Here is a 57,671-nt window from a genome sequence, read left to right on the forward strand (position 1 = left end):
CAAGGCCAACACGTCACTCAACCTGAACCATAAGCAAGGCCCGGTGAACGTGTATGGCACTTATAGTTACATGAACAACAGGGGAGGCAATGAAATCGATATTTTCCGGTCTATTTTGCTGCCCGGCGGAGCCAATACCGATTTCCAGCAGTACACCGAATTTATGCGGCACAATTCGAGCCACTCCTACCGGGCCGGTGCCGACTACCAAACGTCTGACCGCAACGTGATCGGCGTATCGCTCAACGGGTATATCAGCGGTAATGATAACGATAATTCGAGCCATACCCTCATTGGGCAAACCATCTTGTCGCCCGATTCGACGCTTACCACCGCGTCGATTTTCGATGGTAGTTATACGAGCTTGGCCGTGAACGTAAACAATCAGTTCACCATCGATACCAATGGCCGCAAGTTGGTGGCCGATGTCGATATTTCCCGTTTCTCCAACCATAACAAAGCCGACTACAACAATACGCTTTTCCTGCCTTCGGGAGACATGAAAGACGAGCCTTTGCTGTCGCGCAGTGACATGCCTACCATCATCGATATCCGGGTGGCCAAAGTGGATTATACCCATCCATTTGGAAAGGATAACAAAATAGAAGGTGGTTTGAAGTATAGCAACGTGGCGTCTGACAACGACATGCGCTTTGAAAACCAGGTGGGCGGTGTGTGGGAGAACGCAGGTAACCGGAGCAATCACTTTGTATATGAAGAACAGGTGGCCGCCGCCTACCTCAACTACCATACCCAGTTGGGCAAATGGGGATTCCAGGCCGGGCTCCGTAGTGAATATACGGTTTCGGATGGCAACTCCATCACGCTGGCCAACCGCATCAAGCGTGATTATATCGACTTTTTCCCGAGTGTGTTCGTAAATTACAACCTTTCGGACAACCACCAGTTGGGCCTTTCATACAGCAAGCGCATTAACAGGCCGAATTATGGGAACCTGAACCCCTTCGAGTATTTTCTCGATCAGTATACGTTCGAAAAGGGCAACCCATATTTACGGCCGGAATATACCCACGCGTTCGACCTGTCGTACACCCTGTCGCAGCGTTATAACCTGAGCGCGGGCTACAGCCGCACAAACGACGTGATTGCCGAATCGATGAATCAAAATGACGAAACGAAGCAGACGTGGGTATCGCGGGATAACCTTGCCAAACAGGACATCTGGTATGCCAATGTAAATGCTCCGGTGAAAATCACAAAATGGTGGGATACAAACAACAATCTGAATGCGTTCTATATGGCTTTTGATGGGCCGTTGAATGGCCAATATCTGCATCAGGGACAGTTTGCTTGGCAGCTGCGCAGTAACCATACCTTTACGATATGGCCAACCTTTACGGCAGAAGCATCGGCAAATTACCGCTCGTCACTGATCTACAGTGTGTATCGCATCGGGGCGCAATGGTCGGTCGATGCCGGGCTGAACAAATCGTTCTACAACAAAAAAGTAAACTTGAAATTTTCGGTCAGCGATATTTTCGATACCCGCATACAGGACGTTCGGACGCGTTTTGGCGGCTTGCATGCCATTATCAATCAGAAAAACGAAACAAGGGTTGCGCGGCTTACCCTAACCGTCAACTTCGGGAATCTCAAGAACGGCGCCCGCCGTGAGACCCAAAGTGAGGAGAAAAGCCGTATCAATATGCCTTAGTGTGTTTGGGCATATAAATTTGTGGTTCGCCGTCCCGCCCCAGGCGGGGCGGTTTTTTTTGTTCACATTCGAAATCCTTATGTTTGTATACATACGTGATGCCGAAGGGATATGGTTAAACCAATAATAACAGCTATTTTTATATGTACGTCACTCGTTATGGGCACCGTCGGACGTGCACAGGAAATCCAGCGCATCGGCTCACCACTGGTACAGCAATACACGAAATCTGACTATAAAGCAGGAAACCAGAACTGGGCGGTAGCGGTAGGGAAGAATGGCATTATGTATATTGCCAATGCCGATGGGCTGTTGGCGTTTGATGGCCAGTATTGGACGTTGCATCCGCTGCCCAATAAGAGTACGGTTCGGAGCGTTGCGGTAGACAGTACGGGCCGCATCTACACCGGCGGCTTGGGCGAGTTTGGTTACTGGGAAGATGCAGGCTACGAACAGATGCGCTACCAATCGATCAGCCAACTGCTGGGAAAGGAACAGCAGGTGCGCGACGAAGTGTGGAAGATAATTGTGGACGGCGACCGCGTACTTTTCCAGACGTTTTCCACGATATACATCTACGAGGATAACAGCCTTCATCCGGTACGGGGTGGGGGGCAACCGTTCCTTTTCTTGCACCAGGTGCGCGGCCGTATCTTCATTGAGTTGATCCCTTCCGGTCTCCACGAGCTGATGGGCGATAAGTTGGTGCCGCTCAAAGACAAGGATATGCTGCGGGATGCCAATGTCCTCTCCATGCTGCCATTTGGCACCGGCGAAATATTGATAGGTACCTCCAAATCGGGGTTGTACCTCATGGACAGTACCGCTACCATACGCAAATGGGACAATGCTGCCGATGGAGTATTGCGGGCGGCACAACTCAATAACGGCTTGAAGGTGCTGGACCATTACTATGCGTTCGGTACCATCCTCCAAGGGGTGGTGGTGATGGATGAGGCCGGGCACATTGTACAGCATCTCCACAAAGGCAACGGCCTGCAAAATAACACCGTGTTGGGCATGCATTTGGATCACCAACGGAATATATGGGTAGGGCTCGACAATGGGGTAGACCGGATTGAAATCAATGCGCCGCTATATTATTATGCCGATAATACCGGCAGCATCGGTACGGTCTATGCGGCGCGTATTTTTCAGGGTAACATTTATCTGGGCACCAACCAGGGGCTGTTTTACAGCCCTTGGTCCATCGGTGAGGGCTACCATCCCTTTTCTTTTTCCCTCATAGAAGGATCGCAGGGCCAGGTGTGGGACCTCACCGTGGCGGATGATGAGCTTTTGTGTGGCCACAATGATGGAACATTCAAGGTGTCAGGCAATCGGCTCGTGAAACTATCGCCGATTACCGGCGGATGGACACTCCGGCAAGCTGCGGATCGGCCGAATACCTTACTGCAGGGGACGTACACAGGGTTGGCCATTTTTGAGCGGTCCTCGCAGGGCTGGCAATTTTCGAACCGCGTGGGCGGATACAACGATCCCACCCAGTTTATTGTGCCCGTATCGGATACCGAGGTATGGGCTAGTGGCTACAAAGGATTGCGACACCTGACGTTGGATACGCAGCTGCAGCGGGTCAGTGATATCCGTAGCTACGATACCGCCAATGGGTTGCCCCCAAGTACATTTGTGAATGTACTGGAGTTGGCGACACGCCCGGTGTTTGCCACGGACAGTGGTTTTTACCGCCACGACGAAATCACCGATAGGTTCTATCCCTACGACCAGCTGAATGGACAGTTGGGTTCGTTCGCGTTTTCCAACCGGGTAATCCATGCCGATAGCGGCCGTTATTGGTTTATCAACCGTGCGCGCATCGCACTGGTTTATTTTGGCCCGAAAGGAGAGATCCAAGTGGATTCTACGCGGTTTGCCACGCTCAACGGGCGCATGATGAAGTTTTATGAAAGCATTAACCGTGTGCGGGACGACCTTTACCTGATCAGCCTTGACGATGGCTTTGCCATTTACCAAGCCGCCGATTCGGCGGTCGTCCAAAAGCAGCACCTGCCTTCGCCGCTTATCCGGGCGATGAGCAATATCACCGACAGTCTTTCGGACAGGTGGTATACCGTTGGTACCGCCCCCGAAATCCCCTACCGACACAACAACGTCCGCATCAGTTTTGCCCTGCCGTGGTATAGCGCGATTCCGTTGCAATACCAATTTTACTTGGAGGGTTATTCACGGACTTGGTCGGAATGGAGCGAGGCTGCCCAGAAAGAGTTTACCAACCTGACGCGCGGTAGCTACCTGTTTAAGGTGCGGGCCAGGACGGCGGATGGTACCGTGTCGAATACCGCCGAGCTGCGGTTTACGATTTTACCCCCTTGGTGGCTCTCCTGGGGTGCATGGATAGGGTATGCATTGCTCTTCGTTGCCGTATTTGTAGGAGGTCGGGGCTGGTACAAGCGTAAAATCAGAAAACACCAGGAGCTGATACAAGCCAACATGGCGAAGAAGCAACGTGAACTATTGGCCAAGGAAATTGAAGAAAATGAACAGCGGCTTATCAAGGTTAAGAATGAGCAGTTAGAAAGGGAGCTGGCTAGTAAAAACCGGGAGTTGGCCAATACGACCATGAGTATCGTTTATAAGAATGAGCTGCTGAATAATGTGCACGACGAGATGCTGCAGCTACACGATAGCGAAGGGCGGAAATTATCGAACGAGCAACTCCGAAAAATCAATAAAATCATTGAGGATGCCCGGAGCGATGAGCGCGACTGGCATGTTTTTGAAAAGAGTTTCAACGAAGCGCATGAGAACTTCTTCAAAAAGCTCAAGGCAGATTATCCGGAGTTGGTACCCAATGATATGAAGCTCTGTGCGTACCTACGGATGAATATGAGTAGCAAGGAAATCGCTTCGCTACTCAATATTACCACGCGCGGGGTGGAAATCAGGCGGTACCGGCTGCGGAAGAAACTGAACCTGACACAGGATAAGAACCTGACCGAGTTCCTGATGGAAGTATAAACTTTTCTTATGGTTCCGTTATGGCGTAGCCTTACAATGGTTGCGGAGAGAGCGGTAAAGTTGCTTTTTTAAGCAACTTTACCTAAGTTTGCGCCATATTATACAGTACATTATGGCCAAAGCTTCAGAAGTAAAAACCGGTAATATTTTGCGTTTCAACGGTGGGTTGGTGTCCGTTGAGGAATATATCCACCGGACACCTGGCAACTTGCGGGCATTCTACCAAGCCCGGATGCGGAATGTTAAAACAGGGAAACTCGTAGAATACCGTTTCCGTACCGACGAAGAAGTAGAGATTGCCCGGGTGGAAACCAGCGACTATCAATATCTTTATGAAGAGGGCGACACGTTCGTGGTGATGGACAATACCTCGTTCGAACAATTCAATATCCCCAAACAGCTTTTCGGTGACTCGGCACGTTTCTTGAAAGAAGGCATGCAGGTGTTGGTGGCCATGGAAAGCGAAGAGCCGATTATGGCACAGGCACCTACAACGGTAGAGTTGGAAGTAACATATACTGAACCCGCGGTGAAGGGAGACACCTCAACCAGCGCATTGAAAAATGCGACCGTTGAGACGGGGGTTGAGATCAAGGTGCCGCTTTTCGTTAACCAAGGGGACCGGGTGAAAATAGATACGCGCTCGGGCGATTACGTGGAGCGGGTAAAATAACGTATCCAGATTTTTAGATTTAGGTTGGTTATCCGGTCTTGAGGCTCTCCGCTTCAAGGCCGATGTTTTTTGTACCATAGTATGCGAGTTGATGCATCCATCCACTAAACAAGAACTGCGCGAAATATACCGCGAAAAGCGGATCAGCCTTTCGGCCGAGCGATTTCAGCGATTGAACAATCAACTGATGGAACAGGTAAAAGCACTGGAAATGCTTCGGAGGTGGACGGTGCACCTTTTCCTTCCCATCGCCGGCAATAAGGAGCCGGATACCTATGCAATGGCTGCTTGGTTGCGGCAGCAATACCCGGACATACGGCTCGTGCTTCCCAAGACAGCCCGCGGGAGCCGGGAAATGAAACACCTCGTCTGGGATGTGGGGACGGTGTTGGTGCCCAACCGATGGGGCATACCCGAGCCCGAGGCAGGAACCATCGTACGACCCCATGAAATCGATGTGGTGTTTTTGCCCTTGCTCGCTTTTGATGAGCGTGGTAACCGTATCGGTTACGGCAAAGGTTTCTATGACCGATTTCTAGCGAACTGCCGTCCCACGACTCAGAAAATCGGGTTGTCGCTGTTTGAGGCCGTGGAAACCATTAGCGACGTATCTGCGCACGATGTAGCCATGGATATTTGCGTGACGCCCACCCGGCTATGGCACTTCAATACAGCACCCTGAATTTTATCGTATTGTCGATCTGCCGGAGTTGCCGCAGCAATTGCTTGTCGTATTGTGTGTCTACATCCGTTACAGCATAGCCTATGTCGCCTTTGGTCATCAGGAACTGGGCGGCGATGTTGATGCGGTTTTCGGCAAAGACCTTATTGATTTGGGCAATGACGCCGGGCACGTTCTGGTGGATATGCAGCAAGCGATGGGCTTTATCTATTTTGGGCAGCTGTAGATTCGGGAAGTTACGGCTGAGGTACGTATCGCCTTTATTGATGAAGTCGGCCATGCGGCGTGGAATGAACTCACCGTTGCGTTTCTTGTCTTTTTTATCATCGAAGAGCACGATTCCCTTTTCATTGCAGATATCCCGGTTCACACCCGGTTTGCTGTCGCCGAGGTAACCGATTGTTTTGAGTTTATCGGCCCTTGCCAACTGCTCATCGGCTAGCGTCACGTCTTTTCCCAAGAGGAGCATACCGACATCTTTGGTATATTTTTCTTCGAAGGTCTCCTTTACGCGGATGGAGAAACCATCGCGTTTGAGGATATGTGCAGCAATTTCGGGTACGTCGCCCACGATAAGGCAGAGAATCCGGTTTTTCGGGTAGGAGATAGCCCGCGGGAGATCATTGACATATAGAAACTCGTCAAAGCTGGGCGTTACGTGATCTGCCTTTTCCGATACGCTCTTGCGTTCGATGTTCTCGGTAAAGGCGAAGAAACGCTCGATCATCCCCGATTCCTTTAGTTGGAAATCGGAATAGCCATCGCCGATGCCGTAGATTTTACCGGGCAATTGCAATTGCTGCAGGAGTTTCACTTTGCCTCCTTCTTCCGACAGCGGATTGCCCTCGTCATAACCGGTTATGTTTCCGTCTTCATCAAAGGTGAACGTGTTCGCATATACGTTTTCTTTCTTGATGTGATAAGGAATCACGACGGGAAAAATGAACTCCTTGAACCCGCCGGAAACGATCAGTACACTGTCGGCATTCTTCTTGAAAAATTCCTTGTTTCGTGAAAAGGACCTTGACACTTTCTTTTTCAACACCCAGATGAGCTTGGCGAGGTGTTCGCGGTTGGCCTCTAATAGCCTTACGCGCGCCGCGAGGCTTTCGCGGAACGATAGTTGGCCATTCATGGACAGGTTGGTAAGGCGCTCGATCTCTTCGTATACCAGCTCCTTCGCCGGGTGGTTGGCCAGTGAGATACGGGCCAGTTCGTCTAATGCCTCCACTTGGGTGAAGGTGCTGTCAAAATCGATGATGTAGTAGCTTTTCAATGTATGTTGTTATTACAGTTCTGAGCAAATTTCGCGTAAGGTCTTTGTGATGGGTTTGAATACGATACCGGTGGCGGCAACCACTTTGCGGTTTGAAAAACGCAACCGGCCGCGTGCTGATCTGGCGGCCTCGCGCGTAATGAGCGGGCGTTTGCCCGTAAAAAGTGCCAGCAAACTTGCCGCACGCCAGGCGATGCTAAGCATCCAAGGCGTGGCCCGGTGTTTCGGGGCGGACCTACCCAAATAGCTGCTGCATTGTGCCAGCAGTTCACGATACGTCATGTTCACGTTGTTCAACAGGAAACGTTCCCCGGTGATGGTTCCATTATCCATGAGCAACACCATCGCGCGGGCGGTATCTTCCACATCGATGAGGCCGATGGACCCTTCCGGATAGAAATTGAGCCCTTTACGGAGTAATGAGAAGATGGCTCCACTGGTGTCGTAGCCTTCGGTTCTGGCCGAAGCACCGATGATGAGTGATGGGTTTACGATAACGGCATCCAGTCCTTCGGCAATGCCCCGCCACACTTCCATCTCGGCTTCATGTTTGGCAATGGCGTATCCGGGCTGGCCGGGCGTATATTCCCATAGGTCGTCTTCGGTAGCCTCGCCATTGTGCTTCGCCTGCCCTAAAGCGGCGATGGAACTGACATGCAATAACCGCACCCGGTGTTGCAAAGCTAGGTTCACTACATTTGCCGTCCCGGCCGCATTCACTGTCATCAGTCGCTGCCTGTCGGCGGTGTGGTAAGATATCATTCCTGCACAGTGGTAAACCTTGGTGACTCCGTAAAAAGCATCACTTAGCGCAAAGAAATCATTGATGTCGGCGTTTACCCACTCAACCTCTTGTAAGCCAATAAGCGCTGGGGGGATAACCGACGTATCCCGTTTGGTAGCCCGCACGGCCACGCCCGAAGCGAGTAATTGTTTGATGAGTATCGCACCAAGAAAACCTGTTCCTCCTGTTACTAAAACCACCGTTGCAGCATAGTTTGATGATAATGGCTCAAAAGTAAGGTAATAAAAGGATATTTCCGCTACAAAAACTTTCTCTTGGCAGCGGGGGGACCGATAAACATAGCGATTTGATTGATGCCGAAAAAAGACAAACAAAGTATCAATAACTTAGCGAAGCGATTTGATTGATGCCGAAAAAAGACAAACAAAGTATCAATAACTTAGCGAAGCGATTTGATTGATGCCGAAAAAAGACAAACAAAGTATCAATAACTTAGCGAAGCGATTTGATTGATGCCGAAAAAAGACAAACAAAGTATCAATAATTTATCTAAGTTTGCCAACAACAAGCAACGATCATGTCCTTATCGGTTTTCTTTTCACCTCTTTCTCCCCATGACTTTACTCCCGACACCGGTTTCTTCCGATCGCAGATCGGAGCGTCTGTCCGTCTGTTCGATCGCGACTTTCCGGATTTGGAAGGGGAGAAGCCGGATTTAGCCTTGTTTGGAGTGATGGACGACCGGATGGCCATCGGTAACCTAGGCTGCGCAGACGGGGCAGATGTGGTCCGGAGCCATTTGTACGGGCTTTATCAAGGCGAGTACACACTTCGGTTGGCCGATCTCGGCAACATCCGGGCAGGGGAGACCGTTACTGATACCTATGCGGCTGTGAAGGCGGTATGTGAGGAACTGATCAAATCGGGTATCGTACCCGTCATCATCGGTGGGGGGCAAGACATTACGTATGCGCAGTATCTGGCGTATGAGAAACTCGAGCAGCGCGTAGACGTGTCCATCATCGATTCGAAGTTTGATATTGACCAGGAGCAAACGGAAAGCGCGCCGCTGAACTCCCGGACATATATCAACCACATCATTCTGCACGAACCGGATTACCTGTTTAACCTGAACAACCTGGCTTACCAGACCTACTTCGTGAGCAAGGAATCCATCGCCATGTATGACAAGCTCTATTTCAATGCAGTGCGGCTTGGCCTGATTGCGGGTAACGTGGGGCAAGTTGAGCCGGTTATCCGGTCGGCAGACATGGTGAGCTTCGATCTGGGAGCCATACGCTATTCAGACGCGCCCGGAAGTGCCCATACAACGGTTAATGGGCTCTTTGGTGATGAGGCATGTCAAATCTGTCGGTATGCCGGGATGAGCGACAAACTCACCTCCATCGGCTTCTACGAGTACAATCCCGTACTCGACCGCCGCGGCCAGACGGCCATGCTGTTGGCGCAGATGATCTGGTACTTCATCGACGGATTCTACGGCCGCAAACACGATGCGCCGCTCGTGCCCAAGTCGGCGTACATTACCTACCGTACCAGCGTGCATAACGACGCCTACGAACTGGTTTTCGTAAAGAGCAAGAAATCGGACCGATGGTGGATGCAAGTTCCCTATTCGGGATCGAAGTCGGTAAACGAACGGTACTACCTGGTACCTTGCCGTTACGAGGATTATCAAACCGCCGTTTCGGGCGAAATGCCGGACCTGTGGTGGAAAACGCACCAGAAATTAGTCTGAGGCTACCCGAAAACCGCTTGGAATACCTCTTCTACACGGGCTACTGGCTTGATGTCGATGCGGTAGCTGCTACGGTCCAGGCCTTTGGTATTGTATTTCGAAAGATAAATCGTTTCGAAACCGAGCTTTTCGGCTTCTCCTATCCGTTGCTCGATGCGATTCACCGCCCGGATCTCGCCTGAGAGCCCTACTTCGCCGGCGAAAGCCATGGTGGCTGCTACGGCGATGTCTTGCTGGGAGGAGATGATGGCCACGATGACTGCCAGATCGATGGCAGGGTCCTCTACGCGCAAACCACCCGCAATATTGAGGAAGACATCTTGGGCGCTGAGCCGGAAGCCAAACCGCTTTTCGAGCACGGCGAGCAGCATGTTCATGCGCCTCGTATCAAACCCGGTCGACGAGCGCTGCGGCGTACCGTATGCCGAATTGCTCACCAGCGCCTGCACCTCGATCAGCATGGGCCGCAACCCTTCCAGTAGCACAGCGATAGCGGTGCCACTGGTGCCGTCTTCGCGTTGCGACAGAAGGATTTCGGATGGGTTGCTTACCTCGCGCAGTCCCGAGCCCTGCATTTCGTAAATACCCAGTTCGGAGGCCGACCCGAACCGGTTTTTCACCGCCCGCAGAATGCGATAGGCGTGGTGCCGATCGCCCTCGAACTGCAACACCGTATCTACCATGTGTTCGAGCACTTTCGGGCCGGCAATGCTGCCGTCTTTGGTGATGTGGCCAACGATGAATACCGGCACGGCCGTTTCTTTGGCGAAACGGAGTAGCTCGGCAGTACATTCGCGTACTTGCGATACACTGCCCGGCGCCGAATCTACCTGGGCTGAATGCAACGTTTGGATAGAATCGATGATAAGCAGATCGGGAGCGACCGATTGGACTTGCGCGAAGATATTTGCCATAGCGGTTTCGGTGAGGATGTAGCAATTGGCTTGCGATGCCTGCGAAATCCGTTCTGCCCGCATTTTGAGCTGCTGCTCGCTTTCCTCGCCTGAGATATACAAGGTCTTCGCCTTCATGGTGAGGGCGAGCTGTAACACGAGCGTGGATTTGCCGATACCCGGTTCACCGCCGATGAGCACCAGCGATCCACGGACAATGCCGCCACCCAATACCCGGTTCAATTCCCGATCGGGCGTAACCAATCGGCTTTCTGCCACATGCTGGATTTCGTGTATCACGGCGGCTTTGCGCGATGGTTTCGTCGTTCCCGAAGTGGTTCGCCACTCGGGTGTGCGGGCGCCAGGCCGTGCTATCACTTCTTCCACAAATGTATTCCATTCGTTGCACGATGGACACTTGCCGAGCCATTTGGCAGATTCGTATCCGCAGTTTTGGCAGAAAAAAGACGTCTTTGTTTTGGTCATCGTTAGTTCTCTTGGGCAGCCATCACGCGCAAAACATTCTCGCCAAGGATTTTTCGGACATCGCTTTCGGTATATCCCCGTTGTAGGAGGCCCTCCGTAAGCTTAGGGAAATCGCTGCAATCATCGAGCCCTTTCGGGGTGGATGATATCCCGTCGAAATCGCTGCCCACGCCTACGTGGTCGATGCCTGCCACCTTCACCATGTAGTCGATATGGTCGAGCAACAACGACATGGGTGGGCGGAGTTCTTCTTTGGCTGCGGCGGGCAACCGGCCGAATTTCGCGTCGCTTGAACGCCGTACACTATCTTTGGCGGTTACGTATTTTTCATATAGCCGATTGATTTTCGTGTAATGCATGGGGTCTAGAAAGCCCGAATAGAAATTAAGGCAGATGACCCCACCGTTTTCGGCAACGGCTTTAATTTGGTCGTCTTGCAGGTTGCGGGGGTGCGCCATCAGCGCATAGGCGTTGCTATGCGATACCAGCACGGGTTTGTTGGTGGCCTCCATGGCATCGAAAAAGGTCTGTCTACCTACATGCGAGAGGTCTACCATCATGCCCAATTCATTCATCCGATGGATGACCTGGCGCCCGAAATCCGTCAGGCCCTTGTGTTTCAGTTTCGTGGGGTTGCGGCTTTCATCCGTAGCGGAGGTTGCCCAATCGACGCTGTTATTCCAGGTGAGGGTAAGGTACCGTGCTCCACGGGCAAATAGGCTGTCGAGGTAGGCGATGCGGCCCTCGATCATGTGGCCGCCTTCCACACCGATCACTGCGGCAATTTTTCCTTGCGCAGCGATACTTTGTATGTCGGCGGCATTCATCGCGAGGGCAATATCTGCCGGGTAATGCTGGATAACATTCATCAACCCATCGATTTGTTTGTTGGCGTATGCGAAGGCGGTGCCCTCCCCGTATTTTTCATCGCACCATACGGCAAAGACCTGCACATCAATACCGCCTTCTTTGATGCGGGGAAGATCGGTGTGGCCGGAGTTTATCCGCTTTCCGATGTCTTTGCCCCGCATGACAGACTGGTAGAGCACATCATTGTGCGTATCGATAACGAGTGCTGCCGTATGGATACGTTGGGCCTCCTGTGCAGGTAACTCGCCTACGGAGAGGACGGCTGCGACCAATAGCCTGGTTTTAATATTCATAACGAACCTATTTGGCATGGATGGCTTCGTAGATGGTGTCTTGTATGCGGCTACGTACATTCAACTCATACAGTTTGGTGCTTACAACCGGATGTACCCGGTTGGAAAGGAAGATATAAATCAATTGCTCCTTAGGATCTATCCATATACACGTACCCGTATAGCCCGTATGGCCGAAGGTAGCCGGCGAAGCGAGCTTAGACGGGTACGCTTTACTCGTGTCGGGGTCGCCGCGGTCGAACCCTAAGCCCCGCCTGCTCGTTGCCGATTGCTTGGAAGTAAACAGGTCCACCGTTTCCGCCTTGAAGTACCGATCGCCGCCGTATTCGCCCCGGTTGAGCAGTAACTGCCCGTAGATGGCCAGGTCATTTGCCGTGGCAAAGAGTCCGGCGTGGCCAGCGATTCCACCAGCCATGGCCGCACCCTGATCGTGCACATAGCCCTGCAGCAACGTTTTACGGAAGGTTTTGTCGTCTTCGGTCGGCACGATGCGTTGTTTCGGGAAGCGCTGGCGCGGAAGGTACCCGGCAGTTTGCATACCCAGCGGCCGGTAAAATTCCTGCTGGATATATGCTTGGATGGGTATGCCCGTTTGATGTTCGGCCACTTCCTTCATCACGTACATACTGATGTCGCTATATACGTACTTGCCGGTAGGATTGAGTTTCGATTGCAGCATGATGGGCCACATCACCTCTTCGTAATAGGCCGTTCGGATGTAGCAGCCATCGGCTACTTTCACTGAATAGGTGGCCGAAGAGTCCGGACTGAGATCGTCCGGTTTAAGGTCCCTGTAAAAGGGGATGTAGGGAATGAAGCCGGCTTCGTGGAGCATGACGTCGCGCAAGACAGTCCCGTTCTTATTGGTGCCTTGTGCCTGCAGTAGGTAATGGCCCATGGTACTGTCGAGGTTGACGATGCCGCGCTCGGTGAGGCGCATGATGGTGGGGGTGGTGGCCGTAATTTTCGTTATGGAGGCCATGTCGAAAATATCCGAGATTTTGGTTGGCGCGATGCGGTCGTAGGTATGGTGGCCGTATGCCTTCTCGAAGATCACCTTGCCGCTTTTGATAGCCATGACCACCCCCCCCGGGATTGCCCGCTCGCGGATGGCTTCGTCCATGATGTTGTCGATATCGGTTTCCAGCCGTACACCGTCGATCCCCAATGTGGTGGCGCCTGTATAAGCCAACCGGGTTTGTGCCGTGGTATAGCCGGCGCCTATGGCATACCGTGGGGAGAACGAATGCGACAGCTTGGCCGTACAGGCGAGGCCGCCGAAAAGGGACATGGCGGCATCCATGGCGGAGGCTTCGGTCTTTTCGGGACTCCATAATATGGGGAAGTGGACAAAATCCAGCCCACTTAGGTTGGCACCGTCACCGAATACGGCGAGAATGATATCCTTGCCGACGGCTTGCGTGGAGATAAATTGCATCAGCCGCTTGTTGGCCAGTTCTTCGGCAGCCAAGGCGAAGATAATGGTGTTGTGGAATTTCACGTCCTCATCGAGGCGTACATAGCTGTCGGGCGTTGCCGGTACTGCGAAGGGATCGATGGGCGCATAGCGGCTAAGTTGGTTGCCAAATGCGGTGGCCAGTGGGCCATCGAGCAGGGTAATGAGTGCCGTATGCCGTTCCGCAAGATTCCGCAGCGGAATGGTATTGAGTTGGTTGTTTAGTAAGACTGTCTGGTTTGTCCGCGCACGGTTTGTGGGTTGAGCGTGTATAGCCGCGTTGGTGTACATGCAAGCCACAAACATGCACAGCAGCGTAATAATTCTCCTCATAGTAGACGAATATCGGTAATTTGCGTAAAATATAGGTGTTCCTTGCATTTTTTATGACTTTTGTGATTTATTTGCCCATATCTGATGTTTCAAGTGAATGGTCCCTTCTATGAGTTCCTTTCGGCCTTGCAGGATAGGCTTAAGAGAACGTTTACTGTGAAAGCCCTTTCGGAAATGGCATGCCTGCTGCATGACGAAGCAGCGGGGATTCGCATCATCTATTACCTGGGCGGTGCCGGCCATCGCGTTCCGGTAGATGGCAATGGCCGGTGTATCCATCTGGATGAGGACCTCTGGATTACACGAGGGGAGCTTTTGCTCAACCGTATTGCGGCATTGGTGGGGCACGCGCAGCGTATCCACGCACGTGATACCGTGGTGGCCCGGATAGAAAAGCGCGTTGCGATGCCATTTCTGGAAGAGCACCACTTGCAGGTTGCATTGCCGGGTAAATACCGGTATGGGCTTTACGGCAGCGGCGAATTGGTGGCAGTAGCTGTATTCAGCGGTGGACGGCGCATGGCTGATAAACCATCCGACTACCGTTCGTTTGAACTGCTTCGCTTTTGCCATAAGCAGGGTGTGCATATCGTGGGAGGCTTCAGTAAGCTGCTCGATGGTTTCCGCCGCGATTTTAATCCCGGCGATATCATGACGTATGCGGACAAAGACTGGTCGGATGGTACCAGCTACCACAAGATGGGGTTTACGATTGTGGGCGAGACCGTGCCACAGCTATTTTGGGTGGATCGGCGAACCATGCAACGGTATTACGAAAGTACATTGCCCCCCGCTATTCGCACAAAACCGGCCAATGAATGGTACCAGGCAGGCTATGTGGCTGTTTATAACAGCGGGAGTATCAAGCTGGTGAAGCATTATCACCCGGTAGTATATTTTTAGTATATTCGACGGATTTTAAACTTTTTAACGCAGAAAAACAGATGAACAGAAAACTTCGCATGGGTATGGTAGGAGGGGGAAAAGACGCCTTCATCGGTGCGGTACACCGTATAGCAGCCAATATGGATGGTTTGGTGGAACTGGTGTGCGGTGCATTTAGTATCAATCCCGACGTGGCACGTGACTCAGGGAAAGCACTTTTTATCCCCGAAGACCGGGTATACCTTACATTCCAAGAGATGATTGAAAAGGAGAGCCAGCTTCCGGAAGGTGAGCGGATGGACTTCGTAACCATTGTAACCCCCAACTTTGTTCACTTTGAACCGGCGAAGATGGCGTTGGAACATGGATTTAATGTGGTCATCGAAAAACCGATGACTTTTACACTCGATGAAGCCAAGGCACTCAAGGAGATTGTGGAGCGCACGGGTAAGGTGCTATGCCTCACCCATACGTACAGCGGCTATCCGATGGTGAAGCAAGCCAAGGCGATGATTAAGGACGGGGTGCTCGGCAAAGTGAGGAAAGTGGTGGTGGAATATCCGCAGGGCTGGTTAAGCCGGCTTTCCGAACGGGAAGGCAATGCCCAAGCCGCGTGGCGTACGGATCCAAAAAAATCGGGAAAGAGTGGCTCAATGGGCGATATCGGTACCCATGCGGCCCACCTGGCAGAGTATGTGACGGGCCTGGAGATTACGGAGCTTTGCGCCGACTTGTCCACGTTGGTTGAGGGGCGGCTGTTGGATGACGATGGGAACGTACTGTTGCGTTTTAACAACGGCGCAAGGGGTGTGCTGGTGGCTTCCCAAATTTCTGCCGGCGAAGAAAACGCCTTGCGTATCCGTGTATATGGCGAAAAAGGAGGTATCGATTGGGCGCAGGAAGATCCCAATAACCTCATTGTGAAGATGCTCGACCAGCCCCGGCAATACATCCGTACAGGTAATGGTTATGCAGCGCCCTATGCCTTAAGTAATTTTGCGGTACACAATACGCGCGTCCCATCCGGCCACCCCGAGGGGTTATTGGAAGCCTTTGGCAATATCTACCGTAATTTTGCGCTGACGGTTTCCGCAAAGCTCAACGGAGAGACACCGACGGCTGAAATGCTGGACTTCCCGCAGGTAGATGAAGGGGTAAGGGGTATGGCATTCATCGAGAACGTGGTAGCGAGCAACAATACTTCGGAAAAATGGACTAAGTTCGTGGTGTGAAACCCACTGCGGAGCTCATCGTCATTCTTGGCCCAACCGCCTCCGGGAAAACCCGGTTGGCGGTTGAGGTAGCCAAGCAAATAAACGGTGCGATCATCAGTGCCGATTCCCGGCAGGTGTACCGCGGCATGGATATCGGTACAGGGAAAGACCTCGAGGCCTATGGGGATATTCCCCGTTACTTGATTGATATCCTGGATGCCGGAGACACCTACCATGTAAGCCAATATGTGGGTGATTTCCACGCCGCGTTGAATCGTATTGCGCAGCAGGGAAAACACCCGGTTTTGTGCGGGGGTACGGGCTTATATATCCAATCCGTGCTGCAGCGTCTTGATTATAGCCACGTGCCCATCGACAAGTCCCTGCGTACCGGGCTGGAAACGCTGACGGTCGACGTTTTAAGCGGCATGTTGCACAACCTGCCCAAACCACCCGGATTCAAGGCTGATACGAGTACGAAAAAGCGGCTTATCCGGGCCATCGAAATCGGTATGTGGTGCAGACATCACGGATTACCTCCACAGCACCGTGGCGCCGTTCCGGCCATATTATTCGGTATTGCCCCGTCCGTAGATGTACGCCGCCAACGCATCACCGAGCGGCTACAGTTGCGGCTCGAACAGGGCCTTATCGATGAGGTAAGGTTGTTATTGGAAAAGGGTGTGCCGCCCGAACGGTTAATGTACTACGGGCTGGAATATAAATATGCGACCCGCTATCTCTTGGACGAATTGGATTACGAAACGTTTTTTTCAAGGCTCAATACCGAGATTCATCGTTTTGCCAAAAGGCAAATGACGTATTTCAGGAAGATGGAAAAAGATGGACTGAAAATACACTGGTTGGCTGATGGGCCGGTTTCGGATATGGCCACGGAGGTGATTGCAAGCCTAAAGGAAAAAGGGGCGGTCAGCTGACACACCCCTTATCCGTTATAATTTGATCTCGACCTCTTTCCCGTTGAAAAAACGGAACTCGGTGAGGAAGTATGATGCAACCGGTTTTAGCTTAATCCAGCGGCCGAACTTGAAATACCACTTCAGCCGTCGCGAAATTAATCCGGATTTAAGGTACGTATAAATATACGGATGCACAGACAGGGTGATTTCCTTTTCGTTTTGTTCCTGTAGGATGAAGCTCAGGTTGTTTTCGATATCATCCATCAAAACGATGCTTGAACGTATCTCGCCCGTACCATCGCAAGCAGGGCATTTTTCATTGGTAACGATGGTCATTTCGGGCCGTACACGTTGCCGTGTGATCTGTACCAAACCAAATTTGCTGGGCGGCAAGATGGTGTGGCGCGCGCGGTCGGCCGCCATGCATTGCTTAAGGTAGGCATGCAGCTCCTTGCGGTTGGCGGGCTTGTGCATATCGATGAAATCAATCACCACGATACCGCCCATGTCGCGTAAGCGGAGCTGCCGGGCGATTTCCTTGGCCGCTTCCATGTTTACCTGTAGGGCATTCTCCTCTTGGTTCTCCTTGTTGGCCGTCCGGTTGCCGCTATTTACGTCGATGACGTGCAATGCTTCCGTATGTTCAATGACCAGATAAGCACCTCCATGCAGGTTTACCGTTTTGCCAAACGCGGCTTTGATCTGCCGTTCAACGCCGAAATGTTCAAAAATGGGTTCACGGTGCTTGTACAGCTTGACAATCTTTTCCAGATCGGGCGAAATTTCCTGCACATAGGAACGGGTTTCTTCGTAGATTGCCTGTTCGTTGACATAGATGTGTGAAAATTCGTCGGTGAGGATGTCACGCAAGATCGTCGATGTGCGGTCCATCTCACCAAGTACCTTTTGCGACGGCTCGGCGGTCCGCAAGCGGCTGGTGAGTACCTCCCATTTTGAAATGAGGTCCAATAGATCCTTTTGCAGTTCGGCAACGCCCTTCCCTTCGGAAACGGTCCGAATGATCACACCGAAATTAGCCGGTTTGATACTCTCTACGATTTTTTTCAGTCGATTGCGTTCCGCGTTCCCTTTGATACGCTTGGAAATGGATACCGCACTTGAAAACGGGACCAGTACAACATACCGCCCCGCAATGGACAGATCCGAACTTAACCGGGGCCCCTTGGTAGAAATGGGCTCTTTGGCTATCTGGACGGGCAACAGCATATTCCGGGTCAATACCTCGGAAATCTTGCCGGCTTTGTTGATGTCCTGTTCTAATCTTAAACTATCGAGCAGTTTCTCTTTGTAACTGCCTTTCTTTACTAACTTGGTGAGCTTGATGAGCGATTGGACCTGGGGGCCCAGGTCCAGGTAATGTAGGAACGCGTCTTTCGAATAGCCTACGTCTACGAAGGCGGCATTGAGACCGGGCATGATTTTCTTAATCCTACCCAGATAAATGTCACCTACAGCATAGTTGTTGTTAACCTGTTCCTTGTTGAGCTCTACAAGCTGTTTGTCTTGAAGTAAAGCGATAGTGACCCCCCTTTCGGGAGCCGAATCGATAATTAACTCCTTTACCAACAGCTACTCCTTTTGCAAAGCAGGCAATCATCAAGAACGGTGTAGCACCGTTCTCATGGTGATGTGCGAAAGGATAATAACCTGCTTTGAATGAAACAATAAAATACGTTTAATCAATATCCCACCAGCCTTCCGGAAACATAATAGGGGCAGAGTTGTGTTGCGGGTGCGTTCGCTACGTCGCCCGCGCTCATTTATATACCCCATGCCGGAAGCGGGATCATCAGGCAAGGTTATTTTTTCTTATGCCTGTTTTTTCTTAAACGTTTTTTACGTTTGTGGGTAGCCATTTTGTGTCTCTTTCTTTTCTTTCCGCTTGGCATAGCTTAAAAATTTTTTAAATGAATAAATTAAAATGATTATTTACTCAATTCATCAATTTTTCTATTGATAAACTGGGTGAGGGTCGGATCTGCTGCCAAATCCCTGCTTTTCTCAAAAGCGGCGATTGCCTCACTATTCAACCCAATGTTTTCGTAACTTGTTGCCAGGTAAAAATAGGATTCGGCATCGGGCTGCTGGGATACCACGGTGGTAAACCGATCGATAGCGAGGTCAAACTGGCGTGACTGCATCGAAAATAACCCTAGGCTTTTGTTGGCACCGATATGAGAGGGCTGTACGCGGACGACCTCCCGTAGCAGGGCGATGCCGGCCATGGGGTTTTTCGTGCCTGTTACGTAAGCACTGCCCAAGCCCACCTTTGCATCCAAATTGGCCGAATCCAAGGCCAACGCTTTTTCGTATGCATTGATGGCGTAGTCATTAAGCACGCCCGCGGTCAACGTATCCTGCAGGTTGGCATAGGCTGCACGGTACGCATCACCCGCTTTGAGCCAATCATCAAATTGCCCATCGAGTTGGGCCAACTCTTCATAAATGAAACCCAATGGGGCGAGCTTATTCACATCATCCCATTTGGTGGCAAGTTGCTGCAAGAGTGTACGTTTCTCCGGCTCTGCAGCATGTTGCAGTTCGTCCTCAATGGCCGATATCTCCTGGATGATACTTGGGTTTAGCCCCTCTTTGGATTTTTGCGATACCGATTCAAGGGTCACTTGCGGTCCTGTGGCAGTGCCCGAAGTGGCCTTGTTTTCATTGACCAAACCTTTGATGGGCTGCGCCAATAAAAAACCCATCAAAACGACGATGGATGTAATGGCGACTACCTGTTTGGTCCGTTGCTGCATGTGTGTATACTCGTAATGCCCGACTGCGCAAAAATTACTTATTGCCGCCTTTAACCTTTTCGACGAAGGTCTTGGCCGGTTTGAAGGTCGGCACGTAATGTGCAGGGATAATGATGGCGGTGTTTTTTGAAATATTGCGGGCAGTTTTTTCCGCTCTTTTCTTTACGACAAAACTACCGAAGCCCCGAACATAAACATTCTCGCCCCCAACCATCGCGTTTTTCACAACTTTGAAAAAAGCCTCTACCGTTTCTTGAACGTCTACTTTCTCCAGCCCGGTTTTGTTTGCGATTTCTGCTATAATTTCTGCCTTAGTCATATCTATAATTTTTGTAATTAATTATTTTTCAACACGTAAGCCCTTTCAATGTTGGGGATGCAAAAGTATCGCTTTAAAACGACATCTTAAAATAATTTTGTTAAATTTTTGTAAATGTCCCAGCTGCCTCTCCGTTACACGGACCGACCTACAACGTTTTCGTGAATATTTATCTGAAAAGGTACCCCTATTAAATCCATTTTTGACTATTATTGGGGATTAAAATACGCAATAGACCTTATTTCTAAAAACTATGAATGGAATACAACAGTTTTCTTTAGCTGGTAAAGTGATTGTGATTACAGGTGCTACGGGGGTTTTGGGCGAGTCGTTCGCCTTGGCGACCGCGGCGGCCGGTGCAAAAGTGGCAGTGCTGGGGCGTAACAAGGAACGGGCTGACGCGCGCGTTGCCGCCATTAAAAGTAATGGTGGCGAAGCTATCGCAGTGATTACAGACGTGTTGGACGAGCAGGCTGTACATCAAGCTAAAAATCAGATATTGGATGCTTGGGGAACCATAGACGGACTGGTGAACGCCGCTGGGGGGAATATCCCGGGGGCAACGATCGGTCCCGACCAGAATCTTTTTGATACCAACATTGCCGATACGCAGAAAGCTGTGGAGCTCAATCTTTTCGGTACGGTCATTCCTACCCATGTTTTCGGTAGGGTAATCGCTGAAAAGGGGAAAGGGACCATTGTAAATATTTCATCATTAGCGGCCCAACAGGCCATTACCCGGGTAATGGGTTATAACATGGCCAAATGTGCGATTGAAGGGTATACCAAGTGGATGGCGGTTGAGTTGGCCCAACGGTACGGTGACAAAGTAAGGGTAAACGCGATTGCTCCCGGCGTATTCCTGACGGAGCAAAACCGCGCTTTGCTGACGAACGCCAATGGGTCGTATACGGACCGTGCTCAGCGGTTTGTCAATAACACGGCGTATGGGCGCCTGGGTGATCCAAAAGAACTTACCGGGACGTTGATTTTCTTGCTGAGTGATGCGTCGGGCTTCATTTCCGGCGAGACCATATTGGTAGATGGGGGTTTCAATGCCTGGAGTGGGGTGTAGCTATTTAGTCATTAGTCGTAAGTCATTAGTTGTAAGTAGGCGAAAAAAGTAAAATAATAAAAGACGTGATAAAAAAACTTGAACAGACGTGGCGGTGGTATGGCCCCGCAGATACGGTTTCATTGCAGGATATAAAACAGGCAGGGGCGACCGGAATCGTAACAGCCCTGCACCATATAGCCCATGGCGATGTGTGGCCGCTGGAAGATATACGTGAGCGGAAGGCCATTATCGAAGCAGCCGGACTGACGTGGAGTGTAGTGGAAAGCGTGCCCGTGCACGAGGCCATCAAGACCCGACGGGCCGACGCGCAGCAGTACCTCGATAACTATCGGCAGAGCCTGCGGAACTTGGCAGCGGCCGGAATCAAGACCGTCTGCTATAATTTCATGCCCGTGCTGGATTGGACACGTACCCAACTCGACCTGGAAATGAAAGATGGTTCAAAGGCCCTGTATTTCGACTGGAATGATTTGGCGGTATTTGACCTTTTCGTGTTGAAACGGGAGGGTGCAGAACGGGATTATCCGGAGGAGGTAAAGACAGAAGCCAAAAAGCGGTTCGAAGCGTATACGCCACAGGCAATGGAATTGCTCAATGCCAATGTGTTGATGGGAATACCCGGCGAACGCAGTATCGAGCTGGATGAATTGCGCGAAAGCATCCGCGAGTATGCGGCCATTGGCTTTGATGGCTTGCGCCGAAACCTGATTTGGTTTCTGTCGGAGATTGCCGATGTGTGTGAAGAAGCGGGTATCCGGATGACGATCCATCCGGATGATCCTCCCTATCCAATCCTGGGCCTACCGCGCATTGCCAGCAACAAGGAAGACTTGCAGTACATTATCCGCTCGTTGGATAAACCTTTCAACGGGATTTGCTTTTGTACCGGGTCGTTGGGTGCAGGGATAGGTAACGACCTTCCGGATATTTTCGACGCGGTGAAGTCGCGTGTTTATTTTGTGCACCTACGCAACGTCAAAAAGGATAGCCAGGGTAATTTTTTCGAGGCCGACCATCTTGACGGCGACGTGGATATGTATGCGGTGATGAAGGCATTGGTGGCCGAAAACCAGCGCCGTGCGGAGCCTATACCGTTCCGGCCGGATCACGGACACCAGATGCTAGACGACCTGGCTAAGACCACGGCCCCCGGTTACTCGGCGATTGGACGCCTGCGGGGATTGGCCGAACTGCGCGGGCTGGAACTAGGAATTACAGGACAATAATCAGATAACCTACACGGAGATGGCTTATTTTCTTCACGACGATTTCCTGCTTCAGTCAAAACAAGCCATACGGCTTTACCACGACTATGCCAAGGGGCTGCCTATCATCGACTACCACTCGCACCTCCCACCCGATGGGATCGCGACGGATGGGAACTTTGAGAATCTCACGCACATCTGGCTGGCTGGCGACCACTATAAATGGCGCGCCTTGCGGGTATTGGGTACGGAAGAGAAATACGTAACCGGTGACGCAACCGACCGGGATAAATTCCGGAAGTGGGCCGAGGCCGTGCCTTACACCTTGCGCAACCCGTTGTACCATTGGACGCACATGGAACTCAAAAATCCATTTGGCATCACCGAGCTGCTGGGGCCCGGCAACGCGGATCGGATTTTTGATGCGGCGTCTGCGCAGTTGCAAACAGCGGCTTTTTCACCCCGTGGTTTGCTTACGCACTTCGGAGTGGAAATGGTAGGCACTACCGACGATCCCGTGGATGACCTTCGCCACCACCAAGCGATTGCGGGGTCGGGCTTCGCAACAAAGGTTTTACCGACGTTCCGGCCGGACAAGGTATTCCAGCTTAGCAGGGGTGATGATTACCGGCGTTACATCGAACAATTACAGGCAAGCAGCGGCGTGGCGATTGTTGATTTGGATACCTTGCTGGATGCGTTATGGAACCGGCTATATTATTTTCACAGCCAGGGTTGCCGCATTGCCGACCATGGTTTGAATAGCCTGCCACGGCAACTGGATGGGAGCCTTTCTCTGAACGAGGTGTTTAAACAGGTACTTGCGGGCGACGATCGCCTCGCGGCGGAGCACGAGGACGCGTTTACCTTTTTGGTGCTTTCCGAATTGTGTAAACTATACCACGATAAAGGCTGGGTGCAGCAATTTCACCTCGGTCCGCTCCGTAATACCAATAGCCGGAAACTACGGGAGTTGGGTGCCGATACCGGTTACGACTCGATTGGTGATTTCCAGCAAGCGCAGTCCATGCAGCATTTCTTCAATTCGCTGGAAGAAGAGGGACGCCTGGCCAAGACTGTGGTATACAACCTCAACCCTTCGGACAACGCCGTGTTTGCAGCGATGATGGGCAATTTCCAGGCGGAAGGAACGAAGGGTAAGATGCAGTTTGGCTCCGGCTGGTGGTTTCTGGACCAGCTCGATGGTATGACCCAGCAACTGAACACGTTATCGAATATCGGACTGATCAGTTGTTTTGTAGGGATGCTTACCGACTCACGCAGTTTCCTGTCGTACTCGAGGCATGAATATTTCCGGCGGTTGCTTTGCAACCTATTTGCCGAAGACATCAATAAGGGGTTATTGCCCGACGATATCGAATGGACGGGCAAGGTGATACAGGATATCTGCTATCGCAATGCGAAGCAGTATTTCGGGTTATGACTTCGGTGCACCCATAACCCGGAACACTTCGTCGAGACTTTCGAAGATGGCGCGTTTGGTCTTTTCCAACTCCACCTTGGTATGCGCCGCTGAGACGAAGCCCACTTCGTAGCCCGAAGGGCCGAGGTATATACCGCGGTTAAGCAACTCCCGATGGAACACCTTGTAATAGTCCATACTGCCGTGGTCGATGTCGCTGGCCGCCGAGATAGCGTCCTTATCGGTGAAGGCAAACCAAAAAACAGAGCCGATATGGAATACTTTGAATCGGTAATTCTTAGCAGCAGTAAAACGTCGGATGGCGTCGACAAATTCCGTCGCCTTTGTATTTAGATTCTTGTAGAAATTGCTGCTTTTGAGTACCGAGAGTTGGGCGATACCGGCCGCCATGGCCACCGGGTTGCCGGAAAGGGTGCCCGCTTGGTAAACCGCCCCGTCGGGTGAAATATGTCCCATCAGTGTTGCCGACGCCCCATAGGCCCCCACCGGCATGCCCCCACCTATGATTTTGCCATACGTGATGATGTCTGGATGAACGTCGTAATGTGCTGCTGCACCTTCAAAACCGAGGCGGAACCCGGTAATCACCTCATCAAAAATAAGCAGAGCTTCGTGTTGCTGCGTGATTTCACGGAGGAAATGGATGTATTCCTGGTCCTGGATAAGCAGTCCGTTATTTGCAGGTACACCTTCGATGATGACGGCGGCGATTTGCCCTTTAAATTGGGTAAACGCGGCTTCCACGGCGCTCCGGTCGTTCAAGGGGATAACGATGGTTTCGTCGGCAAATGCCTTCGGAACACCTGCGGAAGAGGTTTCACCGAACGTCACTAACCCCGAGCCGGCCTTCACCAATAGGGAGTCGGAATGGCCGTGATAACACCCTTCGAATTTGATGATTTTGTCGCGCCCGGTATAGCCCCTGGCTAGCCGTATGGCTGACATCACTGCCTCCGTACCGGAGCTGACGAACCGGATTTTTTCGATGTATCGGTTGTGCTCGAGAATCAACTCGGCGAGCTCGTTCTCCAATGCGGTCGGCGCTCCGAAGCTTAGGCCTTTCTCGAGGGTCTGGGTTACCTTTTCCCGTATTTTGGGGTGGTTATGGCCCAAGATCAGCGGCCCCCACGAGCAGCAGAAATCAATGAATTGATTGCCATCAGCATCCCAGAGGTAGCAGCCATCGCCCCGTTCAATAAACAACGGTGTGCCATACACCGATTTGAATGCCCGCACAGGCGAGTTGACACCGCCGGGGAAATACCGTTGGGCCCGTTCGTACAACTCGGCCGATTTTTCACGTACAATATCGTCTTTTTTGCCCGATGGCTGGTGGGATTCGTCATTTCCGCCAAAGGCTTTTTTCAATGCATCTAACATTTCTATAAATCACTCAAAGTATTGTCTAACGTCTGTTGTCTTATAATCTACCCTAAAGCCACTTATTTTCCAATACTTCTTTGGCGTGGTAGGTGAGGATGGCGGTAGCGCCCGCCCGGCGTATACCGGTAAGGACTTCCATTGTCGCCCGGCGTTCATCGAGCCACCCGTTGCGTGCAGAAGCTTTCACCATGGCGTATTCGCCGCTCACGTTGTAGGCTGCTATCGGGAGGTCGAAACCATCATGCAGTAGCTTGATCACATCCAGGTAGGCGAGTGCCGGCTTGACCATCAGGAAATCTGCCCCCTCTTGTGTGTCCAATTCGGCTTCGATCAACGCTTCGCGTTGGTTGGCCGGATTCATCTGGTACGTTTTTTTGTCGCCGTGTTTCGGTGCCGAGTTGAGCGCATCGCGGAAAGGCCCGTAGAAAGCGCTGGCATATTTAGCCGTATAAGACATTAGGGATACGTTGGTGAAGCCATGCTCGTCCAGTATATTACGGATGTAGCAAATCCGTCCATCCATCATGTCCGATGGTGCCACGATATCGGCACCGGCCCGGGCGTGCGCCAATGCCATCTCCCCCAAGATGGTGAGCGTTTCGTCATTGCGGACCTCACCGTTTTCCACAAGGCCATCGTGGCCATCGCTGCTGTAGGGGTCCATGGCCACATCGGTAATCACGCATGCCTCGGGAAAATGCTGTTTTACTTCGGCGATTGCGCGGAGATATAAACTGCCCTCTCTTGTGCTTTCGGTCGCGTATTTATCCTTGAGTGCTTCGTCGATGTTGGGAAACAGATCAAACGCCCGCAGGCCAAGCTCCATGCATTGCTCCACCTCGCGCAGGAGATTATCTATCGTATAGCGGTAAATGCCTGGCATGGAGGTTACCTCAGACTTGATGTTGTTGCCTTCGATAATAAACAGGGGAAATATCAGGTTTGATGCTGCAAGGTGTGTTTCCTGCACCATATCCCGTATAACCGCAGATTTGCGGTTCCTTCTTGGTCGTATTAGCATTCCTTTACAATAATTAATTGGAGATCTTCAAATCAGCACATCAGCAAACCGACTAATAATCTAATCCGAATACGGCTTCGGCCAAGCCTATTTCATCGGGAGAGTAAGGAAGTGTGTAGGGCAGCCCCAGTTCTTCGATTTTTCGACCCGTAGAGTGTCCGATACAGATAATCTGCTGGCCGGGGTCTACCAGGTTGTCCACGAAATAAGCCTCCACGTTTGACGGACTGGTGAAAATCAACACGTCGGCGTTCGACTTGGATACGTTGGTATCGATGCGCGTTTGGTACACCGGGAGGTTGATTACTTTGGTATCGGCCGTCAGCGACTTCTGGATCGTTTCCAGGGAATCTTTGGCACGGGGAATCAGCACGGTCGTGCCGGATGCGATTTTGGCAAACTCCGCGGCGATTTCTTCCATGTTGACGCCCAGCCGTTCGCCAGAAAAGTCAGGCGCATGGCCGAATTGCCTGAGCATTTCCTCGGAACCACGTCCGATAACGGCAAATTTCGTCCGTTTGCTCAGCCGGGGTTCGAGTTTAAAGAAGTTTTCGATGCCGTTTTTACTACCGAAAAACACCCAGTCTACATACTTGAGGATATAGGGGTCCAGTTTGTTGATCATCGGGAATATACGGATCAAGGAGCGGTCCTCCACCGTGATGCCATGTTTGGCCATGGCACGGTGAAAATAGCTAGCTTCCGATAGGTCGCGGGTAATGAATACATGGGCTGGCAGCTTTCTATCCCTATCAAATTTAGTGGCGATTCGTTCGGCAAGCCCCGTCGTATTTTCGGTAGCTACGTAGAGCCGATCGGGAAATTCCTCGCTGTCTTCCGCTTTTGATGTCCACACCTCGTAGAGGCCGCCCTGCTTACGGCAATAACAGCCCAATGGCGCGTGGCAACCAGCATCGAACAGGTTCAGCACTTTGCGCTCTACGGCAATGGTATCAGCCACCGAAGCATCGTTTATCGGTTGTAGCACGTCTGCAAGCTGCGTGTCGTTTTCACGGATCTGTATAGCCAAAACACCCTGTGCGGGGGCAGGGATAATCTCCACGGGCGGGAGTTCTTCGACATGGAAGTCGCTGAGGTCAACTTTGACGCGGGTAATGCCTGCTTTTGCCAGCATAATGGCATCGAAGTTCTCATCGCGGAGTTTCTGGATACGGCTCAACACATTTCCCCGGAGGTCATCGAACTCCAAGTCCGGGCGGATGGCCAGCAGTTGTGCCTTCCTGCGGTTAGAGGAGGTGCCTACGATGGCGTTGTGTTTAAGCACCAGGCGCTTCTTTGGATCCACGCAATCTTTATGGATAATAAGCAACTCTGAGGGGTCTTCGCGGGCGGTAACGGCCGCTATGGTAAGACCAGGCGGGTGCACGGTGGGGAGGTCTTTGTGTGAATGGACGGCTAGATCGATACCTCCGTTCAGCAGTTCCTCTTCCAATTCTTTGGTGAAAAATCCCTTTCCTTCCAGCTTATCCAGCCGTAAATGCTGCACGATGTCGCCCTGTGTCTTGATAACTTTGAGTTCCGCATCAACGCCGATCTCGGCCAACCGGTCTTTAACGTAGTTGGCCTGCCACAGCGCCAGCTCGCTTCCACGGGTGCCAATAATGAGCGTACGGTCTACCGATTTTGTAATTGTAGGCGACGCTTTAGTCAGGAGTTCATCTGTTAGCATACACAAACTTAATGAATATAAGGCGTTATCCGAATGGATAAGTCAAAAGATTGCACGTTAGGAGTAATCAGACCCGTATTATTGGATATCCGGATGGTTTGTTTTGACCAAAATGTCTTTAGCCATCACCATGGGTACCTTGATGTACTTCTTCTCCATATAATCTATCACCTTTTCAAGTACTGCCCTCGAATTGGCATCCAATGCGCCTACTTCCGTAGCGAACACCTCGTTGAGTGCAAAAGACCGTATTTCCTTTACTTTCTCTGGTACTTCCCGCATGGCCAGCTCCACGCGGCGCTGTTTGAGCAACGGCAGGAATTCGCGGATATTGTCGGCGATGATTTGCTCGGCATGGACCAATTCATCATAACGTTCCTGTAGGTTCTTGGACGCTATTGCTTGCAATCCGCTTACTTCTATGTAATGCACTTGATAATTTTCCAGTACTTCGGGGTGTACATCGTTGGGGATTGCCAAATCGACAATTACCTTTCGGTCGGTCTCGCCGTTAAGGAGCGATTGGTAGAGCGTAGTGTCGATGATGGCTTCGGGCGAGCCGGTACAGGTAATCAGGATGTCAAATCCGCCTTTATAATGTGGGAGCTCATTTAGTGGATATGCCTCCGCATTTAACTCGACACTCAATGTCCGTGCATTTTCGAGCGTCCGGTTGAACACTACAAAGTTAGAAAACCGGTGTTTCAATAAGTACTTGGCAATGTTTTGGTTGGTCTCCCCGGCGCCGATGATGAGGATTCGGGGGTTATCTTCCAATTTGATTTCGCGCAGTTTGCGGTAAGCAAGCGAAACCACGGAAACCGGATTGCGGGATATGCGCGTGTGTGTGTATACCTCTTTGGCCGTTTTGACGAGCCGGTCCATCACCATCCGTAGGAAATCGCCGGTGAAACCACTCTGCCGGCAACGTTCGTAGGCTTTGCGTACCTGTGCAAGGATTTCTTTTTCGCCTACGACCAAGCTTTCCAACGAGCACGACATCCGCAGCAGATGGTTCAATGCGTCGATGCCTTCATATGTGTTGACCTGGCCCAAGAAACATTCCAATTGTTCCGAGGGTACGCAGAAGTTGAGCCCATGCATGAATTCCTTGATGAACAGCGGCGTCATTTCATGCGCACCGTAAAATACAAATTCCACCCGGTTGCAGGTGCCCACGTAAAAAATTTCGGGAATGTCAAAGCTGTTCTTAAGGTTAATCAGCCGGCTTTCCAACTCTTCGTTGCAAATAACAAGGTTTCCTAAATCCTTAAGGTCCACATGTTTGTGGGTAAATGCTATGACTTTGAGATTCTTCAAGGCTATACTATGCTCACTTATTTTCGGTAACAAAAGTACAACATCTCCTATCTGACCACTGTCAGAACTGTGTAAAACACAGATATTTAGAATGGTTATAAATTAGGGCGTCGCGTTGTTCGTAATAAATACGTTTGACTTTCTTATTCTGTGTTAAAATAGTTGCCATTGCAAGTTGATTGCAATACCTTAGCAGCCGCGTATGAACCCGGTTCCATCTGGCCGTTGAAGATGAAAACAGAGTAGATGAAAATTAGTGAAAAACCATTGTTTAGAAATAGCCTCTTCCTTGTATTGTTCCTTGTGATTATCGGTGCGTCGTGTACGTCGACCGAGAAGAAACGTGTCCGAGCCGAGCGGAAACAACATGAGCGCGACAGTTTGGCGTTGGCATATGACCCTACAAAGCCAGATGATCGGATTGATGCCTTCATGCAGCGATTGCATAGCCGATCGGGTTTCAACGGCAATGTATTGGTCGCAAAAAAGGGGAAGATTCTTTACCAAAACACGTTCGGCTGGGCCAATTACCTGATGCGGGATAGCCTGGCGATCACATCACAGTTTGAACTGGCGTCCGTGTCGAAACCACTTACCGCTACCGGCATACTCAAATTGGTGGAAGAAGGAAAGATTAGGCTGGATCAGACGGTCGATGAATTTTTTCCGGATTTCCCCTATCCGGATGTGACCATCAAGCTATTGCTTACACACCGATCGGGGCTTACGAACTACCTTTATTTTACCGACAAGAAAGAAATTTGGGCCGATCAGCGCAAAGGGATGTCCAATGCGGAGGTGATGGCACTGCTGGCGAAGCATAAGCCGGCCAAGTACGCCAATCCGGGTGTGCGGTTTTTCTATAACAACACCAATTACATGGTTTTGGCGGCCATTATCGAAAAGGTAACGGGGCAGGACTTCGCGGTATATATGAAAGAAAATATATTTGCGCCTGCCGGCATGAAACACACGGCAGTTTACTCAACGGCGGTATATGAAAAAATACCTACCGGTGTTGTTGGCCACGACAAGGTATGGCGCCGCTCGGTGGTGCAGAACTTCCAAGACGGCCCTGTTGGCGATAAGGGCATCTACAGCACTGTCCAAGATCTGTACCTATTTGACCGGGCGTTGCGTGATGGTCGCCTGCTCAAGCCGGAGACGCTTGACTCCGCCTACGCGGGGTATAGCAAGCCAGCCAAAAATGTGTTTAACTATGGCTTCGGGTGGCGCACCTTTGAAACGGCTAACCAAGCGGTCGTATACCATACCGGATGGTGGCACGGCTTCCGCAACATCTACGTGCGGGACCTTACCAATGATATTACGATTGTGCTACTCACCAACCTTGCCAACGGCAGCCTCCTCCACTTGGATGAGCTTTACCAGCTACTGGATATGCCCGTCATCCGCCAAGGGGCCTATTCTTCGGAAGGGGAATATATGGCAAAATAGCGGTATGGTTTTCTTCAACTATTGTCTGTAGCTTTGCAAAGTATGGCTATGGAAAAAAAGAAAACATTGATTTTGGGTGCTACGACCAACCCGGCCCGCTACGCATACTTAGCTGCCCACCGGTTGGTTGCCGCGGGGCATGGTATTGTTAATATCGGCATAAAAAAGGGTGAATCGGCCGGTGTGGAAATACAGCGTGCCGATGCGGTTTTCCCGGATATCGATACCGTTACACTCTACATCGGCCCACAGCGGCAGCCCGAATATTACGACTACATCCTAGCGACACGTCCCAGACGCATTATCTTCAATCCTGGCACGGAAAACCCGGAGCTGGAAGCCTTGGCAGAACAGCAGGGCATCGAAGTGGTACAGGCCTGTACGTTGGTATTACTGAGTACCGGCCAGTATTGATGTCCCTTGTTAGGCGGTGCCAGGCAGTAATTTCTCAAAGGCCTTTCTCGGCTTGCCACGTAATAAAACCTCGCCGCAATAGGTGTATCCCATCGATTCAAAAGTCCGCAGCATCGCGGGGTTATCGAAATTTGTATCCGCTTTGATGCTGCGTATGTGGTTGTCCGTGGCGAATGTTTCGATGTGTTCCATTATTTTCTTGGCCAACCCTTTACCGGTTTGGGAGTGTGCAACGGCGATTCGGTGGAATACGACAAAATCCCCATCGGTAAGCCACTTCCCGTCGATGGTGGTGTACGCAGGTTCGTCGTTGATCGTCACCGCGCAGTAGCCAACAACAGTTTCGCCTTCGGCCAGAACAAACCCTGCTCCTTTGGCTATATCGCTGCGCAAAACTTCCGGGTTTGGGTAGCCGTCCTGCCACTGCTCGCTACCAGCTGCTTTCCGCCGGGCGATCGCCTGTTGGATAATTTCCCATATCTGGGGCAGTTCGCTAAGCTGGGCTTTTCTAAATGTGTACATGCGTTGTTGTGATAGCCAAAGGTACGTTTTTTGGTGGCAACAACGGACTTCGGCCAAATCCCATTTGCATTTTCGGGCAAAATAGCGTTGCTTTGGCAGCAAACGGATTATACGAGATGACACCGAAGAAATCGGAAAATAGCATTGTAGATATTGCAAAGGCGCTGGGGATATCCCCGGCTACCGTTTCCCGGGCGCTCAACAACAACCCTCGGATCAGCGAGGCTACCCGGCAACGGGTGAAAGCGATGGCGAACGAAATGGGATACCGGCACAACAGCATGGCCTCGTCGCTACGCAACCGGCGCTCCAATATCATCGGACTCATCGTGCCGCGTATATCCATGTATTTCCATTCTTTTTTCATCACTTCGCTGCAACGGCAGTTGCAGGCTGCGGGCTACAACCTAATGATTTGCCAATCCAATGATTCGGTAAGTCTGGAGAAGGAGCTGGCCAATACGCTGTATTCCGCACGGGTGGATGCATTGGTGGTGTCGCTTGCATTATATACAGAAGATACCACCCATTTTGCCGGGTTTATCCAGCAGGGCATACCATTGGTATTTTACGACCGGGTACCGGCCGCAGCAGATATAGCTGCATATATCGTAAAAGGCGATGATTATCGTGGGGGCTTGTTGGCAGGCAATCATTTGATACAGGCGGGATGCGAGCGCATCGCCTACATCAGCGGCCCATTGACCTGCAGCATCTACCGCGAGCGTACGCACGGGTTTGTTGACGCGCTGGCCAAGGGGGGCGTAACATTGAGGGAAGAATGGATTTACCATCATGAGCTGACGGCAGAAAATGCCTGGAGCACCCTGCGCAAAATATTTGAGGGCAATGAACAACCCGATGGGTTATTTGCTGCCAATGATACCACTGCCATCGCGGCCGTGGAGTTTGCCCGGGAGCGCGGTATCCGTATTCCGGAGGGATTGAAAATTATCGGTTATTCTAACGACCCTAGGGCTGCCATCATCTCGCCGACCATTACCTCGATCGAGCAATACCCGAGCGCCATGGCCGACAAGGTGGCGCAAACACTTATTGACACGTTGCAGGGCCATCCCGGACGTCAAATCATGACCACTCCCGGTGAACCGTTGGTGTGTTCGGTTGATTTGGTGCGACGGATGACGACATAGGCGCAGCAAGTGCACTCGAGGAATCGCGGATGACCAGCTCGGGTTTGAGCACTTCGTATCGGTAAGGCTGTGGATGCTCAACGTTGGCAAACCGGTCGAGCAGGATTTTTGCAGATAACATACCCAGTTCATAAACAGGCTGCCAAACCGTAGAAAGCGGAGGGTAATAATACTGCGCGTAAGACTCATCGTCAAATCCCACCAGCGAGATATCATCGGGCACATGGAATCCATTTTCACGCAGCACATGCGTGGTACCAATGGCTACCGCGTCATTAACGGCAAAGATGGCATCAAGTTTTTCGTTGCGTGCCATCAACTGGGTTGCCGCCTCTACGCCATCATTTGAAGAAAAACCATTGCTATAGACAATGAGCTCCGACCGGATGGGGATGTTGTTGTCGTAATGTGCGTTGAGGTAGCCATCCAACCGCTGCTTGAACGTGGGGATGGCGATGGGGCCGGCGATATGGGCAATCCGTTGGCAGCCGGTTTTGATGAGGTACTCCACGGCCTGGTAGGCTCCGTCGTAACTGTCTACCAATACCCTGTCGGCCTCAAACCCGGGACAGTCCCTATCGAAAATGACAAGCGGAATGCCTGTTTTCTTCAGCTTTTCGAAATGCTCGAATGAGTTCGTACGGAAGGTAGGTGAAATCAACACACCGTCCACACGTAGTAGCGCCATGTCGTGCAGCAGTTTCTTCTCCTCTTCAAATGACTCGTCCGACTGGCAGATTAATAGCTTATAACCAGCTGATGACACCATATCTTGTACGCCGCTTATGACAGTAGCAAAAAAGTAGCTGGTGATTTCGGGTACCACGATACCGATGATTCCCGTTTTCTTGTTCAATAGGCTCAATGCCAATAGGTTTGGTTGGTAACTGTATTTTTCGGCTAGGACCATCACATTACGCTTGGTCTTCGCACTTATCGAAGGGTGGTCGTGCAGTGCCCGCGACACGGTAGACGGCGAAACGCCCAATTGGTTCGCGATGTCGACGATAGTCGTTTGCCGAGTTTTTTGCATAAGGTTTTACAATCAGTGTCATTAATTACGACCTCCCTAAGTTCGTGAAGATATCCTACATAACCAAATCGTGTGCACCTTGTTACGCAAACCTTTGCGTTGTGATAAAGTGACAACTCCTTGATTTATTGAGCAAAAAGCAATTAGTTTGTCCTGACAATTATAGATTTAATAGCGCAAGCAGGTATCATCCATGTAGATCAGTTATCCCGGTTTCGGTTTGTTTTAAAATAAACATAACTTCTGAGTAACTAGAATTTATTGAACGCACGGTATCATTGCAAGCGCGACACAGTAGGAGATGTTGTAAACGTAAATGGTGGAATAATGCATAGATTGACGTATATGCTCTTGTTGCTCGCGGTCGTACATGTGTGGCAAGCATGCAGCGCCCAGGCAGATCGCGTATGGATCCACTCACATAACGACTATGAACAGGAAAAGCCCTTTTACGAGGCGTATGAAAACCGGGTGTTCTCCATCGAAGCGGATGTGTTCGCTACGGCAGACGGACGGTTGCTGGTGGGGCACGATCGTTCGGAATTGGCAGAGGGCCGTACGTTGGAGCGGTTGTACATTTTGCCGGTTGTCAAATTGTTCGAGGAAAACAATGGCAGGGCATGGCCAAACTCGGATGATCGGTTTGTTTTGTTGATCGACTTAAAAACGCCCGCCGCGCGTACGTTGGACCACATCGTGAAGCTGGTCGCGGACTACCCGGCTGTTTTTGATTCCGGAGTGAATCCGTTGGCTGTCCAGATCGTTATCTCCGGCGATATGCCGAACCCTTCGGCGTTCAGCGACTACCCAACCTTTATTTCGTTCGATGGCCGGCTTACTACTGACTACACAAGCGATCAATTGGAACGGGTTGCCTTTTTCAGTGCGAATTTCCGGAACTATTCATCGTGGACAGGCGAGCATAAGATATCCCCCGCAGATGCAAAATTACTTACCGACGTGATAAAAGGGGTACATGCGAAAGGCAAGCATATCCGCTTCTGGGCGACACCGGATGGTGAAAAAAGTTGGGAAACCTTGCAGACCTTGGGTGTCGATATCATCAATACAGACCGTATAAAAGCGTGCGTAAATTATTTTGAAACCATTGAATCTGAAAAAAAGGAGGGTGCTAACCAGCGATTGTTTATTGAACAATAACGACCGGGCACCGCAGGATGCCGTACCCGGTCTGGATTTTTGGGGTCGCAGCGTATAGATTGGATGCCTACGGCAGCGTCTTCCCAAAACATAATACATATGGTATCATCAATCCAAAAATAGGAAAAGAAACGGACTTGACCTTTTGGACGAAAAAAAAGCATTATGAATCATTTATTACGATGGAAATGGTATGTGGGAATAAGTACACGCGCCTTGTTGGTATGGGTGGCGGCCTTGGTCTCCATAGCGAACGGACAGGTATATGCCATGGCCTTAACCACGGCAGCTGCTAACTCTTATATCCAACAACACGTGAGCGGACAAGTGGTCCGCACCGACGGTGTGCCGATAGCGGGGGCTACTGTAAAATCACTCACTACCCAGCGGGCCACCACAACCAATGACCAAGGAGAATTTACGCTGGAAGCCGCCGCAGGTGAAAAGTTGCTTATTTCGTTTGTCGGATATAACCCACAGGAAGTTACGGTGGATGGAACTTCCCTACGCGTAACACTGTCTGAAGCTAGTAATGCATTGGACGAGATTGTGGTGGTGGGCTATGGCAGCCAGGCGAAATCTGACGTAACCGGCGCGTTGACCCAATTGAAAGGTGAGAGCCTGAAGCAGGGGGTAAGCGTCTCGGTTGATAACCTGTTACAGGGCAAGGTGTCGGGGGTGCGTATTGCCCAATCGAGTGGCGAACCGGGTGCGGGTATCGACGTATTTATCCGTGGCGTGGGTTCTATCCGGAGTGGGAGTACTCCCCTTTTTGTGGTAGATGGCGTACCATTGAGCAATGAGAGCGTCAGTGCAGGCGGGGCAAATTTCGGGCTAGGTAGCTCGGAAGCGAAAAACCCCCTCAACTTTCTGAACACCAACGATATCGAAACCGTCACCGTACTGAAAGATGCTTCTGCCGCAGCGATCTACGGGGCCCGGGGTTCAAATGGCGTTATCATCATCACGACCAAACGCGGGGCCGGCAATGAACCGACGCTCACTTACGACACCTACATGGCCTCTTCGTCGGTCATCAAGAAATTGAATGTCCTCTCTGCTGGTGACTATCGGGCCGCGCTGCTAGACCCCACTTATGATCACGGTGGCAATACCGATTGGCAAGATGCCATTTACCGGAATGCCGTGACGCAAAACCACAATATCTCCTTTACGAAATCAACGGCCTCGGGCAACTACATGGCTTCGCTTTCGTACATGGATCAGGATGGTATTGTACAAACCAGTAGCTTTAAGCGTACCACGGCCCGCCTTAATGCGGAAGAGTCTTTTTTTGACAACCAACGCCTGAAGGTGAAGATGAATCTTACCGCCAGTGATATCGGAGAAACAGGTGTTCCGAACGGCAATACCGCCGGATCGGACGGACAATTGATCATCCACGCGCTGATGGCTAACCCCACACGGAATGTTCGCGACGAGGATGGTAACTATACCAACTTCAATATGAATGCGCATTACAACCCCGCGTATCTGCTGCAGGTGTTTGATGACCACACGAATACTTTCCGCGTATTGGGGAATGTGGAAGCTACGTTGCGTATCTTACCCGGATTGGATTACCGGTTTAATTACGGAATCGACAAGTCGACATCAGAGCGGAGCTCAACCATCTACCCCAATGTTACCGACCGTACCCCTTTAGGGGCGTATGTACAAAACAACCGCTCGTCATTGACTACCTTATTGGACCACTACCTCACCTATAGCCTGAGCGCTGACCAACACCAAGTAGAACTACTGGGCGGCTTCTCCTACCAGCAGTTTAAATTTGCGGGTACTTCCTTCGGTATGGAGAATATTGCCGAACAGGGACAAGGTGTTGCCCCCGAACATAATCCGGGTTACTCGGGGACACCGACGAACCCCGGCGGATCGGCCCAGGAAAATGAACTGCAATCATTCTTTGGCCGTGTAAACTATAATTTTGATAACCGGTACCTGGTAACCGCATCCTTGCGCGCGGATGGTTCTACCCGCTTTGGAGAAGACAATAAGTATGGGTATTTCCCATCGTTTGCATTGGGCTGGGTGCTATCGCGCGAGCGGTTCCTGAGCGATATCAGCGGTATCCGCGAACTGAAACTACGCGCTAGTTGGGGGCAAACGGGCAACCAGGAAGTGCCCAATAAGATTACGCAAGCCAGCTATTCGATGTCGCCCTCTTCGGGGTATTACTTGCTAGACGATTTGGCGCTCGTGAATGGTACGAACGTGAACCGGACAGCCAATCCGCGCCTCAAATGGGAGGTCGTGGAACAATTTAATGTGGGACTGGATTTCGACTTCTGGGACAGCAAGTTGTACGGTGCCTTGGAATACTACAACAAAACGACCAAAGACCCGATACTGAATATCCCCTCCGAGCCGCTTAGCCCCACCACCACTGTATGGAAGAATGTGGATGCGCAGCTAGTGAATAAAGGGGTCGAATTGATGTTGGGTTCCCAGTTGTTCAGCAACCAGGCATTTACCTGGTCGGTCGATGTGAATGGTTCGACGTTATCCAATACAATTAAGGATATGCCGGTTTCCGAACTTTATTCAGGCAGCATTGCCGGTCCCGGCCTATCCGCGGTGTATGCCAATATCTATCGAAGTGGCTATGAAGCAGGTTCTTTTTTCATGCTGAAGCACACGGGGTATGACAATGAGGGTAAGGACATATTCGAAGATGTGAGCGGCGACGGTGCGATTAATGCAGACGATCGCCAGATCTTCGAGGGAGCTATCCCGAACTTCAACTTTGGCCTGAACAGCCAAATGCGGTACAAACAATTCGATTTTTCGTTTTCCGTCATTGGACAGACAGGAGGGTATTTGGTGAATAATACCGCCATTAATTTAAATATCAATAGCTTGGCGTCTGACAGGAATGTGCTGGCGAAATACTACGATGCGGGTGCTAGCACCACCAACGCGGTTCAGTTGTCGTCCTTATATCTTGAGAAGTCTGATTTCGTGAGATTGAACAACGTGCGCGTTGGCTATACATTGGCCCCCAGAAGTACGCAATGGCTGCAATCGGTCAATATCTATGTAAGTGCACAGAACCTGCTCACCATTACAGGTTACTCAGGCTATGACCCCATGGTGAACACCGCCAAGAATGTAAGTGGCAACCAGTCGCTGGGAATCGACTACACCACTTACCCGCCGTCAAAGACCCTTATGCTTGGTGCAACGTTTAAATTCTAAATCGATAAAGTTATGTTACGGACGATATATAAATCAAAAAAGTTGGTCTGCGCGCTACTGACCGTAGGTATGGTTGGTTGTACGAACCTGGAAGAGAAAGTGATCGATGAGATGCTGGGTTCGGAAAGTGCCCAGCCACAGAATGCACTGGCTGCCGCCTACAACAGGCTGAGCAATGCAACGTTTGTTGACCACGGCAATGTATTTGCCTTACAGTCTTACGCTACCGACGAGGCGCTGTTGCCCACCCGCGGGAGCGACTGGGGCGATGGTGGCCGTTGGCGGGTTTTCCATGAATTTACGTGGGGGCCGAGCGACGCGGTGTTGGCGACTGCATGGAATAACCTGACGAACGGCATCACCCAATCACTCACGGCAATCGGCACCATCAGTGGGCAGGATTTTCCTGATAAAGCCATGTATGTCGCGGAAGCGAAAGGGCTATTGGCGTTCTACACATTCCATACCTTGGATTTATTCGGGCAAGCACCTTATCGGGATCCGTTAAACTTGGACGCTCCACTCGAAGTGTTGCAGGCGTCGACCGCTATCGATGTGTTGATACAACAGGTTGAAGCACTTATTCCCGATTTGGCAAATGTAGGCGAACGATCCACCCATAGTGGGCGGTTCACAAAGCAGGGTGCCTATGGTTTGTTGGCCGATATGTACCTCAATAGGGCCGTATTCAAGAATCGGTACGCAGCGGATTTCGATTTCGACGAGCAGGCGGTGGACGGGAATGGGTCAGATATGGATAAAGTGATTCAGTATACCTCAGAGCTGATAGGGTCTGGCCGATTCAACCTCGAAAGCAATTATTTCAGGAACTTCGATATTGACAATGCGGGGCGTCCGGAGATGATTTTCGTGGCTTCCCAAGATAACAATACACTGCGAGGTAGCGACAGCGATCTCGCCTATATGCCGATGGAGCGGAACCAGAAGCCTTCCCCAGCCAACCGTGGTACGAATGCATCGTGTATTACGCCGGAGTTCTACTATTCATGGGAAGGTAACTTTGACGACCCTCGTTTTCATCGCCACTATCAGTACAGCGACGGTACATGGTTCATGAATGATGGAACCGATGTGAGTGTGCCTGCCACCAGTATCGTACCCAACAGTGATGGGTTGCCTTGGTTTCACTTCAATCGAGGTATTATGGCTGGGCAGCAATATGGGCCCACCTTGTTGCCTAGTGGCGGGTTTGAGATGACCGCCGATGGTCGCATAAAAGTGAATAAACTGTACTGCGAAAAGAATACGACGCTCGCCATGGATTTTACCCCCGAGCTTAATTTTGACAATCCGGCCCAGTCCGTGTTTACGCAAGCGCAGATCAACCGAGGTGCCAGGGTGTTTAAATGGGAGTTCGACCCGGAGAACGGAAATGGTACAAGCAACGTCGACGTGCCCCTGTACCGGTTGGGAGGAATATACTGTATGCGCGCTGAAGCATATTTCCGTAAAGGGCAAACGGCCGAAGCGTTGGCTGATATCAATATGCTCCGAACGAGCCGTACGCGCGAAGCGCTGTTTAATAATGCACCGGGTAGGGCGTTGGATGTGTTGGATGAGCAGACGTTGTATAATGAGATCGGATACGAGATGTATTGGGAATTGAACAGACGCAAGCAGATGATTCGGTTCGGTAAATTCGAGAACGCATTCTCCGCCAAGCCGGTTTCACAGCCGTTCCGGCGTATCTATCCCATACCGCAAACGACCATGGATGCTTCGGATGCGTTTGACCAGAACGAAGGATATGATAATTAAGCACGTTACGCAAACCTTTGCGTTTGCTCACCTTGCTAGTTTTGTTAAATAGTCGTTTTATTGCAGAACCAATTTGTCGGAAACCAGATGATGATATCGCCGCGTATCCTGTTCAATGAATGCTATGGCAACTATGCCGTGCCGGCCATCAATGTGTTTACGCTAGAGCAGGTATTGGGCGTGTTCCGGGCGGCCGATACCAGCCGGGCGCCCGTCATTATCCAAACCACGCCCGTGGCGCGCGACTATGCCACGCCGATGGTATTGACGGCGATGGTTGAGGCGGCCGCGCGGGCCTACCCAAACGTGGTGTTTGCGCTGCACCTGGACCATGGTAATGAGCGGCATATTGCCCACGCAATCGACAGCGGGCAATATAGTTCCGTGATGATTGATGCCTCGCACGACGCATTGGAGCGGAACATCGGCCGTACTAGGGAGATGGTTTCAATGGCCCACAGAAAGGGGGTGTTTGTGGAAGCCGAATTGGGTGTGCTAAGCGGTGTCGAAGACGACCTACGGATAGCGGAGTCGGCATCAAAATATACCCAGCCGGAAGATGCTGCTTATTTTGTGCAAAGCACGGGGTGCGATAGCTTGGCGGTAGCCGTAGGGACCAGCCATGGGGCTTACAAGTTTTCGGGCGAACAGGGCATTCGGTTCGATATCCTACGGGCCATCCAGCAGCGTTTGCCTCGCTTTCCGCTGGTGCTGCATGGCGGCTCCTCGGTAGATCCGCAGGAGTTGGCCCGGATCAATGAAGCGGGTGGGCAGATGCAGCAAGGTGCCCGCGGCGTATCAGACGAGGAGTTACGGAGGTCCACAGGCTTCGGTATTTGCAAAGTGAACATCGCTACGGATTTGCGGGTACTATGGACCCGGGTGCACCGTGAGTTTTTTACGGCTCATCCCGAACAATTCGATCCCCTTGTGCCGGGGAGAGCGTATGTGGAAGCATTGGAGAAGCTATGTGTCGAAAAATTTGAAAAATTAGGGGCAGCGGGAAAAGCGGGAGCTTTCCTTGCATAAGCGCTGCTGCCCGTTATAAAGAGCCTATTAAAATGAAGCAGGATCAACAATGCAGGCTTTTGGCCAAACCGGGTAATGCCACCGCCGTTTACCAGCACATCAGCAGGGAAGACGGTGGGTGGCAATACCTCAATTTTGCGGCGCGGATGATGCGGAAAGGGGAACGATGGAAGGGTGAGACGGGCGATAATGAATATGCCGTCATCTTGTTGGGAGGGAACTATCGTGTGGATACCGACAAAGGCAGTTGGCAAACCACCAACGGACGGAAGGATGTGTTTTCCGGCATGGCCCATTCGCTCTATCTACCCCGCCATACGTCCTTTGAACTCGTTGCCGAAAGCGAGGAGTTGGACATTGCGTACGGTTGGTGTGAAACCGACCGCGATTTTGTGCCGGTTTTCAAACGACCGGAAGAGGTGCAGATCGAAGTCCGGGGCGGCGACAATGCCACCCGGCAGATCAACGACCTGCTCGGCCCCGGGTTCCCCTGCCACCGGTTGGTGGCCGTGGAGGTATACACCCCGTCGGGCAACTGGAGTTCATTCCCGGCCCATAAGCACGATGAGCGTATGATTAATGAAAACGGGGAGTTGGTGGAAGCCAGGCTGGAGGAGACCTACTTCTATAAAATCAGCAAACCGCAAGGATATGCCATCCAGTGGGTATACACCAGTGACGGCAGCCTCAATGAAATAGCAGTTGCCAAACACAATGATGTCGTATTAGTGCCGAAAGGTTACCATCCTGTAGTAGCCGGGCATGGGTATGATGTGTATTACCTCAATTTCCTGGCGGGCTCGGACCAGTCACTGGCCAACACACCCGATCCGGAACATGCCTGGATATTCGGTACATGGAAGGGTACGGATGAGCGGATTCCCATGGTAACAGCAAAAATGAATGGGTAATGGACGGCAAAGCAAAAACATATGATGTGCTCACGGTAGGGCGTTCGTCAATAGATCTGTATTCGCAGAACATCGGTGCCGAATTTATCGCTATCAAAGGGTTTGACGCGTTTGTTGGCGGGTCACCGTTGAACATTGCCACCGGTTGCAGCCGGTTGGGGCTCCGCGCCGCACTCCTTACAGGCGTGGGCGAGGATAAGGTGGGCGATTTTATCTTGAATTTCCTGGAGCAGGAAAAAGTAGAAACGGCTTTCATCCCCCGCATCCCCGGCGCAAGGAGCAGTGCTGTGCTGTTGGGCATTCAGCCGCCCGATACGTTTCCACTGGTATTTTACCGCAACAACGCGGCCGACTCGCAGATTACCATCGACCATGTGAACGCCATTGACATGGCCAGGGTGCGACTGATTGAACTATCAGGAACGGCATTGAATATCGAGCCGAGCCGGAGTGCCGTTTTCCACGCCGTGGAACGGGCCAAAGCACACGGTGTGACCACCCTACTCGATATCGATTTCCGGGCAGACCAATGGGCTGACATCCGGTCGTTCGGTGTGATGGTGCGGGCGCTGCTCCCCAACATCCAAGTAGCGATCGGCACGGAGGAAGAGCTCTTGGCGGCGATGTTGGAGGACGCCTCTCAGGTAACCATCGAACACCAGCAGATTTCGGCACCTACTGTGAAAGGTGATATCGACAAAGCAATAGCCGGTGTCTTGTCGTTGGGTGTGGAAATATTGGTGGTGAAACGGGGTGCTACCGGCGCAACGGTGTATGATAAAAAGGGAAACAAACAGGAAGTGCCAGGCTTTCCGGTGGTGCCGTTAAACATCCTCGGAGCGGGGGATGCATTTGCCTCGGGGTTTATCTATGGCTACCTGAATGGCTGGGACCTCTATAAATCCTGCCGGATGGGCAATGCCAGCGGTGCGCAGGTAGTGCTGCAGCCAGGATGTGCCAATTTTATGCCCACGCTGGATGAATCAATGGCATTTATAGAAAAACATGGAGGGTTTTAAATATGAGGCTGACCACATCGCAGGCGCTTGTCCGATTTCTCGACCAACAATATGTGGAGCGGGATGGTGCACAGCATAAATTCTTTGCCGGATGTTTCGGCATTTTCGGGCATGGCAATGTAGGGGGGGTGGGCCAAGCGCTATTTGAATACCCGGCGCTCACCTATTACCAATCGCGCAACGAGCAGGCCATGGTGCACACTGCCTCGGCCTACACCCGCATGAAAAACCGCCTTTCTACATTTGCTTGCACCTCGTCCATTGGTCCGGGAGCGACCAATATGCTGACGGCTGCGGCTGCGGCCACGATTAACCGGCTCCCGGTACTATTGCTTCCGGGCGATATTTTTGCCAGCCGGCATGTGGATCCCGTGCTGCAGCAACTCGAATTTACGGCATCGGCGGATGTATCGGTCAACGATTGCTTCAAGCCCGTCTCTAGGTTTTGGGACCGCATCAACCGACCCGAGCAATTGATTGCTTCATTGATGCAAGCCATGCGGGTACTCACCTCGCCCGCGGAGACGGGAGCCGTAACCCTTTGCTTGCCCCAAGATGTGCAGGCAGAAGCGTACGATTTCCCCGACGAATTGTTCGAAAGAAGGGTGTGGTACCTCCCACGACCCCTGCCCGATGCCGAATTGTTACGGCGGGCTGCAGAGCGTATCCGTGCGGCCAAGCGGCCCATGATTGTGGCGGGTGGGGGTGTGATTTATGGAGAAGCCACGGCTGCGCTGCATGCGTTCGTACACGCCACGGGCATTCCCGTTGCTGAAACGTTTGCCGGCAAAGGGTCGCTGCCTTACAATGATCCACACCAGCTGGGCGCCATGGGTGCTACCGGCACGGAAGGAGCGAATGCCATCAGCGCCACGGCCGACTTGGTAATCGGTATCGGCACACGGTACAGCGATTTTACCACCGCATCTCAAACTGCCTTTCAACATCCGGATGTAGCTTTTATCAATATCAATATTGCTGAGTTTGATGCCCATAAACAGGCGGGCCTGGCACTTACCGGCGATGCGCGCGCCACATTGGAGGCGCTTGCCGACCGCTTGGCTGGCTACGGGGTAGACAGGGCTTACCGGGACCGTGTAGCAGCCTACAACCGTAGCTGGGATGAGAAGGTGGCACGTGCCTACGCGGCGGAGAGTGACCAGCGGCTCTCGCAGGCGGAAGTGATCGGCCTGGTCAATGGTTTTGCGGCACCTGAAGATGTTGTGGTATGCGCCGCTGGCAGCCTGCCAGGGGATTTGCACAAGCTATGGCGTACCCGCGACCCCAAGGGTTTCCACCTCGAGTACGGATACTCATGCATGGGTTATGAAATTGCCGGTGGCCTTGGGGTCAAGATGGCCGACTGTGGGCGTGAGGTCTACGTAATGGTGGGGGACGGAAGCTACTTGATGATGTCTTCTGAGATCGTGACGTCCATACAGGAAGACTACAAGCTGACCATCATCTTAATCAACAATCATGGGTTTGCAAGCATAGGTGGGCTCTCGAAATCGCTGGGCACCGAGGGTTTCGGTACGCAGTACCGGGCCCGCGATGAGGGATCGGGCCAACTGGATGGAAGCCTCCTGCCGGTAGACCTTGCCGCCAATGCGGAAAGCTTGGGCGCCGTCGTCATCCGCGCTACGGACGCGGCTTCCTTTGGTGACGCGCTGGAACAGGCCAAGGCTAACGGAACGACTACCGTGGTTTATGTAGAAACGGCCCCCGAGCGCAAAATGGCCGGTTATGGCCATGCGTGGTGGGAGGTTCCCATCGCTACCGTATCGGCAACCGCTGGCGTGCGGCAAGCCCACGAACTCTCGGTGGGCGAAAAGGCAAAACAGCGCCGTCATTTATAACGTATACTTTAGCCATAACCGTTGCCTATGTTTGAATTTTCATCACCCCTGATTGCCATCGTTAGTTTCGTAGGGTTTACCCTGTTCGTTGGTATCTATGCCTGGCTGCGCATGCGCAAGGATAACCTGAGTACGCAAGACGGTTACTTTTTGGGAGGACGGAGCCTGACAGGCCCCGTCATCGCAGCCTCCATGATTATGACTAATATTTCTACCGAGCACTTAGTGGGCATGAATGGGTCGGCCTATAAAAACGGCTTCATCATCATCGCTTGGGAAGTGACCTCTGCCCTGGCGCTTATCGCAGCTGCTGTATATTTTGTGCCCAAGTACCTGCGGATGGGATTAACGACCATACCGGAATACCTCGAACGGCGATTCGATAAGGGCACCCGTTCGTTGATTGCCTTGTTTCTGTTGGTTTCATTTGCCGTAACCCTGTTGCCCATCGTACTATATACCGGCGCTATCAATTTGGAGAGTATTTTCAATATCTCGGCCATGCTGGATGTAAGCAGGGAGACGGGCCTCTGGATCACCGTCGTGGTAGTGGGCTGTATCGGTGCGGCCTATGCCGTTATCGGCGGGTTAAAAGCCGTTTCCGTATCGGATGTGATTTACGGGTATGGGTTGCTGTTCGGCGGGTTGCTGATTCCGGTTTTGGCACTCATCTATATCGGTGATGGGAATCCGCTGGACGGCCTTGCCCGTGTCTTTGAGCACAGTCCGGAGAAATTCAACGTTATCGGCAGCCCCGATTCGGTGATGCCGTTCAGTACACTTTTCACCGGGCTGGTCATCAACCAGCTCTATTTCTGGTGCATGAACCAAACGATCGTGCAGCGGGTATTGGGGGCGAAAAACCTCAAGGAAGCCCAAAAGGGGCTGTTATATACCGGCTTGCTGAAAATACTCGTCCCTTTCATCATTGTCTTGCCGGGTGTAATCGGTTATTATTATTTCGACGATACCTATTATGGCAATCAAGACATGGTGTACCCTGAGTTGGTGAAGAAAATCCTGCCGGTGCCGCTCCTGGGGCTTTTCGCTGCGGTAATCATGGGCGCTGTGCTCAGTACATTCAACGCTGTGCTAAACAGTGCGTCAACCATTTTCAGTATCGATGTGTATAAAAGGATGATAAAAAAGGGGGCACCGGAAAAGAAACTGGTCAGCATGGGGCGGCTGGTGGCCACGTTGCTCGCCATCACTTCTATCGTGGCGGCACCGTTCGTGGCCAATGCGCCCGAAGGCCTGTTCCAGTTACTGCAAGAGCTGAATGGTATCTTTTTCATCCCCATTGCCTCCATCATGATCGGCGGATTTTTTTTCAAAAGCATTTCGGCTACGGGGGCTAAGGCAGCATTGTTCACCGGATTGATTTTTTATGTGCTGTGTACTTTCATCCTGAAAGTGGATGTGCACTTCATACATATCTGGGGGATTGAGTTTTTACTGAATATGGCTGTGATGTTTGGCGTATCCCGGTTTTATCCGGCGCATCCGCAGGAGATGGCAAAGCGGGATACCACATCGATTCCCATGGAGGCTTGGCGGTTTACACGTCCATTTGCCATCATGCTGGTTGTCATCACGGTGGTGATTTACATCTTATTGGGAAATGTTTAATAGGGAATAGTTCATGGAAGTATTACAGAATTATATCAATGGGCGCTGGCAAACGAGCCGGGAGCGGGGGGCGATCGATGTCATAAACCCGGCTACCCAAGCCCCGATGGGCAGGGTTCCATACGGAAAGGATACCGCTGCCGATGTGGCAGACGCCGTGGAAGCAGCGGGGCGCGCCCAAGTGGAATGGGCTGCGGTGCCGGTGATGCAACGCGTACAGCCCTTGTACCGATTGAAGGTATTGCTGGAGCAACACCTAGAAGAATTGGCAGAAACCATTACCAATGAATGCGGGAAAACCAAAGCCGAATCTATCGGCGAGTTGCAGCGCGCCATCGAAAATGTAGAGACGGCCTGTGCCGCACCGATGCTGTTGCAAAGTGAATTTTCGGAAAATATAACCCGGGGCATCGACGAATTTGTCATGCGGCAACCTGTAGGGGTTTGCGCGTGTATCGTGCCGTTCAATTTTCCGGGAATGATCACCTTTTGGTTTCTACCCTATGCTATAGCCTGTGGCAACAGTTTTGTCATTAAGCCCTCGGAAAAGGTACCATTGACGATGCAGAAGGTGATGCAACTGGTTGACCAGATCGGATTGCCGCCAGGTGTGGTCAACCTGGTACACGGGGGGAAGGCCTCGGTGGATGCGATACTTGAGCATCCGGGGATAAAGGCCATCAGTTTCGTGGGTTCCACCCGTGTAGCTCAGTATATTTATGCCAAGGGAGCACAGCACGGTAAGCGTGTGCAAGCGCAGGGCGGTGCAAAAAATCCAGTGGTAATCCTTCCGGACGCGGATTTGGAGACCACCTCGAGGATTGTGACGGATAGCGTATATGGGTGTGCGGGGCAGCGCTGTTTAGCTGCTTCGAATATTTTGGTGATAGGCGATGGAAAGGGACGGGTTAAAGAAGCACTGTATGAGGCGGCCAAGGGGCGGAAAACGGGGTATGGCCTCTCGGATGGTGTGGAGATGGGCCCCGTGATTTCTGCCGAAAGCAAGGCGAGGATTGAGCAACTCATCGACCAAGGGGTACATGAAGGTGCGAATTTACTGCTGGATGGGCGGAACGCCTCAATCGAAGGTTTCGAGGCGGGCAATTTCGTTAAACCTACCATATTGGAAGGCGTGCCACTAGGTGGCGAAATTATACAGACGGAGATATTTGGCCCTGTGATGAGCCTGATCAACTTGGCGACGGTAGACGCAGCATTGGATTTCATCAATCGTAACCGCTATGGCAACATGGCGTGCCTGTTTACCAGTAGCGGTGCGAGTGCGCGTAAGTTCCGCAGTGAGGTCAACGCCGGCAATGTGGGTATCAATATCGGCGTGGCTGCGCCGATGGCGCAGTTCCCGTTCAGCGGGTGGAACGACAGTTTCTTTGGCGACCTGCATGGGCAGGGACGGCATGCCATCGAGTTTTTCACGCAGACCAAGGTGGTCATCGAACGTTGGCCAAAGGAATGGTCGCGCAAATTTTAACCGTATGGAGGGAATAAAAGTAGCGAATGCGCCGTGCTCCTGGGGGGCATTGGAGTTTGATCTGGGCGCCACCATGCCGGATCATTTGCAGGTGTTGCGGGAAATCGGGGAAACAGGATATGTGGGAACCGAATTGGGTGATTGGGGATTTATGCCTACCGATCCGGCGGCACTCCGGGAGGTCGTGAGCCGGCACCGGTTGGATCTTGTCGGAGCGTTTGTGCCCGTGGCGCTGGCACGAAAGGATGCCCACCAACGTGGTGTGGCGGATGCCCTGCGGGTAGCGGGCCTGATGGCTGCCGCCGGATATCCGGATGCGTTCATCGTGCTCGCAGACGACAACGGCACGGTACCTAAACGCACTTCCCACGCGGGGCGCGTAACATCGGCCATGGGCCTTGGCGAAAGTCAATGGGAAACGTTTGCCCGGGGAGCCATGCAGGTGGCGCAGGCAGTGAAAGACGAATATGGCATGCGCACGGTATTCCACCACCATTGTGCCGGCTATGTGGAAACACCCCAGGAGCTCGATACGCTTATGGCGTTGACCGACCCGCAACTGCTGGGACTGTGCTTTGACACAGGGCATTATGCCTTTGGCGGCGGAGATCCCGCACTTGGTGCCCGCCAGTACGGAACGCGTATCTGGCATGTGCACTTCAAAGATTACAACCCCCGTATCGGTGAACAATCGCGCACACGCGGGTGGGATTATTTTGAATCCGTGAGACAGGGTGTTTTTTGTGAATTAGGAAAAGGGGCGGTGGATTTCGGCGCGGTACTGGCGGCGCTTGACAGTCAAGGCTACAACGGTTGGATGGTGGTAGAGCAGGATGTGCTGCCCGGAATGGGCACGCCAAAAATATGCGCTGGTAATAATAGAGCCTATTTAAAACAACTGGGGCTGTAATATATGAAAGCAAACTTTATGCAACTGAAAATCGGGATTATCGGCCTTGGCCGGATTGGTAAAATTCATTATAGTCACATTAGGCACCAGATACCGGAAGCGGAAGTCGTCATGGTTTCGGATGTTGACAAAAACGGATTGCCGCGGGATGTGAAGCACGGCAACGCGGAGGAACTGATTGCTCATCCCGACATCGATGCCGTGGTGATTTGTTCGCCTACAGACACCCATTCTGCTTATGTGGAGGAATGCGCACGGCGGGGTAAACATGTGTTTTGCGAGAAGCCACTGGATTTATCGCTGGCGCGGATACGCGAAACACTGAAGGTGGTCCGCCAACACAACATCCAATTGATGCTGGGTTTCAACCGGCGCTTTGACGCAAATTTCGTGAAACTGAAGACATTGGTAGACACGGGGAAAATCGGCGATGTGCAGCTGGTGAAAATCACCAGCCGCGATCCCGCACCGCCATCCGTGGCCTATCTGAAGAGTTCGGGCGGGCTCTTTCTGGACATGACCATCCATGATTTTGACATGGCCCGTTACGTGATGGGTAAGGAGGTAAAGGAGGTATATGCCGCGGCGTCGGTTTTGACCGGAGGGGCAGTTGCGGAAGCCGGCGATATCGATACGGCCGTGGTGACCCTTAAATTCGAAGACGATTCGATGGCGGTGATTGATAATAGCCGCAAAGCGGTATATGGATACGATCAGCGGTTGGAGGTATTCGGCTCCAAGGGGATGGCGCATGTGGAGAACAATAAACCCGATAGCCACGTTTACTACCACGAAGAAGGAGTCGCCTCCGCATTGCCGCTGCACTTCTTCATGGACCGGTATACAACCTCTTACCTTACGGAAATGAAAGCTTTTGTCCGCAGCGTCCAGGAGAAGCAGCCGGTGCCGGTAGGCGGGTCGGATGGCCTTAAAGCAGCGCTGATCGCCGTTGCGGCCCAGCAATCTGTTGAAAAAAATGCACCGGTAGCGTTGGCTGGTGGGGAGTAAGTTGGTAAACGTTTGCACGTCTCCGTGCAAAAGCCTACTTTTGGGCGGACCATATAAGTAAACTAATGATGACCGCTTTCCCAAAACGTTTCCTATTCCTCCTCGCGGTAGCAGCAGGTGTTGCTTCGGCATGCCAGCACCCCGCTTCCCAGACCAACAGCGATTTGCAGCTTAGTCCGGAATTTATCGATGAACAACTTACCGGTGCCGTTGCCCAGATCAACGTACTGGCAGATAGCGTGCCCGCTGACCGGATGCCCCGTACGTTCCAGGGCGATACCAGCGTGTTTTCGAATACGGGTTGGTGGACCTCGGGCTTCTACCCCGGTTCCTTACTGTATTTGTATGAATATTCGGGCGATGCGGAATTACTGGAACTGGCCAAAGCCAAGTTGGCTATCCTTGAAAAGGAGAAGCTGAACAAAGGTACACACGATTTGGGCTTCATGCTGTATTGCAGTTTTGGTAATGCCCTCCGGCTCACGGGCGATACCGCTGCGTATAAAGAAATATTACTTATCGGTGCGGAATCGCTGAGCAGCCGGTATAACCCCGTGGTCAAAGCGATCCGTTCGTGGGAGGGGTGGACCTATCCGGTCATCATCGATAACATGATGAACCTGGAGTTCCTTACGCAGGCCTCCAAATTGAGCGGCGATCCCAAATACCGTGAGATTGCAGTGACGCACGCCAATACGACCATCAAGAACCATTACCGTCCGGATTACAGTTCGTACCATGTTATTGATTATAACCCGGCGGATGGCAGCATTGTAGGTAAAAAGACAGCACAAGGTGCGTTTGACGAGTCGGCCTGGTCGCGCGGGCAAGCTTGGGGACTGTATGGCTACGTGATGATGTACCGGGAAACGGGCGATGGGGCTTACCTCGACTTCGCGAAGCATATAGCTTCGTTCATCCTAAACCACCCCAACATGCCGGACGACCGGGTGCCCTACTGGGATTTTGACGCACCCGACCTAGACGAAGCCAGTCCCTATGCGGCAGAATACAAGACTTACCGCGATGCTTCGACGGCATCGATACTCGCCTCGGCATTGATTGAACTCAGTACACAAACGAGCGGTGACGAGCGCCGCGGTTATATAACAACGGCAGAAAAGATCCTGCAAAGTCTCTCGTCAGCGCCCTATAAAGCGGAGATTGGTACGAATGGCGGTTTCATACTGAAGCACAGCGTGGGCTCCATCCCGCACGGCAGTGAAATCGACGTACCGCTTACCTACGCCGACTATTACTATGTCGAAGCGTTGATAAGGTATAAGCGCCTGTTGGAAGGGCAGCCCCTTCTTGGGCGCACTCCATAGGCCATGCCCGCGGCAAGCGGTATGCGCTATCCGTGCGCTATCCGTCCATCATCCGTGCCCTATCCGAGTGATATCCGACCATACCTCGGTAAAAAGGCCAAAACACGGCGTTTCATCGGGAAGGTATCGGGAAACCATCGGTAAAGACGACGCCTTGGCGCACGGAGGAAGAGCACCCGAAAACGGGGCAGCCGGGGAAAATAAAAAAATAATTTACTAACTGTTTGATACTTACTGTAAGTTTCCTATCTTTGCCGTCCCTTTTGAGGGGATGGTGTGTCTTGAGCGAAGCCCTACTGCTTCGATGGACGTAAATAGATTAATAGAAACATGTCTGGAATTATTGGAAAAAAAGTAGGAATGACCAGCATTTTTGATGCGGACGGGAAGAATATCCCATGTACCGTAATCGAAGCTGGCCCGTGCGTGGTAACGCAGATACGCACGGAAGAAAAGGATGGGTATTCCGCTGTTCAACTCGCTTTTGACGAAGCGAAAGAGAAGAACACGTCGGCTCCTTTGAAAGGGCATTTCGCCAAAGCGAAAACAACGCCCAAGCGTAAATTGGTAGAATTTAAAACCTTCCCCGAAGAAAAGCAGCTCGGTGAATTGGTGACCGTTTCCATTTTTGAAGAAGGCGAGTACATTGACGTCGTCGGCACTTCAAAAGGGAAGGGTTTCCAGGGCGTCATGAAGCGCCACGGTTTCGGTGGTGTCGGTGGGGCTACTCACGGTCAGCACAACCGCTTGCGTGCACCCGGTTCATTAGGGGCATCATCTTGGCCATCACGTGTATTCAAAGGTACGCGCATGGCTGGCCGTACAGGGGGCGACCGTGTGAAGGTTCAGAACCTGCAGGTGCTGAAAGTTTACGAAGAGCAAAACCTGCTCGTGGTGAGTGGTTCCATTCCCGGAGCCAAAGGTTCTTACGTAATCGTAGATAAATAAGGAGATGGAAGTTAACGTTTTAAATATATCAGGTAAAGAAACAGGTGCCAAGGTGCAACTTCCTGAGTCGGTATTCGGGGTAGAGCCGAATGACCATGCGATTTATCTGGATGTGAAGCAATACCTCGCTAACCAACGCCAGGGAACGCACAAATCCAAACAACGTAACGAGATTGCCGGTTCAACGCGCAAGCTCCATAAACAAAAGGGTACGGGTGGTGCCCGTGCTGGTAGTATCAAATCCCCGTTGTTCAATGGCGGTGGCCGTATTTTCGGTCCGCAGCCCCGCGATTATAGTTTCAAACTCAACAAGAAACTCAAATCGTTGGCGCGCAAATCGGCCTTGAGTTACAAAGCCAAGGAGAACAATATCGTGGTATTGGACGAGGTCAATTTCGACAGCATCAAGACCAAGAACTATGTGAGCTTGGTGAATAGTCTGAACGTGGCCAACGAGAAAACCTTATTGGTATTACCCGTTCAAAACAACAACGTTTATTTATCAAGCAGGAACCTGAAGAAGGCAAAAGTGATTACCGCCAATGAGTTGAATACGTATGACGTGTTAAATGCAGGCAAGCTTTTGTTGACTACGGATGCTGTCAAAACATTGGAGGAGGCACTTGCCAAGTAATATGGAAATTATAAAAAAGCCCATACTGACCGAAAAAGCATCGCAGCTTACAGAAAAACTGAACCGCTATGCATTTAAGGTAGATCCCAAGGCAAACAAGATACAAATCAAGCAGGCTGTGGAACAGATGTTCGGCGTGACCGTTTTGGCCGTGAACACGATTGTGGTGGCTGGTAAAGCCAAGAACCGCTATACCAAAGCTGGGTTTGTTTCCGGGAGAGCCCCGAAGTACAAGAAAGCCATCATCACAATCAAAGATGGCGAAACGATTGACTTTTACAGTACGATATAATAAGAGATGGCAGTTAAAAGATTCAAACCGGTTACCCCCGGCACTCGATTCAGAGTAGGCGGAGACTACTCCGATATTACCACCAACGTCCCTGAAAAGTCGTTGGTCGTAAAGATCAAGAAGTCTGGCGGGCGGAATAATTCCGGTAAAATGACGATGCGTTACCTCGGTGGGGGACATAAAAAAGCATACCGACTGATTGACTTCAAACGCGATAAAAAAGACGTCCCCGCAAAAGTTGCCACTATAGAATACGATCCCAATCGTACGGCGCGCATAGCCCTTCTACATTATGTGGATGGTGAAAAACGCTATATCATTGCACCCGAGGGGCTCAAAGTCGGACAGACGATTGTTTCCGGCAATTCAGTAGCGCCCGAAATCGGCAATACGTTGCCGCTGCAGGTTATCCCATTGGGTTCCATTATCCACAATATCGAGTTGAACCCCGGCCAGGGCGGCACCATCGCGCGCAGCGCAGGTACCTATGCCCAGCTTTCGGCCCGCGATGGCAAATACGCCATCATCAAGTTGCCGTCCGGCGAAACCCGCATGATATTGGCTACTTGTTTGGCCACCATCGGATCGGTTTCAAATGCGGAAAAAGCCAACGAGGTATTGGGAAAAGCAGGGCGGAAGCGCCACCTGGGCCGCAGGCCACGTGTACGTGGTGTAGCCATGAACCCTGTCGATCACCCGATGGGTGGTGGCGAGGGCCGTTCATCCGGTGGGCACCCGCGTTCACGCAAAGGGCTGTTGGCCAAAGGCTACAAGACCCGCAGTAAAAAGAAAGCATCGAATCGTTACATTATTGAGAAAAGGAAGAAATAGTGGCTCGTTCAATTAAAAAAGGTCCTTATATCGACCATAACTTAGAAAGAAAAGTTCTTTCTATGAATGAAACAAACAAGAAATCAGTCGTTAAGACTTGGTCTCGCAGATCGATGATTTCACCTGATTTTGTTGGCCATACCTTTGCCGTGCATAATGGCAATAAGTTCATCCCCGTATATGTAACGGAGAACATGGTTGGTCATAAACTTGGCGAATTTGCGCCTACGCGCACATTCAGGGGCCACGCAGAAAAGAAAAAATAATAGGCAATGGAAGCAACACGAAAACTAAAGAAGTCTGTTATCATAAAGCAGCGCAAAGAGCAGGAAAAGGCTCAGGTAGGAGGAGCTTCTACTGCCAAATTATTGAATTGCCCTACTTCGCCGCGTAAGATGCGCTTGGTAGTGGATCTGATCCGTGGTGAAAAGGTAGAGCACGCCCTGTATATCCTGAAACATACCAATAAAGAAGCGGCTATCCGTGTAGAGAAACTGCTGCTTTCAGCGATTAAGAACTGGGAAACTAAGAATGAAGATAAGTCTGTGGAAGACAGCGAGTTGTTCGTAAAGGAAGTCTTTGTGGGCGGTGGACGCCAATTGAAAAGGCTACGTCCGGCACCCCAAGGCCGTGGTTACCGCATCCGCAAACGCTCCAATCACGTTACCCTCGTGGTAGATAGCAAGAACAACGTAGCACAAAACTAATTTATCAAGTAATGGGACAAAAAGCAAATCCAATAGGAAACAGATTAGGAATCATCAAAGGTTGGGATTCCAATTGGTTCGGAGGGAAGAACTATTCCGATAAATTAGTGGAGGATGAGAAGATCCGCAAATACTTGTCTGTCCGTATCGCAAAGGGCGGTGTGGCTAAGGTGGTTATCGAACGTACGCTGAAACGTATCACCGTGACCGTTCATACCGCACGCCCGGGTATCGTTATCGGTAAAGGCGGACAGGAAGTCGACAAGATCAAGGAAGAACTGAAAAAGTTGACCAAGAAGGACGTCCAAATCAATATCTTCGAGATCAAGCGCCCTGAACTGGAAGCGCATTTGGTTGCCGAGGGTGTGGCAAAACAATTGGAAGCACGGATTTCTTTCCGTCGCGCGATGAAAACTTCCATAGCCTCTACCATGCGCATGGGTGCCGAAGGTATCAAGATTATGTGTTCTGGCCGATTGGGTGGAGCCGAGATGGCGCGTACCGAGCAGTATAAAGAAGGACGGATTCCGTTGCATACGTTCCGTGCGGATATCGACTATGCGTTGGTAGAAGCATTGACCACCTATGGAAAGATCGGTGTGAAAGTGTGGATATGCAAGGGAGAAGTGTACGGGAAACGCGACCTGTCACCCAACGTGGGCCAGACATCAGGCGCGAAGCCGCGCGGCGAAGGCGGCGGAGAGTTCCGCGGTAATGACCGTCGTGGCGGCGGCGAACGCGGCGAGCGCCGTGGCGGCGACCGTCGAGGTGGCGGAGGCCATGGCCAGAATCGCAGCGGTGGCAACCGTGGCGGCAATCGTGGCGGGAGATAATAATTAATAGTTAATAAAGAAAGCCCGTTGATTCGGGAATTATAGAATACGAACATGTTACAGCCAAAAAGAACAAAGTTCAGAAAGATGCAGAAGGGCCGCATGAAAGGCAACGCCACCCGTGGGGCGGAGTTGGCTTTTGGCTCATTCGGTATCAAATCAATGGAACCGGCATGGATCACCAGCCGCCAGATTGAAGCGGCACGTATTGCGGTTACCCGTTATATGAAACGTGAAGGTCAGGTTTGGATCCGTATTTTCCCTGACAAACCCGTTACGAAGAAGCCCGCAGAGGTCCGGATGGGTAAAGGTAAGGGTGCCCCCGAATATTGGGTGGCGGTAGTACGGCCGGGTCGGATGCTGTTTGAAGCAGAAGGCGTTCCCTTGGAAATCGCCAAGGAAGCATTGCGCCTCGCTGCGCAGAAGCTGCCCGTACAAACGAAGTTTGTGATACGTAGAGACTACGTGTAAGCATAGACGCGCTGGCGCTGCCTGCATTTGGTTTTGCCGCCGTTACCGGCAAACCGCCGCGGGGTACACAAACCGCGGAGCTCGCTGATGAAGGCATCCAGTATTATAATTGATAGACATGAAAAATTCAGAAATCGTAGAATTGTCAACAGAGGATTTAGTGGCCCAAATTGCAGAAGAAAAGGCCGCCCTCACCAAATTGAAGTTTGCACATGCTGTTTCGGCGATAGAAAATCCCAATCGCATCAAGTACACGCGCAAAACCATCGCGCGGTTGATGACCGAATTGACGAAACGTAAGAAGGCTGAAAAGGCCACTAACGAAGCTAGCGAAACAGCCGCTGAGGCATAAATTGACGTCGGAAAATGGAAAGAAATTTAAGGAAAACAAGGATCGGCTTGGTAGTGAGCAACAAAATGAACAAATCCATCGTGGTGGCGGTTGAGCGGAAAGTGAAACACCCCATTTATGGTAAGTTCGTAAAGAAAACTACCAAATTCAAGGCTCACGACGAGGAAAACACCTGCGGTATCGGCGATACGGTGTTGATCATGGAAACCCGTCCGCTGAGCAAGACCAAGAATTGGCGATTAGTAGAAATTTTAGAGAGGGCTAAGTAACATGGTACAACAGGAATCAAGACTCAATGTGGCCGACAACAGCGGAGCTAAGGAAGTGTTAGTGATCCGTGTGTTGGGCGGTACCGGCAAACGTTATGCATCGATCGGTGATAAAGTTGTTGTAACCGTGAAAAGTGCTTTGCCATCAGGAAACGTAAAGAAAGGAACGGTTTCCAAAGCGGTAGTTGTGCGCACGAAAAAAGAGATCCGCCGTAAGGACGGCTCTTACATTCGCTTTGACGACAACGCTGCCGTTTTGTTGAATAATCAGGATGAGCCGCGGGGAACGCGTATCTTCGGCCCGGTAGCGCGGGAATTGCGTGAAAAGCAGTTCATGAAAATCGTATCATTAGCACCGGAGGTATTATAATCATGGGACAGACAAAGACATCGACACATAAGATTAAAATCCGGACAGGGGATTTGGTAAAGGTCCTCTCCGGTAACTCCAGAGGAGCACAAGGCAAGGTATTGGAGATATTGAAGGCCGAAAACAGGGCGATTGTTGAAGGCGTCAACATCATCAAGAAGCATACCAAGCCGAATGCTGCTAACCCCAATGGCGGGATCATCGAAAAAGAGGCTGCTATCCATATTTCAAACCTCGCACTTATCGATCCGAAATCGGGCAAAGCAACCCGCGTGGGACGTAAAGTGAAGGAAGTGGACGGCAAGAAGAAAATTGTACGTATAGCTAAAAAATCAGGGGAGGAGATCAACTAATGACTTACATTCCAAGATTAAAGACGAAGTATAAGGAAGAAATCCGTACTGCGCTTAAAGATAAATTCCAGTATAAAAGCGTGATGCAGGTACCGCGGTTGGAGAAGATTGCCCTGAGCCAGGGTATCGGTGCCGCTACCGCAGACAAGAAGCTCATCGACAACGCAATCGGTGAAATGACCTTGATTACGGGCCAGAAGGCTATCGCAACCCGGTCAAAGAAAGACGTATCGAATTTCAAGCTCCGCAAAGGGATGCCGATCGGTGTGCGCGTAACGCTGCGCGACAGCAA

Annotated in this window: 53 protein-coding genes (2 of these 53 running past the window's edge); 39 read left to right on the plus strand and 14 right to left on the minus strand. The window is 51.5% G+C overall.

The annotated features are described in order from the left end of the window. The 4 genes from ACEVG1_RS03915 to ACEVG1_RS03930 all read left to right on the plus strand — a co-directional run. A protein-coding gene (locus ACEVG1_RS03915) for a TonB-dependent receptor domain-containing protein (protein ID WP_374742256.1) crosses the window boundary here: on the plus strand, positions 1–1,675 show its 3' portion. 755 nt of this gene lie to the left of the window's left edge; only the last 1,675 of its 2,430 coding nucleotides appear in the window; its start codon lies beyond the left edge, outside the window; the stop codon is at positions 1,673–1,675. A gap of 159 nt (positions 1,676–1,834) precedes the next feature. Next, the gene (locus ACEVG1_RS03920) at positions 1,835–4,675 is read left to right on the plus strand and encodes a triple tyrosine motif-containing protein (protein WP_374742257.1); all 2,841 of its coding nucleotides are present in this window, start codon (positions 1,835–1,837) and stop codon (positions 4,673–4,675) included. 112 nt (positions 4,676–4,787) lie between these two features. Next, the gene (gene efp, locus ACEVG1_RS03925; RefSeq protein ID WP_374742258.1) at positions 4,788–5,348 is read left to right on the plus strand and encodes an elongation factor P; all 561 of its coding nucleotides are present in this window, start codon (positions 4,788–4,790) and stop codon (positions 5,346–5,348) included. Between the two features lie 91 nt (positions 5,349–5,439). Beyond that, positions 5,440–6,030: a 5-formyltetrahydrofolate cyclo-ligase gene (locus ACEVG1_RS03930; protein ID WP_374742259.1), complete on the plus strand. Its 591-nt coding sequence runs from the start codon at positions 5,440–5,442 to the stop codon at positions 6,028–6,030. Here the strand turns inward: ACEVG1_RS03930 and ACEVG1_RS03935 are convergent. Beyond that, positions 6,014–7,306, minus strand: a complete 1,293-nt coding sequence (locus ACEVG1_RS03935) for an HAD-IB family phosphatase (protein ID WP_374742260.1) — start codon at positions 7,304–7,306, stop codon at positions 6,014–6,016. The genes ACEVG1_RS03930 and ACEVG1_RS03935 overlap by 17 nt on opposite strands. Positions 7,307–7,318: 12 nt before the next feature. Beyond that, positions 7,319–8,290, minus strand: a complete 972-nt coding sequence (locus ACEVG1_RS03940; protein WP_374742261.1) for an NAD-dependent epimerase/dehydratase family protein — start codon at positions 8,288–8,290, stop codon at positions 7,319–7,321. Between the two features lie 338 nt (positions 8,291–8,628). Here ACEVG1_RS03940 and ACEVG1_RS03945 point away from each other — a divergent pair, with 338 nt between their 5' ends. Further along, a complete protein-coding gene (locus tag ACEVG1_RS03945; protein ID WP_374742262.1) occupies positions 8,629–9,810 on the plus strand; it encodes a formimidoylglutamase in 1,182 nt (393 codons plus the stop codon). 2 nt (positions 9,811–9,812) lie between these two features. On the opposite strand, the gene radA is transcribed toward ACEVG1_RS03945, so the two are convergent. Genes radA through ACEVG1_RS03960 form a run of 3 tightly spaced genes read right to left on the minus strand, consistent with a single transcriptional unit; the run spans position 9,813 to position 14,141 of the window. Beyond that, positions 9,813–11,189: a DNA repair protein RadA gene (gene radA, locus ACEVG1_RS03950; protein WP_374742263.1), complete on the minus strand. Its 1,377-nt coding sequence runs from the start codon at positions 11,187–11,189 to the stop codon at positions 9,813–9,815. A gap of 2 nt (positions 11,190–11,191) precedes the next feature. After that, a complete protein-coding gene (locus ACEVG1_RS03955; protein WP_374742264.1) occupies positions 11,192–12,352 on the minus strand; it encodes a dipeptidase in 1,161 nt (386 codons plus the stop codon). A gap of 7 nt (positions 12,353–12,359) precedes the next feature. Continuing rightward, entirely contained in the window at positions 12,360–14,141 is a 1,782-nt protein-coding gene (locus ACEVG1_RS03960) for a serine hydrolase domain-containing protein (RefSeq protein ID WP_374742265.1), read from the minus strand. Positions 14,142–14,225: 84 nt separating this feature from the next. Between ACEVG1_RS03960 and ACEVG1_RS03965 the strand changes: the two genes are divergently transcribed. The 3 genes from ACEVG1_RS03965 to miaA are packed head-to-tail and all read left to right on the plus strand — an operon-like array spanning position 14,226 to position 17,178. Then, a complete protein-coding gene (locus ACEVG1_RS03965) occupies positions 14,226–15,044 on the plus strand; it encodes a hypothetical protein (RefSeq protein ID WP_374742266.1) in 819 nt (272 codons plus the stop codon). A gap of 41 nt (positions 15,045–15,085) precedes the next feature. Further along, positions 15,086–16,258, plus strand: a complete 1,173-nt coding sequence (locus ACEVG1_RS03970; RefSeq protein ID WP_374742267.1) for a Gfo/Idh/MocA family protein — start codon at positions 15,086–15,088, stop codon at positions 16,256–16,258. Next, entirely contained in the window at positions 16,255–17,178 is a 924-nt protein-coding gene (gene miaA, locus ACEVG1_RS03975; RefSeq protein WP_374742268.1) for a tRNA (adenosine(37)-N6)-dimethylallyltransferase MiaA, read from the plus strand. Before ACEVG1_RS03970 ends, miaA begins: the two co-directional genes overlap by 4 nt. 15 nt (positions 17,179–17,193) lie before the next feature. Here the strand turns inward: miaA and ACEVG1_RS03980 are convergent, their stop codons facing one another. The 3 genes from ACEVG1_RS03980 to ACEVG1_RS03990 all read right to left on the minus strand — a co-directional run bounded on the left by ACEVG1_RS03980 (position 17,194) and on the right by ACEVG1_RS03990 (position 20,256). Continuing rightward, complete coding sequence (locus tag ACEVG1_RS03980; RefSeq protein WP_374742269.1) at positions 17,194–18,747, minus strand: ribonuclease E/G; 1,554 nt, start codon at positions 18,745–18,747, stop codon at positions 17,194–17,196. A 359-nt stretch (positions 18,748–19,106) separates the two neighbouring features. Further along, on the minus strand, positions 19,107–19,937 hold the full coding sequence (locus ACEVG1_RS03985) for a tetratricopeptide repeat protein (RefSeq protein WP_374742270.1): 831 nt from the start codon (positions 19,935–19,937) through the stop codon (positions 19,107–19,109). A 34-nt stretch (positions 19,938–19,971) separates the two neighbouring features. Then, complete coding sequence (locus tag ACEVG1_RS03990; protein ID WP_374742271.1) at positions 19,972–20,256, minus strand: HU family DNA-binding protein; 285 nt, start codon at positions 20,254–20,256, stop codon at positions 19,972–19,974. A gap of 253 nt (positions 20,257–20,509) precedes the next feature. Here ACEVG1_RS03990 and ACEVG1_RS03995 point away from each other — a divergent pair, with 253 nt between their 5' ends. The 3 genes from ACEVG1_RS03995 (at position 20,510) to uxaC (ending at position 23,983) form a co-directional block, all read left to right on the plus strand. Further along, positions 20,510–21,331: an SDR family oxidoreductase gene (locus ACEVG1_RS03995; RefSeq protein ID WP_374742272.1), complete on the plus strand. Its 822-nt coding sequence runs from the start codon at positions 20,510–20,512 to the stop codon at positions 21,329–21,331. Positions 21,332–21,399: 68 nt separating this feature from the next. After that, entirely contained in the window at positions 21,400–22,560 is a 1,161-nt protein-coding gene (gene uxuA, locus ACEVG1_RS04000) for a mannonate dehydratase (protein ID WP_374742365.1), read from the plus strand. Between the two features lie 19 nt (positions 22,561–22,579). Next, positions 22,580–23,983: a glucuronate isomerase gene (uxaC, locus tag ACEVG1_RS04005; protein WP_374742273.1), complete on the plus strand. Its 1,404-nt coding sequence runs from the start codon at positions 22,580–22,582 to the stop codon at positions 23,981–23,983. Here uxaC and hemL read toward each other — a convergent pair. From hemL to hemA, 4 genes are all read right to left on the minus strand, one after another. Further along, a complete protein-coding gene (hemL, locus tag ACEVG1_RS04010) occupies positions 23,978–25,363 on the minus strand; it encodes a glutamate-1-semialdehyde 2,1-aminomutase (protein WP_374742274.1) in 1,386 nt (461 codons plus the stop codon). The two genes, uxaC and hemL, sit on opposite strands and share 6 nt — an antisense overlap. A gap of 52 nt (positions 25,364–25,415) precedes the next feature. Beyond that, positions 25,416–26,387 carry a porphobilinogen synthase gene (hemB, locus tag ACEVG1_RS04015; RefSeq protein WP_374742275.1) on the minus strand — a complete coding sequence of 324 codons (972 nt, stop codon included), beginning with the start codon at positions 26,385–26,387 and terminating at the stop codon, positions 25,416–25,418. A gap of 52 nt (positions 26,388–26,439) precedes the next feature. Continuing rightward, on the minus strand, positions 26,440–28,077 hold the full coding sequence (gene hemC, locus ACEVG1_RS04020) for a hydroxymethylbilane synthase (protein ID WP_374742276.1): 1,638 nt from the start codon (positions 28,075–28,077) through the stop codon (positions 26,440–26,442). A gap of 78 nt (positions 28,078–28,155) precedes the next feature. Continuing rightward, the gene (gene hemA, locus ACEVG1_RS04025) at positions 28,156–29,397 is read right to left on the minus strand and encodes a glutamyl-tRNA reductase (protein WP_374742277.1); all 1,242 of its coding nucleotides are present in this window, start codon (positions 29,395–29,397) and stop codon (positions 28,156–28,158) included. Positions 29,398–29,643: 246 nt separating this feature from the next. Between hemA and ACEVG1_RS04030 the strand changes: the two genes are divergently transcribed. Continuing rightward, positions 29,644–30,855, plus strand: a complete 1,212-nt coding sequence (locus tag ACEVG1_RS04030; RefSeq protein ID WP_374742278.1) for a serine hydrolase domain-containing protein — start codon at positions 29,644–29,646, stop codon at positions 30,853–30,855. A 48-nt stretch (positions 30,856–30,903) separates the two neighbouring features. Beyond that, entirely contained in the window at positions 30,904–31,269 is a 366-nt protein-coding gene (locus ACEVG1_RS04035; protein WP_374742279.1) for a CoA-binding protein, read from the plus strand. Positions 31,270–31,278: 9 nt separating this feature from the next. Here ACEVG1_RS04035 and ACEVG1_RS04040 read toward each other — a convergent pair whose 3' ends face one another. Then, positions 31,279–31,791 (minus strand): N-acetyltransferase family protein, encoded by a 513-nt coding sequence (locus ACEVG1_RS04040; protein ID WP_374742280.1) that lies wholly within the window; start codon positions 31,789–31,791, stop codon positions 31,279–31,281. Positions 31,792–31,907: 116 nt separating this feature from the next. On the opposite strand from ACEVG1_RS04040, the gene ACEVG1_RS04045 reads away from it, so the two are divergent. After that, positions 31,908–32,945: a LacI family DNA-binding transcriptional regulator gene (locus tag ACEVG1_RS04045; RefSeq protein WP_374742281.1), complete on the plus strand. Its 1,038-nt coding sequence runs from the start codon at positions 31,908–31,910 to the stop codon at positions 32,943–32,945. Here ACEVG1_RS04045 and ACEVG1_RS04050 read toward each other — a convergent pair. Further along, a complete protein-coding gene (locus ACEVG1_RS04050) occupies positions 32,881–33,978 on the minus strand; it encodes a LacI family DNA-binding transcriptional regulator (RefSeq protein ID WP_374742282.1) in 1,098 nt (365 codons plus the stop codon). The genes ACEVG1_RS04045 and ACEVG1_RS04050 overlap by 65 nt on opposite strands. Before the next feature lie 327 nt (positions 33,979–34,305). Between ACEVG1_RS04050 and ACEVG1_RS04055 the strand changes: the two genes are divergently transcribed. The 25 genes from ACEVG1_RS04055 to rplE form a co-directional block, all read left to right on the plus strand. Further along, on the plus strand, positions 34,306–35,139 hold the full coding sequence (locus tag ACEVG1_RS04055) for a hypothetical protein (RefSeq protein WP_374742283.1): 834 nt from the start codon (positions 34,306–34,308) through the stop codon (positions 35,137–35,139). Between the two features lie 165 nt (positions 35,140–35,304). Then, positions 35,305–38,358: a SusC/RagA family TonB-linked outer membrane protein gene (locus tag ACEVG1_RS04060; protein WP_374742284.1), complete on the plus strand. Its 3,054-nt coding sequence runs from the start codon at positions 35,305–35,307 to the stop codon at positions 38,356–38,358. A gap of 12 nt (positions 38,359–38,370) precedes the next feature. Further along, positions 38,371–40,137 carry a RagB/SusD family nutrient uptake outer membrane protein gene (locus ACEVG1_RS04065; RefSeq protein WP_374742285.1) on the plus strand — a complete coding sequence of 589 codons (1,767 nt, stop codon included), beginning with the start codon at positions 38,371–38,373 and terminating at the stop codon, positions 40,135–40,137. 87 nt (positions 40,138–40,224) lie between these two features. After that, positions 40,225–41,166 (plus strand): ketose-bisphosphate aldolase, encoded by a 942-nt coding sequence (locus ACEVG1_RS04070; protein WP_374742286.1) that lies wholly within the window; start codon positions 40,225–40,227, stop codon positions 41,164–41,166. Positions 41,167–41,198: 32 nt separating this feature from the next. Continuing rightward, the gene (gene iolB / locus ACEVG1_RS04075; RefSeq protein ID WP_374742287.1) at positions 41,199–42,077 is read left to right on the plus strand and encodes a 5-deoxy-glucuronate isomerase; all 879 of its coding nucleotides are present in this window, start codon (positions 41,199–41,201) and stop codon (positions 42,075–42,077) included. After that, on the plus strand, positions 42,077–43,096 hold the full coding sequence (iolC, locus tag ACEVG1_RS04080) for a 5-dehydro-2-deoxygluconokinase (RefSeq protein WP_374742288.1): 1,020 nt from the start codon (positions 42,077–42,079) through the stop codon (positions 43,094–43,096). Before iolB ends, iolC begins: the two co-directional genes overlap by 1 nt. A gap of 2 nt (positions 43,097–43,098) precedes the next feature. Further along, positions 43,099–44,955, plus strand: a complete 1,857-nt coding sequence (gene iolD, locus ACEVG1_RS04085) for a 3D-(3,5/4)-trihydroxycyclohexane-1,2-dione acylhydrolase (decyclizing) (RefSeq protein WP_374742289.1) — start codon at positions 43,099–43,101, stop codon at positions 44,953–44,955. Between the two features lie 27 nt (positions 44,956–44,982). Then, positions 44,983–46,584 carry a solute:sodium symporter family transporter gene (locus ACEVG1_RS04090; protein WP_374742290.1) on the plus strand — a complete coding sequence of 534 codons (1,602 nt, stop codon included), beginning with the start codon at positions 44,983–44,985 and terminating at the stop codon, positions 46,582–46,584. A 13-nt stretch (positions 46,585–46,597) separates the two neighbouring features. Continuing rightward, positions 46,598–48,073, plus strand: coding sequence for a CoA-acylating methylmalonate-semialdehyde dehydrogenase (locus ACEVG1_RS04095; protein ID WP_374742291.1), 1,476 nt, complete (start codon positions 46,598–46,600; stop codon positions 48,071–48,073). A gap of 4 nt (positions 48,074–48,077) precedes the next feature. Beyond that, positions 48,078–48,983, plus strand: coding sequence for a TIM barrel protein (locus ACEVG1_RS04100; protein WP_374742292.1), 906 nt, complete (start codon positions 48,078–48,080; stop codon positions 48,981–48,983). A gap of 3 nt (positions 48,984–48,986) precedes the next feature. Next, entirely contained in the window at positions 48,987–49,991 is a 1,005-nt protein-coding gene (iolG, locus tag ACEVG1_RS04105) for an inositol 2-dehydrogenase (RefSeq protein ID WP_374742293.1), read from the plus strand. A 65-nt stretch (positions 49,992–50,056) separates the two neighbouring features. Continuing rightward, a complete protein-coding gene (locus ACEVG1_RS04110) occupies positions 50,057–51,319 on the plus strand; it encodes a glycoside hydrolase family 88 protein (protein ID WP_374742294.1) in 1,263 nt (420 codons plus the stop codon). Positions 51,320–51,649: 330 nt separating this feature from the next. Further along, complete coding sequence (gene rplC, locus ACEVG1_RS04115; protein WP_374742295.1) at positions 51,650–52,267, plus strand: 50S ribosomal protein L3; 618 nt, start codon at positions 51,650–51,652, stop codon at positions 52,265–52,267. Positions 52,268–52,271: 4 nt separating this feature from the next. Then, complete coding sequence (gene rplD, locus ACEVG1_RS04120) at positions 52,272–52,901, plus strand: 50S ribosomal protein L4 (RefSeq protein ID WP_374742296.1); 630 nt, start codon at positions 52,272–52,274, stop codon at positions 52,899–52,901. Between the two features lies 1 nt (position 52,902). Next, positions 52,903–53,193: a 50S ribosomal protein L23 gene (rplW, locus tag ACEVG1_RS04125; RefSeq protein WP_374742297.1), complete on the plus strand. Its 291-nt coding sequence runs from the start codon at positions 52,903–52,905 to the stop codon at positions 53,191–53,193. Positions 53,194–53,199: 6 nt separating this feature from the next. After that, the gene (gene rplB, locus ACEVG1_RS04130; RefSeq protein WP_374742298.1) at positions 53,200–54,024 is read left to right on the plus strand and encodes a 50S ribosomal protein L2; all 825 of its coding nucleotides are present in this window, start codon (positions 53,200–53,202) and stop codon (positions 54,022–54,024) included. Continuing rightward, the gene (gene rpsS / locus ACEVG1_RS04135) at positions 54,024–54,290 is read left to right on the plus strand and encodes a 30S ribosomal protein S19 (RefSeq protein WP_013665004.1); all 267 of its coding nucleotides are present in this window, start codon (positions 54,024–54,026) and stop codon (positions 54,288–54,290) included. The genes rplB and rpsS overlap by 1 nt, the downstream gene beginning before the upstream one ends. A 6-nt stretch (positions 54,291–54,296) precedes the next feature. Then, positions 54,297–54,731 (plus strand): 50S ribosomal protein L22, encoded by a 435-nt coding sequence (rplV, locus tag ACEVG1_RS04140; protein WP_374742299.1) that lies wholly within the window; start codon positions 54,297–54,299, stop codon positions 54,729–54,731. An 11-nt stretch (positions 54,732–54,742) separates the two neighbouring features. Beyond that, on the plus strand, positions 54,743–55,564 hold the full coding sequence (gene rpsC, locus ACEVG1_RS04145) for a 30S ribosomal protein S3 (RefSeq protein ID WP_374742300.1): 822 nt from the start codon (positions 54,743–54,745) through the stop codon (positions 55,562–55,564). 54 nt (positions 55,565–55,618) lie between these two features. Then, positions 55,619–56,035 (plus strand): 50S ribosomal protein L16, encoded by a 417-nt coding sequence (gene rplP, locus ACEVG1_RS04150; protein ID WP_374742301.1) that lies wholly within the window; start codon positions 55,619–55,621, stop codon positions 56,033–56,035. Between the two features lie 118 nt (positions 56,036–56,153). Further along, positions 56,154–56,387 carry a 50S ribosomal protein L29 gene (rpmC, locus tag ACEVG1_RS04155; protein ID WP_374742302.1) on the plus strand — a complete coding sequence of 78 codons (234 nt, stop codon included), beginning with the start codon at positions 56,154–56,156 and terminating at the stop codon, positions 56,385–56,387. A gap of 14 nt (positions 56,388–56,401) precedes the next feature. Then, on the plus strand, positions 56,402–56,656 hold the full coding sequence (gene rpsQ, locus ACEVG1_RS04160) for a 30S ribosomal protein S17 (protein WP_134091323.1): 255 nt from the start codon (positions 56,402–56,404) through the stop codon (positions 56,654–56,656). A gap of 1 nt (position 56,657) precedes the next feature. Beyond that, the gene (gene rplN / locus ACEVG1_RS04165; protein WP_262245014.1) at positions 56,658–57,026 is read left to right on the plus strand and encodes a 50S ribosomal protein L14; all 369 of its coding nucleotides are present in this window, start codon (positions 56,658–56,660) and stop codon (positions 57,024–57,026) included. Positions 57,027–57,028: 2 nt separating this feature from the next. Beyond that, on the plus strand, positions 57,029–57,379 hold the full coding sequence (gene rplX / locus ACEVG1_RS04170) for a 50S ribosomal protein L24 (protein ID WP_374742303.1): 351 nt from the start codon (positions 57,029–57,031) through the stop codon (positions 57,377–57,379). Further along, on the plus strand, positions 57,379–57,671 hold the 5' portion of the coding sequence (gene rplE, locus ACEVG1_RS04175) for a 50S ribosomal protein L5 (RefSeq protein WP_374742304.1). It continues 277 nt past the right edge of the window; 293 of the gene's 570 nt are visible here — the first part of the coding sequence; it begins with the start codon at positions 57,379–57,381; the stop codon falls past the right edge of the window. The genes rplX and rplE overlap by 1 nt, the downstream gene beginning before the upstream one ends.

Source organism: Parapedobacter sp. 2B3, assembly GCF_041925275.1.
GTDB classification, from domain to species: Bacteria; Bacteroidota; Bacteroidia; order Sphingobacteriales; family Sphingobacteriaceae; genus Parapedobacter; species Parapedobacter pyrenivorans_A.

Bases quoted from the DNA above. Each gene is read 5' to 3' on its own strand.
- ACEVG1_RS03920 (WP_374742257.1), top strand. From the start codon at position 1,835: ATGGGCACCGTCGGACGTGCACAGGAAATCCAGCGCATCGGCTCACCA.
- efp (WP_374742258.1), top strand. From the start codon at position 4,788: ATGGCCAAAGCTTCAGAAGTAAAAACCGGTAATATTTTGCGTTTCAAC.
- ACEVG1_RS03930 (WP_374742259.1), top strand. From the start codon at position 5,440: ATGCATCCATCCACTAAACAAGAACTGCGCGAAATATACCGCGAAAAG.
- ACEVG1_RS03945 (WP_374742262.1), top strand. From the start codon at position 8,629: ATGTCCTTATCGGTTTTCTTTTCACCTCTTTCTCCCCATGACTTTACT.
- radA (WP_374742263.1), bottom strand. From the start codon at position 11,189: ATGACCAAAACAAAGACGTCTTTTTTCTGCCAAAACTGCGGATACGAA.
- ACEVG1_RS03955 (WP_374742264.1), bottom strand. From the start codon at position 12,352: ATGAATATTAAAACCAGGCTATTGGTCGCAGCCGTCCTCTCCGTAGGC.
- ACEVG1_RS03960 (WP_374742265.1), bottom strand. From the start codon at position 14,141: ATGAGGAGAATTATTACGCTGCTGTGCATGTTTGTGGCTTGCATGTAC.
- ACEVG1_RS03965 (WP_374742266.1), top strand. From the start codon at position 14,226: ATGTTTCAAGTGAATGGTCCCTTCTATGAGTTCCTTTCGGCCTTGCAG.
- ACEVG1_RS03970 (WP_374742267.1), top strand. From the start codon at position 15,086: ATGAACAGAAAACTTCGCATGGGTATGGTAGGAGGGGGAAAAGACGCC.
- ACEVG1_RS03985 (WP_374742270.1), bottom strand. From the start codon at position 19,937: ATGCAGCAACGGACCAAACAGGTAGTCGCCATTACATCCATCGTCGTT.
- ACEVG1_RS03990 (WP_374742271.1), bottom strand. From the start codon at position 20,256: ATGACTAAGGCAGAAATTATAGCAGAAATCGCAAACAAAACCGGGCTG.
- ACEVG1_RS03995 (WP_374742272.1), top strand. From the start codon at position 20,510: ATGAATGGAATACAACAGTTTTCTTTAGCTGGTAAAGTGATTGTGATT.
- uxaC (WP_374742273.1), top strand. From the start codon at position 22,580: ATGGCTTATTTTCTTCACGACGATTTCCTGCTTCAGTCAAAACAAGCC.
- hemL (WP_374742274.1), bottom strand. From the start codon at position 25,363: ATGTTAGATGCATTGAAAAAAGCCTTTGGCGGAAATGACGAATCCCAC.
- hemB (WP_374742275.1), bottom strand. From the start codon at position 26,387: ATGCTAATACGACCAAGAAGGAACCGCAAATCTGCGGTTATACGGGAT.
- hemC (WP_374742276.1), bottom strand. From the start codon at position 28,077: ATGCTAACAGATGAACTCCTGACTAAAGCGTCGCCTACAATTACAAAA.
- ACEVG1_RS04030 (WP_374742278.1), top strand. From the start codon at position 29,644: ATGAAAATTAGTGAAAAACCATTGTTTAGAAATAGCCTCTTCCTTGTA.
- ACEVG1_RS04035 (WP_374742279.1), top strand. From the start codon at position 30,904: ATGGAAAAAAAGAAAACATTGATTTTGGGTGCTACGACCAACCCGGCC.
- ACEVG1_RS04040 (WP_374742280.1), bottom strand. From the start codon at position 31,791: ATGTACACATTTAGAAAAGCCCAGCTTAGCGAACTGCCCCAGATATGG.
- ACEVG1_RS04045 (WP_374742281.1), top strand. From the start codon at position 31,908: ATGACACCGAAGAAATCGGAAAATAGCATTGTAGATATTGCAAAGGCG.
- ACEVG1_RS04050 (WP_374742282.1), bottom strand. From the start codon at position 33,978: ATGCAAAAAACTCGGCAAACGACTATCGTCGACATCGCGAACCAATTG.
- ACEVG1_RS04055 (WP_374742283.1), top strand. From the start codon at position 34,306: ATGCATAGATTGACGTATATGCTCTTGTTGCTCGCGGTCGTACATGTG.
- ACEVG1_RS04060 (WP_374742284.1), top strand. From the start codon at position 35,305: ATGAATCATTTATTACGATGGAAATGGTATGTGGGAATAAGTACACGC.
- ACEVG1_RS04065 (WP_374742285.1), top strand. From the start codon at position 38,371: ATGTTACGGACGATATATAAATCAAAAAAGTTGGTCTGCGCGCTACTG.
- ACEVG1_RS04070 (WP_374742286.1), top strand. From the start codon at position 40,225: ATGATGATATCGCCGCGTATCCTGTTCAATGAATGCTATGGCAACTAT.
- iolB (WP_374742287.1), top strand. From the start codon at position 41,199: ATGAAGCAGGATCAACAATGCAGGCTTTTGGCCAAACCGGGTAATGCC.
- iolC (WP_374742288.1), top strand. From the start codon at position 42,077: ATGGACGGCAAAGCAAAAACATATGATGTGCTCACGGTAGGGCGTTCG.
- iolD (WP_374742289.1), top strand. From the start codon at position 43,099: ATGAGGCTGACCACATCGCAGGCGCTTGTCCGATTTCTCGACCAACAA.
- ACEVG1_RS04090 (WP_374742290.1), top strand. From the start codon at position 44,983: ATGTTTGAATTTTCATCACCCCTGATTGCCATCGTTAGTTTCGTAGGG.
- ACEVG1_RS04095 (WP_374742291.1), top strand. From the start codon at position 46,598: ATGGAAGTATTACAGAATTATATCAATGGGCGCTGGCAAACGAGCCGG.
- ACEVG1_RS04100 (WP_374742292.1), top strand. From the start codon at position 48,078: ATGGAGGGAATAAAAGTAGCGAATGCGCCGTGCTCCTGGGGGGCATTG.
- iolG (WP_374742293.1), top strand. From the start codon at position 48,987: ATGAAAGCAAACTTTATGCAACTGAAAATCGGGATTATCGGCCTTGGC.
- ACEVG1_RS04110 (WP_374742294.1), top strand. From the start codon at position 50,057: ATGATGACCGCTTTCCCAAAACGTTTCCTATTCCTCCTCGCGGTAGCA.
- rplC (WP_374742295.1), top strand. From the start codon at position 51,650: ATGTCTGGAATTATTGGAAAAAAAGTAGGAATGACCAGCATTTTTGAT.
- rplD (WP_374742296.1), top strand. From the start codon at position 52,272: ATGGAAGTTAACGTTTTAAATATATCAGGTAAAGAAACAGGTGCCAAG.
- rplW (WP_374742297.1), top strand. From the start codon at position 52,903: ATGGAAATTATAAAAAAGCCCATACTGACCGAAAAAGCATCGCAGCTT.
- rplB (WP_374742298.1), top strand. From the start codon at position 53,200: ATGGCAGTTAAAAGATTCAAACCGGTTACCCCCGGCACTCGATTCAGA.
- rplV (WP_374742299.1), top strand. From the start codon at position 54,297: ATGGAAGCAACACGAAAACTAAAGAAGTCTGTTATCATAAAGCAGCGC.
- rpsC (WP_374742300.1), top strand. From the start codon at position 54,743: ATGGGACAAAAAGCAAATCCAATAGGAAACAGATTAGGAATCATCAAA.
- rplP (WP_374742301.1), top strand. From the start codon at position 55,619: ATGTTACAGCCAAAAAGAACAAAGTTCAGAAAGATGCAGAAGGGCCGC.
- rpmC (WP_374742302.1), top strand. From the start codon at position 56,154: ATGAAAAATTCAGAAATCGTAGAATTGTCAACAGAGGATTTAGTGGCC.
- rpsQ (WP_134091323.1), top strand. From the start codon at position 56,402: ATGGAAAGAAATTTAAGGAAAACAAGGATCGGCTTGGTAGTGAGCAAC.
- rplN (WP_262245014.1), top strand. From the start codon at position 56,658: ATGGTACAACAGGAATCAAGACTCAATGTGGCCGACAACAGCGGAGCT.
- rplX (WP_374742303.1), top strand. From the start codon at position 57,029: ATGGGACAGACAAAGACATCGACACATAAGATTAAAATCCGGACAGGG.